At 62.3% G+C, this 40777-nt stretch carries 56 protein-coding genes; 36 read left to right on the top strand and 20 right to left on the bottom strand.

Going from position 1 to position 40777, the window contains the following annotated elements; all coding sequences use genetic code 11:
• Positions 1-153 precede the first annotated feature (153 nt).
• The 14 genes from DOM32_RS15985 to DOM32_RS15920 form a co-directional block, all read right to left on the bottom strand.
• A complete protein-coding gene (locus DOM32_RS15985) occupies positions 154-798 on the bottom strand; it encodes a ParA family protein (RefSeq protein ID WP_110636328.1) in 645 nt (214 codons plus the stop codon).
• Between the two features lie 186 nt (positions 799-984).
• Entirely contained in the window at positions 985-1245 is a 261-nt protein-coding gene (locus DOM32_RS15980; protein WP_110636325.1) for a hypothetical protein, read from the bottom strand.
• Between the two features lie 365 nt (positions 1246-1610).
• Positions 1611-2318 (bottom strand): Lar family restriction alleviation protein, encoded by a 708-nt coding sequence (locus tag DOM32_RS15975; RefSeq protein ID WP_110636322.1) that lies wholly within the window; start codon positions 2316-2318, stop codon positions 1611-1613.
• Positions 2315-2569, bottom strand: coding sequence for a helix-turn-helix domain-containing protein (locus DOM32_RS15970; RefSeq protein WP_110636319.1), 255 nt, complete (start codon positions 2567-2569; stop codon positions 2315-2317). Before DOM32_RS15970 ends, DOM32_RS15975 begins: the two co-directional genes overlap by 4 nt.
• On the bottom strand, positions 2566-2820 hold the full coding sequence (locus DOM32_RS15965; RefSeq protein ID WP_110636316.1) for a GAT domain-containing protein: 255 nt from the start codon (positions 2818-2820) through the stop codon (positions 2566-2568). The genes DOM32_RS15970 and DOM32_RS15965 overlap by 4 nt, the downstream gene beginning before the upstream one ends.
• A complete protein-coding gene (gene rdgC / locus DOM32_RS15960) occupies positions 2817-3971 on the bottom strand; it encodes a recombination-associated protein RdgC (protein WP_157957102.1) in 1155 nt (384 codons plus the stop codon). Before rdgC ends, DOM32_RS15965 begins: the two co-directional genes overlap by 4 nt.
• A gap of 15 nt (positions 3972-3986) precedes the next feature.
• A complete protein-coding gene (locus DOM32_RS15955) occupies positions 3987-4754 on the bottom strand; it encodes a hypothetical protein (RefSeq protein WP_157957101.1) in 768 nt (255 codons plus the stop codon).
• A 1-nt stretch (position 4755) separates the two neighbouring features.
• The gene (locus DOM32_RS15950; RefSeq protein ID WP_110636311.1) at positions 4756-4947 is read right to left on the bottom strand and encodes a hypothetical protein; all 192 of its coding nucleotides are present in this window, start codon (positions 4945-4947) and stop codon (positions 4756-4758) included.
• 39 nt (positions 4948-4986) lie between these two features.
• Positions 4987-5247, bottom strand: coding sequence for a hypothetical protein (locus tag DOM32_RS15945; protein WP_110636308.1), 261 nt, complete (start codon positions 5245-5247; stop codon positions 4987-4989).
• Complete coding sequence (locus DOM32_RS15940) at positions 5231-5860, bottom strand: HNH endonuclease signature motif containing protein (RefSeq protein ID WP_110636305.1); 630 nt, start codon at positions 5858-5860, stop codon at positions 5231-5233. The genes DOM32_RS15945 and DOM32_RS15940 overlap by 17 nt, the downstream gene beginning before the upstream one ends.
• The gene (locus tag DOM32_RS15935) at positions 5857-6135 is read right to left on the bottom strand and encodes a hypothetical protein (RefSeq protein WP_110636302.1); all 279 of its coding nucleotides are present in this window, start codon (positions 6133-6135) and stop codon (positions 5857-5859) included. The genes DOM32_RS15940 and DOM32_RS15935 overlap by 4 nt, the downstream gene beginning before the upstream one ends.
• Before the next feature lies 1 nt (position 6136).
• Positions 6137-6565, bottom strand: a complete 429-nt coding sequence (locus DOM32_RS15930; protein ID WP_110636299.1) for a helix-turn-helix transcriptional regulator — start codon at positions 6563-6565, stop codon at positions 6137-6139.
• On the bottom strand, positions 6558-6866 hold the full coding sequence (locus DOM32_RS15925; protein WP_110636296.1) for a hypothetical protein: 309 nt from the start codon (positions 6864-6866) through the stop codon (positions 6558-6560). Before DOM32_RS15925 ends, DOM32_RS15930 begins: the two co-directional genes overlap by 8 nt.
• A gap of 102 nt (positions 6867-6968) precedes the next feature.
• Entirely contained in the window at positions 6969-7616 is a 648-nt protein-coding gene (locus DOM32_RS15920) for an XRE family transcriptional regulator (RefSeq protein WP_110636293.1), read from the bottom strand.
• Positions 7617-7760: 144 nt separating this feature from the next.
• Here DOM32_RS15920 and DOM32_RS15915 point away from each other — a divergent pair, with 144 nt between their 5' ends.
• From DOM32_RS15915 to DOM32_RS15800, 26 genes are all read left to right on the top strand, one after another.
• A complete protein-coding gene (locus DOM32_RS15915) occupies positions 7761-7994 on the top strand; it encodes a hypothetical protein (RefSeq protein ID WP_157957100.1) in 234 nt (77 codons plus the stop codon).
• Positions 7991-8560: a hypothetical protein gene (locus DOM32_RS15910; RefSeq protein WP_110636286.1), complete on the top strand. Its 570-nt coding sequence runs from the start codon at positions 7991-7993 to the stop codon at positions 8558-8560. The genes DOM32_RS15915 and DOM32_RS15910 overlap by 4 nt, the downstream gene beginning before the upstream one ends.
• Positions 8557-9000, top strand: coding sequence for a hypothetical protein (locus DOM32_RS15905; protein ID WP_110636283.1), 444 nt, complete (start codon positions 8557-8559; stop codon positions 8998-9000). The genes DOM32_RS15910 and DOM32_RS15905 overlap by 4 nt, the downstream gene beginning before the upstream one ends.
• Positions 9001-9246: 246 nt before the next feature.
• Positions 9247-9585 (top strand): DUF1064 domain-containing protein, encoded by a 339-nt coding sequence (locus DOM32_RS15900; protein ID WP_110636281.1) that lies wholly within the window; start codon positions 9247-9249, stop codon positions 9583-9585.
• Positions 9586-9587: 2 nt separating this feature from the next.
• Positions 9588-10010 (top strand): hypothetical protein, encoded by a 423-nt coding sequence (locus DOM32_RS15895; RefSeq protein WP_110636278.1) that lies wholly within the window; start codon positions 9588-9590, stop codon positions 10008-10010.
• Entirely contained in the window at positions 10007-10168 is a 162-nt protein-coding gene (locus tag DOM32_RS17820; protein WP_157957099.1) for a hypothetical protein, read from the top strand. The genes DOM32_RS15895 and DOM32_RS17820 overlap by 4 nt, the downstream gene beginning before the upstream one ends.
• A gap of 61 nt (positions 10169-10229) precedes the next feature.
• The gene (locus tag DOM32_RS15890) at positions 10230-10724 is read left to right on the top strand and encodes a hypothetical protein (RefSeq protein WP_157957098.1); all 495 of its coding nucleotides are present in this window, start codon (positions 10230-10232) and stop codon (positions 10722-10724) included.
• Between the two features lie 84 nt (positions 10725-10808).
• A complete protein-coding gene (locus DOM32_RS15885) occupies positions 10809-12086 on the top strand; it encodes a tyrosine-type recombinase/integrase (protein WP_110636273.1) in 1278 nt (425 codons plus the stop codon).
• A gap of 237 nt (positions 12087-12323) precedes the next feature.
• Positions 12324-12611 (top strand): hypothetical protein, encoded by a 288-nt coding sequence (locus tag DOM32_RS15880; RefSeq protein WP_110636270.1) that lies wholly within the window; start codon positions 12324-12326, stop codon positions 12609-12611.
• Positions 12598-13068 (top strand): lysozyme, encoded by a 471-nt coding sequence (locus tag DOM32_RS15875; protein WP_110636265.1) that lies wholly within the window; start codon positions 12598-12600, stop codon positions 13066-13068. Before DOM32_RS15880 ends, DOM32_RS15875 begins: the two co-directional genes overlap by 14 nt.
• 50 nt (positions 13069-13118) lie before the next feature.
• Complete coding sequence (locus DOM32_RS15870) at positions 13119-13481, top strand: hypothetical protein (RefSeq protein WP_157957097.1); 363 nt, start codon at positions 13119-13121, stop codon at positions 13479-13481.
• 324 nt (positions 13482-13805) lie between these two features.
• Positions 13806-14300 carry a terminase small subunit gene (locus DOM32_RS15865; protein ID WP_110636335.1) on the top strand — a complete coding sequence of 165 codons (495 nt, stop codon included), beginning with the start codon at positions 13806-13808 and terminating at the stop codon, positions 14298-14300.
• Complete coding sequence (locus DOM32_RS15860; RefSeq protein ID WP_110636259.1) at positions 14275-16248, top strand: phage terminase large subunit family protein; 1974 nt, start codon at positions 14275-14277, stop codon at positions 16246-16248. The genes DOM32_RS15865 and DOM32_RS15860 overlap by 26 nt, the downstream gene beginning before the upstream one ends.
• On the top strand, positions 16245-16463 hold the full coding sequence (locus DOM32_RS15855; RefSeq protein WP_110636256.1) for a hypothetical protein: 219 nt from the start codon (positions 16245-16247) through the stop codon (positions 16461-16463). Before DOM32_RS15860 ends, DOM32_RS15855 begins: the two co-directional genes overlap by 4 nt.
• On the top strand, positions 16456-18051 hold the full coding sequence (locus tag DOM32_RS15850) for a phage portal protein (RefSeq protein WP_110636253.1): 1596 nt from the start codon (positions 16456-16458) through the stop codon (positions 18049-18051). Before DOM32_RS15855 ends, DOM32_RS15850 begins: the two co-directional genes overlap by 8 nt.
• Positions 17951-20113, top strand: a complete 2163-nt coding sequence (locus DOM32_RS15845) for a ClpP-like prohead protease/major capsid protein fusion protein (protein WP_208625399.1) — start codon at positions 17951-17953, stop codon at positions 20111-20113. Before DOM32_RS15850 ends, DOM32_RS15845 begins: the two co-directional genes overlap by 101 nt.
• A 117-nt stretch (positions 20114-20230) precedes the next feature.
• Entirely contained in the window at positions 20231-20578 is a 348-nt protein-coding gene (locus DOM32_RS15840) for a DUF2190 family protein (RefSeq protein ID WP_110636250.1), read from the top strand.
• Positions 20578-20886 carry a head-tail joining protein gene (locus DOM32_RS15835; RefSeq protein WP_110636247.1) on the top strand — a complete coding sequence of 103 codons (309 nt, stop codon included), beginning with the start codon at positions 20578-20580 and terminating at the stop codon, positions 20884-20886. The genes DOM32_RS15840 and DOM32_RS15835 overlap by 1 nt, the downstream gene beginning before the upstream one ends.
• Positions 20883-21458: a hypothetical protein gene (locus DOM32_RS15830; protein WP_110636244.1), complete on the top strand. Its 576-nt coding sequence runs from the start codon at positions 20883-20885 to the stop codon at positions 21456-21458. The genes DOM32_RS15835 and DOM32_RS15830 overlap by 4 nt, the downstream gene beginning before the upstream one ends.
• Positions 21455-21862: a phage tail terminator protein gene (locus DOM32_RS15825; RefSeq protein ID WP_110636242.1), complete on the top strand. Its 408-nt coding sequence runs from the start codon at positions 21455-21457 to the stop codon at positions 21860-21862. Before DOM32_RS15830 ends, DOM32_RS15825 begins: the two co-directional genes overlap by 4 nt.
• Positions 21863-21876: 14 nt before the next feature.
• Positions 21877-22047, top strand: a complete 171-nt coding sequence (locus DOM32_RS17815; RefSeq protein WP_157957096.1) for a hypothetical protein — start codon at positions 21877-21879, stop codon at positions 22045-22047.
• Positions 22034-22966, top strand: coding sequence for a phage tail tube protein (locus DOM32_RS15820; RefSeq protein WP_110636240.1), 933 nt, complete (start codon positions 22034-22036; stop codon positions 22964-22966). The genes DOM32_RS17815 and DOM32_RS15820 overlap by 14 nt, the downstream gene beginning before the upstream one ends.
• Before the next feature lie 10 nt (positions 22967-22976).
• Positions 22977-23318, top strand: coding sequence for a hypothetical protein (locus DOM32_RS15815; protein WP_110636238.1), 342 nt, complete (start codon positions 22977-22979; stop codon positions 23316-23318).
• Positions 23319-23401: 83 nt separating this feature from the next.
• Complete coding sequence (locus DOM32_RS15810; RefSeq protein WP_157957095.1) at positions 23402-23650, top strand: DUF1799 domain-containing protein; 249 nt, start codon at positions 23402-23404, stop codon at positions 23648-23650.
• 72 nt (positions 23651-23722) lie between these two features.
• Positions 23723-24091, top strand: a complete 369-nt coding sequence (locus tag DOM32_RS15805; RefSeq protein ID WP_110636233.1) for a hypothetical protein — start codon at positions 23723-23725, stop codon at positions 24089-24091.
• A 65-nt stretch (positions 24092-24156) separates the two neighbouring features.
• Positions 24157-26754, top strand: coding sequence for a hypothetical protein (locus tag DOM32_RS15800; protein ID WP_110636230.1), 2598 nt, complete (start codon positions 24157-24159; stop codon positions 26752-26754).
• Here the strand turns inward: DOM32_RS15800 and DOM32_RS15795 are convergent.
• Entirely contained in the window at positions 26743-26943 is a 201-nt protein-coding gene (locus DOM32_RS15795) for a hypothetical protein (RefSeq protein ID WP_110636227.1), read from the bottom strand. The genes DOM32_RS15800 and DOM32_RS15795 overlap by 12 nt on opposite strands.
• A 25-nt stretch (positions 26944-26968) precedes the next feature.
• On the opposite strand from DOM32_RS15795, the gene DOM32_RS15790 reads away from it, so the two are divergent.
• From DOM32_RS15790 to DOM32_RS15760, 7 genes are read left to right on the top strand one after another with little or no spacing between them, the layout of a single operon-like run.
• Complete coding sequence (locus tag DOM32_RS15790; protein ID WP_110636222.1) at positions 26969-27307, top strand: phage tail protein; 339 nt, start codon at positions 26969-26971, stop codon at positions 27305-27307.
• Positions 27304-28023: a phage minor tail protein L gene (locus tag DOM32_RS15785; RefSeq protein WP_110636219.1), complete on the top strand. Its 720-nt coding sequence runs from the start codon at positions 27304-27306 to the stop codon at positions 28021-28023. The genes DOM32_RS15790 and DOM32_RS15785 overlap by 4 nt, the downstream gene beginning before the upstream one ends.
• Positions 28023-28751: a C40 family peptidase gene (locus DOM32_RS15780; RefSeq protein ID WP_110636216.1), complete on the top strand. Its 729-nt coding sequence runs from the start codon at positions 28023-28025 to the stop codon at positions 28749-28751. The genes DOM32_RS15785 and DOM32_RS15780 overlap by 1 nt, the downstream gene beginning before the upstream one ends.
• Before the next feature lie 17 nt (positions 28752-28768).
• On the top strand, positions 28769-29362 hold the full coding sequence (locus DOM32_RS15775; protein WP_208625398.1) for a tail assembly protein: 594 nt from the start codon (positions 28769-28771) through the stop codon (positions 29360-29362).
• Between the two features lie 3 nt (positions 29363-29365).
• Entirely contained in the window at positions 29366-33721 is a 4356-nt protein-coding gene (gpJ, locus tag DOM32_RS15770; protein WP_110636210.1) for a TipJ family phage tail tip protein, read from the top strand.
• Between the two features lie 46 nt (positions 33722-33767).
• A complete protein-coding gene (locus DOM32_RS15765) occupies positions 33768-34712 on the top strand; it encodes a phage tail fiber protein (protein WP_110636207.1) in 945 nt (314 codons plus the stop codon).
• Complete coding sequence (locus DOM32_RS15760) at positions 34709-34960, top strand: hypothetical protein (RefSeq protein ID WP_110636203.1); 252 nt, start codon at positions 34709-34711, stop codon at positions 34958-34960. Before DOM32_RS15765 ends, DOM32_RS15760 begins: the two co-directional genes overlap by 4 nt.
• A gap of 30 nt (positions 34961-34990) precedes the next feature.
• On the opposite strand, the gene DOM32_RS15755 is transcribed toward DOM32_RS15760, so the two are convergent.
• Positions 34991-35302, bottom strand: coding sequence for a hypothetical protein (locus DOM32_RS15755; RefSeq protein ID WP_110636200.1), 312 nt, complete (start codon positions 35300-35302; stop codon positions 34991-34993).
• 717 nt (positions 35303-36019) lie between these two features.
• On the opposite strand from DOM32_RS15755, the gene DOM32_RS15745 reads away from it, so the two are divergent.
• The 3 genes from DOM32_RS15745 to DOM32_RS15735 all read left to right on the top strand — a co-directional run bounded on the left by DOM32_RS15745 (position 36020) and on the right by DOM32_RS15735 (position 38180).
• Complete coding sequence (locus DOM32_RS15745) at positions 36020-36976, top strand: plasmid replication protein repA (protein ID WP_110636194.1); 957 nt, start codon at positions 36020-36022, stop codon at positions 36974-36976.
• Positions 36977-37510: 534 nt separating this feature from the next.
• A complete protein-coding gene (locus DOM32_RS15740; protein WP_110636191.1) occupies positions 37511-37765 on the top strand; it encodes a hypothetical protein in 255 nt (84 codons plus the stop codon).
• Positions 37766-37826: 61 nt separating this feature from the next.
• Positions 37827-38180: a hypothetical protein gene (locus DOM32_RS15735; RefSeq protein WP_110636187.1), complete on the top strand. Its 354-nt coding sequence runs from the start codon at positions 37827-37829 to the stop codon at positions 38178-38180.
• Positions 38181-38227: 47 nt separating this feature from the next.
• On the opposite strand, the gene DOM32_RS15730 is transcribed toward DOM32_RS15735, so the two are convergent.
• The 4 genes from DOM32_RS15730 to DOM32_RS15720 form a co-directional block, all read right to left on the bottom strand.
• Positions 38228-38860 carry a recombinase family protein gene (locus DOM32_RS15730; RefSeq protein WP_110636182.1) on the bottom strand — a complete coding sequence of 211 codons (633 nt, stop codon included), beginning with the start codon at positions 38858-38860 and terminating at the stop codon, positions 38228-38230.
• A 1003-nt stretch (positions 38861-39863) separates the two neighbouring features.
• A complete protein-coding gene (locus DOM32_RS15725) occupies positions 39864-40160 on the bottom strand; it encodes a DUF7673 family protein (protein WP_110636179.1) in 297 nt (98 codons plus the stop codon).
• Positions 40161-40173: 13 nt separating this feature from the next.
• Positions 40174-40317: a hypothetical protein gene (locus tag DOM32_RS17810; RefSeq protein WP_157957094.1), complete on the bottom strand. Its 144-nt coding sequence runs from the start codon at positions 40315-40317 to the stop codon at positions 40174-40176.
• Positions 40318-40406: 89 nt separating this feature from the next.
• The gene (locus DOM32_RS15720) at positions 40407-40646 is read right to left on the bottom strand and encodes a hypothetical protein (RefSeq protein WP_110636176.1); all 240 of its coding nucleotides are present in this window, start codon (positions 40644-40646) and stop codon (positions 40407-40409) included.
• Between the last annotated feature and the right edge of the window lie 131 nt (positions 40647-40777).

Here is a 40777-nt window from a genome sequence, read left to right as displayed (position 1 = left end):
GCGGGCTGGCTGGTGTTGCTGGTGACCGCTGGCGTTTCGTCCAGCGTGGGCGGTGCGCCCTTTCGTCGTGCGGGTTTCTTGCTCGGTCCTGCCATTGCCCTATCTCCTTTGCGTTATCGCGTCATGGCGTTCTATGACGCTTGCGTTATAGCGTTACGCGGTGAGCTTTTCGAATCGGTCGATGATCGCTTGGATGACCTGGTCGGCTTTCGCGCGCGGCCCGGCGTGCTGGGATTCGGTGATCGACTGGCCGATGTCCTGCGCCTGGCGAAGTGACGTCTTCTCGGGGATCTGGCCGTCGAGTATCAGGTACGGGGTTTCGCCGAGATAGGCGCGGACGTCGCGCAGCTCGGCCTGGCTGTCGCCGCACTTCGACAGCGCGATGGCGATCTTCTCCAGCGGAATGCCGTTTTTCTGGACGAGCGTCGCGGCAAGGATCACGGCCGGCTCGAGATCGTCGAGCGCCAGGCTGGTGGGGATCACGACCAGATCCGCCGCCTGGGCGATCTCTACCGTTGCTTCGCTGGCGTGCGGTGCTGCGTCGAACACCAGCAGGTCGTACTGATCGGCGACCCTGAGCGCCCGGGACACGCTGCCGAACGATTCGACCGCGACCTCCGGCTTGATGCTGTTATCCAGGCGGCGCTTTAGCCAGCCGACGGTCGACGACTGCTTGGTGTCCATGTCCGCGATTTTCACGTTCCAGTCGTGAGCGGCAAACGATGTCGCGATCGCGCGGGCGATGGTGCTTTTTCCTGGTCCGCCTTTCTGGCTGACGACGCCGATGATGTTTCCCATGGTGGCTTTCCTGTCGTGAGAGTTGGAGAGCGTCACATAACGCCAGCGTTACAGCGTTACGCTTTCGATTCCAGTCTATGCGCGGTTCGTTCGGGGATCAAGCGGTATTTCGTCATATAACGCAAGCGTTACAGCGTTACGATTGGCGGGGTGATGCGGCCATCCATGGCCGGGCAGGATTGGCGGTCAGTCGTTGGCGGCAGGGGAGGCGAGTTCGGCGCAGTGGGACGATAGCTGGCGGACGTGTTCGGCCATCATCGCGGAGAGCAGAGCAATATGCTGGAGCTGTTCGTAGCTCGCTTCGCCGCTATCGAAAGCACGCTGGGCGAGGGCATCGACGCCGTTGGCCATGGCGACGGCCTGCTGGCTTTGCAGGTGGATGCGTTGGCGCACCTGCAGCGGTAGCGATCTTACGGCCTGGGCCGGATGGTTCGGAGTGCTGGGCATGGGGTCGGTCCTGGTTGCGGTGAAGTGGCCGCCGAGCGCTTCCAAACGCTGGGGGCGAGCCGTACGCAGGTTGGAAGACCGGGAGCAACCAGAACCCCGGCGCGCCGTGGCGCCCCGCGCACGACCCGCCATAACGGGCGTGCGCGGTCGGCGCCGCGCCCTGGGGCGTGCGCTGGCTGCTATTCAGGCTTCCAAACCTGGTCGCCGATTTTGCGACGACGGACGGACATTAGCCCCGGGGCCGATGAGCGTCAATGCAACCCGCGGGGAGAACATCGGCAGGGCAGTGGTCTAATTCAGGGGATTGGTAGAGTAGCGACGGGCGCCATTGCGGCGCCCGTATTCGTGACATTGTCACGGGATGACTACATCGGCGGCAGCGGTTCGCGGTTATCGATGTCGATATAGGGCTCGACGATTTGCTCGATTGCGGCGTGCTCGGGCTCGTATAGGTCAGCGTGCCGATCGTCCCGCCGGTTCCATAGTTCGACGGCGCGGCGAGCTATATCAGCTGGTGATTCCGGCCACGGTACGGGCATGTCGTGCTGGTTATAGTGCGTCACCTTCTGCCCCTCGGCGCCGCACTCATGGCAGCTCACGACGAATTCATGATCCATGTGGCCGCCCATGGCGTAATTGGGGTCGACGGGCTCGTCGAGCCTGGAATAGATTACTGGTGGGCCGCCGCAGAACGGGCAGGGCAGGGCGTGAGTTGTCGCGTCCGTAACGTCGCTTTCTGGAAAATCCGACCAGGTCGGTCGCGCCCAGGTCTGCACCGGGCCATCTTCGGTATCGGAGATGGCCAGCAGGAACCAGCCTTCGTCGTCGCTGGGCGGTTGTAACGGCCATTCGTTGAGATCGATAGACTCGTTGGCTTCGAGCTGAGCGGAAAGGCGGCTATCCGGCTCGTCCTCGATTGTGTGGCAGGCGACGGTGAGCTGGTGGGTATCGGACCACTCGTCGAGTTCATCCTGGGTGATGCCTTCGCGATCGCCGAACAGCGCGTTCCACGCGGAATGGCTCCACATGCCATCCTTGTTTCGCTCGATGGTTTCAGGGGTGATGGTGGTCATGGTTGTGCCTCCTGGTTGAAATCGGGCCGGGCCAGCTCTGGCCACATGATGTGCCAGTCATTCGGGCGGAGTTGCTTGCGGGTGACGCGCGCGCCCGATGCCGTCTCAGTTCTCACAGCGACCTCGAGCGAGGCGCGCTTATGGCCATAGGCGATCAGACGCAGATACGAGCGCGTTGTGCCGGTGGCACGAATATCCTGCCGGGTGGCCACCTTGAGCCAGTCGAGCAGGGGCTGGACGCGGGTGGTCACTCTTCCCCCTCGCCATCTTCCATGCAGTCATTGCAAACGCACTCGCCATTGATCGGTTGGGTAAAAGCGACTTCCTCCCACCAATCACAGCGCACGCAGCGGTCGTAATCGTTGGCCAGCATCAGCTCGGCGATGGCTTCGTCGTCGGCTCCGGTGTCCGATTTACAGTTCATCTCCCCGATGCCCTGGTTTGCGATCGTGTCGACCCAGTCGGCGCGCTGCTCGTCGGTCATATCGTCAAATGGCTTCATGTGGCTTCGCTCCCGCTGGCCAACACCCGCCGCTTGCCGCTGTTGTCCATCGCTGAAACGACGCCGGCGCGCTCGAGATCCTCGATCAAGCGGGCGGCGCGGTTGTAGCCGATCTTGAAGCGGCGCTGCAGGGCGCTGATCGATGCGCGTTTCTCGCTGACTACGAACTGCCGGGCATCGGCGATAAGGGGGTCGTCGGCTGCATTGACGGGCTGGCCGGCGCCTGCTTCGATCGCGGTGGGCTCTGCGGGGTCGGCTTCGCCGCCGAGGGCGTCGACCAGCTGAGCGATCACGTCGCGGAAGACGTCTGTCATGATCGCGAAGTCGGCTTCCATCTTCGCGATCGGGTCTTCGACCTCTTCGGCGCTGGCCAGCTCGATGACCTGGTCGTCGAATTCGATGGACTTGATCGCGAGATCGTCGGTCAGCACGAAGCGTGCGCGGCTTTCGTTGCCGATGCTCATCTGGGTGGCCTGGCGGCCGTTCTCGACCAGCCGCTGGACCTCTTCGCTGTCGAGATCCACCTGGCGGGCGCGGAACACGCCGTCGTCTTCGGCGGCGCGCAGCTCGACAATGCCGCCCAGGGTGAGCCATTGCGGCCGCGTGCCGGGGTCTGCGAGCCATTGGGTCATGACGCGGGCGGCTGGCGTTTTGGTGGCCAGCGGGGTGACTTTCAGCGAGCCGAGTGTCTGACGCAGCAGGTCGAGCACTTCCTCGGCGCGCTTGCGGCTCGAGGCGTTGATCGCGATGGTGCCGCGCTGCGTGTCCCACCACAGTTCCACGCGCTGGGTGCGGGTGAACGCCTGGGGCAGCAGCTCCTCGAGCACGGCTTCCTTGATCAGCTGCTTTTCGCGGCGGGAGACCGGCTGGCCTTCGGCCTGCTCGCGTGCCGCGCACCGCTCGTCGACCTCGTCATTGACCACGGCGGCGGGCAGCAGCCGCTCCTGGCGCAGCATGGCGAGCAGGTAATGGCCGTTGATCGCGTGGGCTAGAACCTCGCTGCTGCGGCCGCCGGGCGTCGTCCAGCCTACGCGGCGCGCTTCGCGGGGCGATACCGGGCGAAAGGCGAATTCGGCCAGCGCGGCTTCCAGCTCCTCGAGGGCGATCGCGGCCTGGTGAACCTTGTAGAGAATGGCGTGTTTGAAAAACATGGGATCTCCAGGCCGTCAGGCGGCGCGCGATATGGATGGCCCGACGGCGGTGTCGGCGACCTTATTGGTCAGCATGTCGATGAACCAGATCTGCCAGGCTGGGGAGATCAGGCGCAGATCTATTTCGCTGGGGTGGGTCATGACAAAATCACGTAGCGCTTTGATCGGCACGGTGGGGTTTACGTGCGGGTTCCCACGCGAGCTGGTTGTTCTGCTCGTCGCAAGGTGGCCAGTCTTGATCCAGCGTTCGACACGGCTGCGTGAGACGCCGAAAGCCTCGGCGACGTGACAGGCCGAGAAACGACTTTCGTCAACGCTGCTGACCTTGAGGTATTGCTGGCGCTTGGCAATCGCGGAAATCGGGTAGCGGTAGCCCAGGGTTTTTAGCTGGCGATGGACGCGATCGGGGCCGATTCCTTCCATCTGGCGAATGATGTCGTCGACTTCTTTACCCCACTGGAAGCGCTTCTTGGTGGTGGCAATGCCGCGAGTCTGTGCGACGTAGGATAGCCAGTGCCGATCGACGTTGAACCGCTTCGCGACTCCGGTCAGATCCGGCCGGCCATCGCGATAGGTCCGCTCTAGGGCGTCCATCAATGCGGGGGTAATTTCCCCACGCTGAAAAGGTTTTTCCTTTCGGATGCCCATGTGTCGCGCTTTCTTGCCAATTTCCCGCGTGGTGTGCGGCACCTCCAGGTGTGGGGCAACTGCCCGCGCGCCACCCTTCGGGTAATGGGTTGCGACTGCTTTGGTGTCATTTTTGGTCCATAGTTTGCCGGCCATATCACACCCCCTTCCAGAATGTGGTAACGGCGAGATAGATGACGATGCCGGCGACGGTTGCCCAATAGATTGCCCAGCAGGCGCGATCTGCGGCCAGCTCGCCCTTGTCGTGCTTATCGTCATGTTCCGGGGTCCAGCCCTCGGCGTCGATCTGGCGCTGGCGTTCGTTGAATACGTCGAGTAGTGCTTTCATGGTGTCGGTTCTCCAGTGGGTAGCGATTGCCGTCGCCCTTTACCTGCGTGGTGCTTTCGGAAGTGTTCCTCTGCTATCCGGCAGAGGGGGACGACCCTTTTCGCCGGGGATGAAGTCGGTCCCTGGGCCAGCGCCTGTTGCTTCCATAAAGTCGATCTCGACCTTGGCGGTATTGATGATCGTCTGTGCGACATCGCTGATCGCTTTGGCGCGTCCGATCTCCATCGGCTTTTCCTCGTCCTGGAGTGCTTCCAAGGTGGCGAAGAGATGGTTGCGAAGGTCTTCAATTCGATTCTTCATCGGCTCTTTCCCGTTTGTTGATCTGGCGAGTAATAGCGCCGCGCAGTTGGATGACCTGGACGATCTCCTTGGGATAGCGGTGCAGTGAGTTTCGGATCATGTTCTCGCGGCGACTGACCAGTTCAAGGTTGTCGGGGTCGAAGTCACGCCGGTTACCATTCTTGAATCGCACCAGGTGGCCGGGCGGGATTGGACCGTTGTTCTCTTCCCATACGATCGCGTGGACGGCTTTCCAGTCGCGGGGCGTATAGCCGGTGTCGCTCACCTTGCGCTGAAGAATGCCGTCAGGGGTGACCCGTTCGGTGCCGATCGGCTTCCAGGTATTGGTGCGCTGGCCAGGTTTGAATCGGGTTTCCGCCGATCGACCGCCGGCGACATGGTGTTTTCCCTTGTTCCAGGGCTGCTGGCCTTTCCTGAATTGGCCAGGACGGTTGGCTTCCATGAATGCGTCGGATTTCTTCAGGCCGCGCATTTGAGCGGTGTTCTTGATGCTCGATTCTGAGCGCCGAAAGATATTCGCCAGGGTGGCGTTGGCGGTATCCGGATAGTGCTTTTCCAGCGCCTGCAGGTCGCTTTCGCTCCACGGCTTGCCGTTGTTTGCAGGTGCGCTCATGCGTATAGCCTCCGATCTTCATTCATCGGGTAATCGGGGTTGTGGTAGCACCACAGCGAGCCTTCGCGGTGCGGGAAGTGGTAGCCGTCGCAGCGGCAGACATGCCGGCGCCATGGCTTGCTATCCGCCCATTTGTCGATGCGAAGCGTGTTGCGTCGCCCGCAGCGGGTGCAGACCGGACCGATGACGTATTCGTCCGGCGCTTTCGGCTTGGTCTGCCGGGCGCCGCATACGCGGCAGCGGCAGTGTCGACGGGTGGGCAGATAGATGGGCATGTCATGCGGCCTGAATCGCCAGTATCGCGGCGACATCCGGCAAGGGGCCATCGCTGCGCTTGCTCTTGGCTACGCGGCCACCGCTCATTGCGGTGATTGGCGCGCGTGAGCGCTTCGGTGCTCGCTGGGCGCCGTCGGCGTGGTAGGCGTTGATCGAGAAGATGCAGAGCAGCAGGCAGAGCGCGCGGGGTGCCAGCACTTCGAAAATGAACGCACGCGACAAGGTGTGAGCCTTGGTCTTGCCGCCGAGCTTGGCGCGGGCGCTGGCTTCCAGCTGGCGGACGGTGAACCGATCGAAGCCCAGCCCTTGTTCGATCTCGCTCGGGGTGCGCCCGTCGGCCTGCCATACCAGCAGCGCGAGCTCGTCGGGGGTGAGATTCTGCCCGGGCTGGCCGATGACCTCTTCACCGATGAACCGCGGATCATTCATGGCTGCGCGCCTCGGCTTGGGCAGCGGCGAGACGCCCGCTCAGTTCATCCAGCGCCTTGGCCTGCTCGCGCAGCCGATCGGCGAGCAGGGCGGAACCGCACTGGATCGAGCGCAGCATGTCTTCGTTGTGTTCGCCGTCGTCGACGTAGCGCGACATCATCGCTTCGAGGCCATCGGCCACGGCGGCGCTCTGGTGCATGCTGGTGCTGAACGAGCGCGTCGTCTTGACCAGGTTGAGTTCCTGATTTTCCGACACGTGGATCAGGCTGAGGATCGACGGCTGTGTGATGTTGGGGGACATGGTGCGCTCCGATGCGTTGTCACGTTATGTTTTACCTTGCCACATTTTGTGTCAAGTCGAGACGAAAAAAAACACGACCGAAGCCGTGCTTTTTTGCTTGGGTTAGCGGTCGGCAGCGATGCGGATGACGCGCCCCAGTATTGTCAGCGCGCTGAGCTTTTCGGCGGTGATCGGCGGCGGGCTCTGGTCCTTTTCGGAAAAGATCGAATATGTGCCGTCGAGGTTGTGGCGTATCCAGCGTACGGCGGCATGGCCGTCGAGCAATATCCCGAAGAGATCCCGATGATTTCCGGGCGTACGGTGATTCCGGTCGATGACGACTTCGTCGCCCTGCTTGCAAACGTCCCGCATCTCTTCGTCGTCGACGATGATGGCCAGCACCTGGGAGGCGTTGAGGCCGTGGCGCTCGAGATAGTCGGAGCTGAGGGCCGATAGTGACGAAGGGTTGGTGATCCTGACAGTGCCGTTGTCGGTCGGGACGCTGGCGCGATCGGCCCTGACGTAGCTGATGCCGCCGATGGCCGCGTTCGACTTGTCGTTGGTCCAGCCGACGATCCATTGCGGCGGCACATTGAGACGGTCGGCCATCGTGGCGATGTCGTCCAGCTTGGGAGAGCGCAGGCCCACTTCCCAGTTGGCGTAGCGTCCGCGCGGGATATGCAGGAAACGGGAGAATTCGTCTTGGGTCATGCCGTGTTCGCGCCGCAGCGTTGCCAATCGTTCGGCGATGACTTCGGTGGTGTCGGACATCGAATAATCCCTTTGAAATGCGGCGGCCGCCGTTCGTTTCCGTGACAGTTTACACAAAACGTGGCAATGGCGATATGAAAAGCCTTGCGCCGTGGGCCTCTTGCGTTCTAGTCTGTCACAAATCGTGACAGCGGAACCCTATTCGTGACAATGAACGAGTGGGTCGACGACGTCGGCGGAATCAAGTCGGCTGCAAAGCTTCTGGAAGAGACTCCCCGGACGGTGCGCAGCTGGTACTACGCAGAACGCGCGCCCCGTCAGCAGTCGGCCGAAAACATCATCCAAAAAAGCGGCGGCGCCGTCGACTGGTGCGGTATCTACCAGCCGATTCAGCGCGCGCGGGAAAAGGCCAGACACGCGGCGAGGGCGGGCGTATGAACGCTTTTCTCTTCCCTATCGGGTTTTCATCGCGGCCCAAGGTCGAGCAGGTAATCGAGCGCTTTGCGTTGATCGGTTACGCGCGGCTGTTGCTGTTGCTGGAGGATCTGGCGTCATCGCCATCGGGCGATAGCTGCCGGCGGAAATACGTCTATAGCGCGCTGGCTCTGCTGCTGGAGGCACCGGAGGACGTGGCGCTGGAGTTCGTGCAGGCGCTGGCGGAATTCGACCTGGTCACGCTCGAGGATGACGGGGAGTTCGTGGTGATTACGACCGCCGTCGTGACGTGGCCCGCGGCCGCCGAAGCACCGCCGCCGCTGCTGTTCACGACGTTGGCGGAGTGGTCGGCCTGGATGCAGGACGAGTTGGGCGTGCCGACGGCGCAGGCCAATGGCGAGGCGTATGCGCGCTATTACCGCCGCTGGATTGCGACGAACGTTACGCCCGATGAAATGACGCAGGCCGTCACGCGGGCGGTGGAGCAGCAGGCCGGTTTCCATCCGGATGTGCTGCATCAACAACTACGCGCCGTGCGCGCGGCGAGAATCAGGGAAGCCGAGCAATGATTTTTATCGGGCTGGCGGGGTCGACGATGGCTCGCCGCGACAACATGGGGCTGGCGATCGTCGAGGCTGGTATGCGGATGGCCGGCGGCCCGCGCCGACTGGTGCGGCATGGCATCTGCTCCCCGGAGCCGACAGACGTGCGCGATGAAATTACCCGCGCTCGGCGTACGCGCGAGCTGGCGCAAGACATGCGCGGGACCAAGTTTTCGGGCGCTGTCTTCACTCATGTCCTGACGGAAGAGGAGGCGCGGGCGATCCGCGATATGGGTGGCGAGATCTGGCACGTCGAGGGGATGCCCAGCGATCGTGTGGTGATTCGTCGCCTCGATCAAATGGTGACGGATACCGAGGGCGGCAGCCGGCATTACTTGGATGCGACCGAAGCGCTGTCGGAGATGGTTTTGCAGGCAGCGGCAAAGCGGCCGACAGGGGTGGCCTGATGGCATTCCGATATTCGCGCGGCGCAGCGAGAGTCTGCCGGCAAGCCGCTTTCCGTGACTATGTCACGCATAGACTTGGGCGGCGTGTCGATGATGATGCGTCGGCCGCTCAAGCGATGCGCGAGCTGTGCGGTGTCGAGAGCCGTTCGGAATTCGATACCGATCGCGCGGCCCGGAATCGATACCTGGCGCTGTTGAACGATATGAACCGATGGCTCGCGGGGATCTCCCGTGGTTAGGCATCGGATGAAACGGCCGCCGACGCTCGAGCAAGCACTGGGCAAGGGCGGCAGCAAGTTCGGCAACAAGCGCACGACGGTGGCGGGTATCGCGTTCGACTCGAAGAAAGAGGCGACGTACTACCTGCAGCTCCAGGCGCGGCAGCAGTCCGGCGAAGTGGCGATGTTCTTGCGCCAGGTGCCGATCGAGCTGCCCGGTGGCGTCAAGTACGTGATCGATTTCGTGGAATTCCTGGCCGACGGGTCGGTGGCATGGGTGGACGTGAAAGGCCACCGCGCCGACACGTACAAGCTGAAAAAGCGGCAGGTAGAGGCGCTGTACCCGATCGAGATCATCGAGGCCTGACGATGGCGCGACGCGCACGAACCCGGATCGATGATCTGCTTGATGCCTGGGCGCTCTGGCTCGAGCAGGGCAACCACCATGCCGCGCCGCGTTCGGTGCTGGCCAGGTGGATGGACGGCAAGGGTCAGATCGTGCCGAGTGGGATTTGCGCGGACGTGGTGTGTGCGTCGGCGTTCCCTATCGAGGAGCGGGTCGAGGCGGCGGTACTGGCGATCGCGTTGGAAGAGACGCTGGCGGCCGACGTGCTGCGTCTGGAATATAACGCGGCGCATGCGGGAGTCTGCGAGCGCCACGGGCACCGCCCGTATAACCCGCACCGGACGGATCAGGCGGCAAAGGCGGCATTGCTCAAGGTGTCCGTTCGGACCTATCGCCGTCGGTTGGCCTGGGGGCGGGACGAAGTCGAGAGGCGTGTCGAGCGATGAGCGGCAACCGGGTATTTCGCGTCGAGGTGGTGGATGCCGATACCGGCGAGATCAAGTCATTCTCGATGGTGTCGTCGACGCTGGCCACCGAAGCCGAGGCATTCGAACGGGTGGTGGCGCAGTTCGGCGCCGCTCGGGTCGTGAGTGTAACGCTGTAACGATATGACGCTATGCCAGTAGGGCGAAGCTACTGGCCATCGGGGAGAGCCTGCAGGCGTTATGTCGCTGGTCCCGACATGCCGTCCCGCTGACAAGCGGGCTTTCCCCGATGCAATGATCCAGCAAGTGCTGGCGGAATCGCGCACGGCAATGCGCCCGCCGGGAGAACCGACAAGAGGTTTCCTCATGAATACCGTCAGGCAAGTGACACGGCACCACATCGAGCCCGGTCGGGCCGACATGAATATCCAAATCACCGCGCAAGGCCCGTACGGGCCGGGTGGCGATCAGAGCCAATACGTCGTCACGTCCGGCGCTGGGGTGTTGTGTCACGTCCAGTTCCAGCAGGGCAACCCCGCCGATCATGGTGTCAACGGCGTGAGCCTCGAGGCGCTGCTGGCGATCTGCCTGGATCGTCTGGACCATCTGCAGCGCGGCCCCTATGCCAATTCCTATAACGAGCATGCCAGGCTCGATATTGAGCGTGCCATCGAGTCGCTGAATGACCGTGTTCGTGAGCGGGAGTGGCGCCGCTCAACCCCTTCCGAAACGTAACGCCATAACGCTTTAACGCTATCGCATCGGCTCGCGGCCGCACTGTCGCGGCTGCGCGGGCCGCTGCTGCCCGGAGTTCAGCCGATGCCCGATCATTCCCCGGCGACACTGGTCGTCAATCTCTCCGATGCCGTCATTCGCCGGCACATGGCCAACCCTGCTATTCGCCAGCTGCGCGACCCGCGCTACCCCCTGCGCGTGCGGTTCAACCAGGCTCGCACGCGGGCGTCATGGTTCGTAGTGCGCTTTGCGGGCGGTGCCGATCACTGGCGGAAAATCGGCGCCTGGCCGGATCTGGCGAGTCGGGCGGTAATTGCCCAACTGCCGGATATTCAGGCGAGGCTGGCGGTCGACCCGACGTCGCCGGTGGGTGCGACGAGCTGGCAGACGGTGGGAGATCTGCTGGTGTGGTTCCGGGATCGCTCCGAGAAGAACCGGCAGCTCTCTGCCAGTCGTAAGTCGCAATTCCGCGTCGCGATCAATCGGCATCTGTTGCCTGCCCTGGGGGCTTTCGCCCTGGATGACCTGGCGCCTTCGGATCTCGACGATCATCTGGTGTGGCCGATGCAGGCCCGCTATGCCGTGTCGACGATTCGCCAGGTGCTGTCGGTGCTGAAGGTGGCGTTCAAGCAGGCGTCGAAGGTGGGGCAGATCGCGAGCAATCCGGTATCGGACGTGAGGCTGTCTGACTTCCTGGATGCTCGAGCGAAGCCGAAGCCGGGTCGCCTGCGCGCTGATCATTTGCCGGAGATCCTGCCGTCTATCGGTGCTGGGCGTGTCGAGGTGTGCGTTCTGCTGTTGCTGGTGCTGCTCTTCGGGACGCGCATCTCGGAAACGCGCCTGGCGAAGTGGCGGCATGTGGATCTATCGACCGACCGGCGTTGGACGATCCCCGCCGAGCATGTGAAATCGCGGCGGGAGCATCGCCTGCCGCTGACCGACGTCGCGCTGACGCTGTTGAAGCGATACCGGGAGTGGCAGCTATCGCGGGGGTATCGGGGTGTCTATCTGTTCCCGGGCTCGCAAGGCAAGCCGATCGGCAAGTCGGCGGCGCATGAGTGGGTGAACGATATCGCTGCAGGGGAGTGGACGTCCCACGATCTGCGGAAGTTGGCGCGGACGGCGTGGGCGGATCTGGGCGTCGACTACCTGGTTTCCGAGCTGCTGCTGAATCATGCGCTATCGGATCTCGATCGAACCTATATCCATACGTACGTGGAACGCCAAGCGGAAGAGGCTTTGAGCCGCTATCACCAATGGCTTTTCGAACGCGGAATTTCCACCATTCTGACCGAGACAATACCGAGACAGACGTCAGGAGCCGACAACCATGCCGCCCAGTGGTGGCGCGGTGCCGTCTAGGATCGCCCGGATTTAACCGTTAGGAGTGTCCGTTATTGGGGGTCGAAGCGAAAAACGACCTGTCTCCGATGTCTCTTTTTGATGATCGTTGTTGCAAAGCGTGACAGTTAGCTATATCGTTGCGGTCATGGTGTGTTGCTGTGCATGCGGCGCACACCGGGTCCACCTGCATGATTCCTTGTTTGGCTCAGCCCTCACCGGCTGGGCCTTTTTTGTGCCCGAAATTCGGAGTGGCGAATGAAAGTCGATACTGGTCGCGTGATCGCGTACGGCGGTGGCAGTGGCGTAACGGCATTGTCGTCTAGCGCCAAGGCTGCAGGCGTCGGCGTCATGCCGTCGCCAGGCGATGCCATGACGCTACTCAATATGCCGCTGTTTCAGTTTGGTGGCGTACAGGTCGTTACCGCTGATCTCGTCAGCATTGCCGGGGTGGTTTTGGTCGTGGCGCGCCTGTCGTTCGATGTCATCAAGTACCTCGACGAGCGCCGGCGATCGCGGCGAGGGGGTGACGGTGCGCCTGACTAAGAAGCTCGGCGGCGCCATCGCCGGTGGCGCAATGGGCATCATGCTGCTGATCGTGCCGTGGTTCGAAGGTACGGAGATGCAGAGCTACCAGGATGCTGCGGGCATCTGGACGATCTGCACGGGCCACACCGGCAGCATCACGGCCGGCATGACAGCAACGCCGGAACAGTGCGAAGCGTTTTTGCGTTCCGATTTAGGTCAGGCGCTGAATGCGGTCGATGAGCTGACCGAGGTGGAAATTCCTGAAACGACCCGGGCTGCGCTGGGCTCGTTCGTTTTCAACGTAGGGCGTGGTGCTTTTGCCGGTTCGACGCTTCTTAAGACGCTGAACGCTGGCGATATTGTGGGCGCGTGTAATCAGCTGCCGCGATGGGTTTATGCGGGCGGGAAGCGCCTGCGTGGACTGGTGACACGCCGGGCCGAAGAGCGTTCGCTTTGTCTCATGGGGGTTGAGTGATGGGCTCGTTTTTTGCGGGTCGCGCCCTGCCTTGGGGGCTAGTCGGCGTCATGGCATTGGTGGGGTGGCTTGCCTATGACGGTCAATCGAGCCGCGCCGATCTTGCCGAGGTTCGGCAGACGGCGGCGGAGGAAGCGGCGGAAGCGGCAATGACGACAGCAGATTGGCAACGCACACAGTTCGAGTCGGCCATCCGGGCGCTCGATGATCGGCAGGATGCGCTGGATGCTGCGGCCGACTGGATCGAGGCACGACGATCGGAACTGGAAACGATGGAGAGCAGCGATGGCGAGGAGTCGGAATGGCTGGATCGGCCTATGCCTGATGGCATTGCTGACTGGGTGCGGCGCCTCCCCAACGAAGATCCCGCCGCCGATGCTGATGTGCCCGGTGATGCCGTCGTATCTGACTGATCCGCTGCCAGCGCCCAGCCTGCAGGCGACTAAGGGGCGCGGCGTGCTCGACCTGCTCGCTGACTATGAGTCGTTGAGACGCCGAGCGAACGCCGATCGGGCGGCGGTGGCGGCCCAGCTTTCGCCGATCGCTGGCGAGGCCGATTGATGCACCGATTCGGTGCATTTTTTGGCTTGGGTCCTCCCCCACCCCCTACCCGTAGTACGGGGGCAAAGCATCTCGGAATTTGGCTACATACGAAAATTTCCTGAGCCGAGGTTGTTGTTATGTCGAAGGGGAATAAGCCGACCCAGCTTCACCCCGGCTGGCTGAACAAAACCGACATGGCCAAGAGCCTGCGGATTTCTACGCAAGCCTTCGATAAATGGGGCGTCGAGCCGGTGGCCAAGGTCGGGCGGTCGGTCTATTTCGACTGCGCCGCCGTGGTCGAAAGGCGGCTAGCGCATCAGGCCGAAAAGCACCAACCAAAGCCAACCGATGGCGACGAGGAAATCGACCCGTTCATCGAATACAAGTTGGCGGTTGAGCGTCGACGGCTGACTGCCGCTCAGGCAGAGGGGCAGGAGCAGAAAAACGCCATTGCTGCGCGTCAGTCCGTGCCGGCCGAATTCGCCATCTTTGCGCTGTCCCGAACGGGCGCCGAGATCGCGACGATACTCGACACGCTGGCATCGACGATGAAGCGGAAGCACCCCGACCTGGAGGTGCGCCACTTGGAAACGCTCGCGCGGGAACTGAGCAAGGCGCGGAACCTGGCGGCGGGGCTCGACCAACGCCTGCCGGAATTCCTGGATGAGTACATCGACGCCAACACCTGAACAGGTCGACGAGTTCGCCAAGAGCGTGCGCGCCGGCCTGGCTGCGCTCTACAAACCGCCGCCCGTGACAGGCGTCGAGTGGGCTGACGAGAATTTCTACCTGTCGTCGGAATCGAGCTACCACGAGGGCCGCTGGCAGACGCTGCCGTTTCAGCGCGCGATTCTCAACGCGATGACGAACGACCAGATCGAAGTGGTCAACGTCGCCAAGTCGGCCCGCCTCGGTTACACCAAGATGCTGCTGGCGGCGCTGGGGTACTTCGCTGAGCACAAGAAGCGCAACTGTCTGACGTTCTCGCCAACGGACGACGACCGTGACCGTTTCATGAAAACCCACGTCGAGACGATGATTCGCGACGTGGGTGCGGTGCGCGCGCTGGCGCCGTGGTACGGCAAGAAACACCGTGATAACACGATCTCGGCCAAGGTGTTCGCCAACGGCAAGCAGCTGATCTGTCACGGTGGTAAGGCGGCTCGAAATTATCGCGAGATCTCGGCGGACGTCGTTATCTACGACGAGCTGGCCGGTTTCGACCGTGACATCGAGAAAGAGGGGACGCCGACCAGTCTGGGCGACAAGCGCCTGGAAGGTGCCACCTACCGCAAGTCTATTCGTGGCTCGACGCTCAAGATCGCCGGCCAGTGCATGATGGAACAAGCCGCCGCCGAAGCGCCGGTACGGCTGCGTTTCCACGTCCCGTGCCCGCACTGTGGCGAAGAGCAGGTGTTGAAGTGGGGCGACAAAGAGTCGGGATACGGCATCAAGTGGGACCAGGGTAAGCCGGATACCGCGCACTACCAGTGCGAGCACAACGCATGCGTGATCCGTCAGCACGAACTGCACGACGAGTCGCGCGAATTCCATATCGGCCAGGGCCGCTATGTCTGCGATGAAACGGGCTCCTGGACCCGCGACGGGATCGAGTGGTTCAACGTCAACGACGAGCCAATCGCCACGCCTCGCGCGGTGTCGTTCTACATCTGGACCGCTTACAGCCCGCTGACCACTTGGACTCAGATCGTCTACGACTTTCTGAACGCCAAGGGCGACCCGATCAAGCTCAAAACGTTCGTCAACACGACGCTGGGCGAGACGTGGGACGACACTGCCGGGCAGAAACTCGACTGGGAAATCCTCCATAACCGCCGTGAGGTATTCCCCGAAGTGCCCGACCGGGCGGTGGGGCTGTTCGGTGGCATCGATACGCAGGACGACCGTTACGAAGGTCGCGTCTATGCCTACGGCGCGCAGGAAGAATCCTGGCTCATCGACCGCTGGATCATTTACGGCGACCCGGCTGGCGCCGAGCTTCTGCGCAAGGTCGGCGAGCGGATGCACAAGATCTACGCCCGGGCGGATGGCTCGCGCATGACGGTCGTGCGGTGGTGCTGGGACTCCGGTGGTCACTACACCGACGAGGTCTACAAGGCATCGAAGCGCCACGGTATTCAGTGGGCGATCCCCACCAGGGGCGCAAACGTCTACGGCAAGCCGATCCAGAACTTCCCGCGCAAGCGCAACAGCAAGGGCGTTTTCCTGACCGAGATCGGAACGGATAACGCCAAGGAACTGATCTTCAATCGCCTACAGATCCAACCCAATGCCGGTGAGCCGGTCCCTGGCTGCATTCACCTGCCGGCGAACGACGCCATCTGTGACAGCGACGAGGTCAAGCAAATCACCGCCGAGATCAAGGTTCGAAAGATCGTCCAGGGCCGTGCCGTCTATCGCTGGGATTCAGGCGGGCGGCGTAACGAAGGTCTCGACTGTGCGGTGCTGGCGCTGGCCGCGTTGCGGATCTCGCAGGAGCGTTTCGGATTCGATCTCGATGGCCCGGTTGCCGTTGCACCGGATGACGACGACACACCACCGACACCACCCGCTGCACCACCGCCTGGTGGGGATGGTGGTGGCTGGCTACAGACTCCAGGAGGGGCGTGGGTATGACCCCAGTCCAGCAAGCTCAAGACATGGTCGGCTTCTACATCGAAGCCGAAATGGCGGTGCTGCAAGGCCAGTCGTTCTCGAAGAACGGCCGCACGCTGACCATGGCCAATCTCGCCGAGATCCGAAAGGGGCGGGAGTATTGGGAGCGCCGCGTTCAGCAACTCAGAGGGCGCGGTGGCGGCGTCTTTAGCTTCGCGAGGTTCGTCGATGAGTAACCGATTCGAACGTGCGATTGCTGCTGTGGCGCCTCAGTGGGGCGCGCGTCGCGCGGCAGCGAGGCAGATGTTCAACGCCTACGAAGCCGCCGACAGAACCCGCACGAACAAGGCCAAGGGTTCGGTGCTGAGTGGCGACATGACGGCGCAGATCGGCGGACGCTCGCTGCGCGAGCAGGCCCGCTGGTTGGATGAAAACCACGACCTGGTCACGGGCATCTTTGACCGTCTCGAGGAACGCATCGTCGGGGCTGACGGCATGGGCGTCGAGCCGATTCCGCTCACGCTGGACGGCAAGCGGCATCGAGAACTGGCCAAGCAGCTCAAGGCCGAGTGGGCGGCGTGGTCGCTCAGGCCCGAAACCACCGGCGAGATGACGCGCCCGGAGATGGAACGACTGGTCGTGCGTAGCTGGCTGCGCGACGGTGAAGTGCTGGCGCAGGAGTTGCGCGGCCGCGTGCCGTTCTACGACCACCTGACAGACGTGCCCTACGCGCTGGAATGCCTCGAAGCGGATTTCATGCCGATCCACTTCGACGATCCCGGCCAGGGAATCTTCGCTGGCATCGAGCGTAATGCCTGGCGCCGCGTCCGGGCGTATCACGTCTACAAGCAGCACCCCGGCGACATGAAGGCGTTTTCGCTGTCGACCAAACGAGTGCCGGCGGAGAACATGATTCACCTGGCGCATCGCAAGCGCCTGCAGCAGTCCCGTGGAATCTCGGTTCTTCATGCGGTGATCCAGCGTCTGGCGGATCTCAAGGACTACGAAGAGAGCGAGCGCGTCGCGGCACGCATCGCGGCGGCGATGACGATGTATATCAAGAAGGGCGACCCGCACGAATACGGCCTTAATCAAAAAGATCAAAGCCAGCAGCAGGGTGGTGTTCCCTCAACGGGGGCGCGCACGATCCCGATTGCGCCCGGCATGGTGTTCGACGGCCTCATGCCTGGCGAGGATGTCGGCACGATCCAGTCGAACCGACCCAGCGCGCTGTTGGATGGGTTCCGGGGCGCGATGGTGCGGGCAGTCGCCGCTGGTACGAGGATGGGGTACTCCACGGCGAACCGAGACTACAACGGAACCTACAGCGCTCAGCGTCAGGAACTTGTCGAGGCTCAGCTGGGTTACGACCTGCTGCAAGGTCAGTTCCGTGATCAGTGGTCGCGGCGGGTCTATCGCAGCTTTGTCGATATGGCGGTGGCCAGCGGCCGAGTCACGCTGCCGTCAGATCTCGACCGCAGCACGCTCTACAACGCTTTCTATCTCGGTCCGGTCATGCCGTGGATCGATCCCGGCCGCGAAGCGGATGCGTGGGAGCAACTGGTTTCGGCGGGCTTTGCCGACGAGAGCGAAGTGGCGCGAGCCCGCGGGCGTAACCCGCAGGAGCTGAAACAGAGCCGCGAAGACGAGATCGCGGAGAATCGCGAAAAGGGGCTGGTGTTCAGCTCCGACGCCTATCACGAGAACTACGGAGGCAAGAACGGTGCAGACCAGTACGGCAACACCAAGCCTGACACTGCCCGCGATCGTAACCGGCAGCTTCGCCAGACCGATGGCGATGGCGGCAACGACAACGGCGATTGATCAGGTAGGGAATCAGACCTGGTACATGATCCGCGCCGTCGCCCAGGGCGTCGCCGAGATCGCTATCTATGACGAGATTGGTGCCTGGGGCGTGACCGCCAAGCAGTTCTCGCAGGATCTCAAGGCCATGGGCGAGGTGCAGACCATCAACCTGCACATCCATAGTCCTGGCGGTGACGTCTTTGAAGGCATGGCGATCTATAACCTGCTCGCCAATCACCCCGCGACGATCAACGTCTATATCGACGGGTTGGCGGCGTCGATGGCCTCGGTCATCGCGATGGTGGGGAACACCGTCTACATCCCCGAAAACGCCATGATCATGATCCACAAACCGTGGGGCATCCAGGGCGGCAATTCCGACGACATGCGCCGTTACGCGGAACTGCTCGACAAGGTCGAGACCACGCTGTTGACGGCGTACACGAAGAAGACCGGAAAGACCGAAGACGAGATCCGCAGCTGGCTTGCGGCCGAAACCTGGTTATCCGGTCCCGAAGCGGTGGAGCACGGCTTCGCCGATCAACTGGTGGAGCCGCTGGCCATGGCGGCATCGCTCAAATCGAAACGACTGCAGGAGTTCGAGCACATGCCCGACGCATTGAAAAATCTACTGGCGCCGCGCGCTCAAGGTGGCCAGCCGCAAGGTGGTCAACCCGCTGGCGGTCAGCCTCAAGGCGCTCAGCCGCAGGGTGGTTCGCCCTCTGGTGGCCAAGGTGACGGGGGCCAGCCGCAAGGTGGCGCGCCAGCCAGTGGCCAGCCGCAGGGTGGCAGTCAGCCGGCACCGACCATGCAGCAGTTCCAGGAGCAGGAACGCGCTCGCCGCGACGCGGTTAGGGCCGTGTTCCAGGCTTTCCCGCAGCACAACGCCCTGCGCGACACGTTGCTGGATGACATGAGCATCAACGCCGAGGCCGCGCGCGAGCAACTGCTGGCTAAGCTCGGTGCCAGTACCGAGCCGACTGCGCCGCCACGTACCGATCACGGCGTGCATGCCGGCAACGGCAACATCGTCGGCGACGGCATCCGCAACGCCATCGCGGCACGTGTTCAGCTGGACGCGTTGGAGAAAGACAACGCCTATGCCGGCATGACGCTGATGGAAATGGCGCGCGCCTCTCTGACCGAGCGTGGCGTGGGTATTGCCAGCCTCGGCGGCGACCGCATGTCGATTGCCGGCGCAGCGTTCACGCACACCTCGAGCGACTTCGGCCACCTGTTGGCGGATGTGGCACGTCGTCAGATGCTCAAGGGCTACGACGAGGCCGAGGAGACGTTCCAGAAATGGACCGCCCAGGGCAGCCTGCCGGACTTCCGTCCGATGCAGCGTGTCGACCTGACCACCTTCCCGTCGCTGCGCAAGGTGCGCGAGGGCGCCGAATACAAATACGCCAGCGTCGGTGATCGCGGCGAGCAGATCATGCTGGCCACCTACGGTGAACTGCTGAGCATCACCCGTCAGGCAATCATCAACGACGACCTGTCGGCGCTGCAGCGTATCCCGCGCATGATGGGCCGCGCCGCAATCCGTACCGTCGGCGATCTGGTCTATGCGTTGCTGGGCTCCAACCCGACGATGGGCGACAACAAGAAGCTGTTCAGCGCCGATCGCGGTAACCAGCTGACAGCGGGTGCGCTCTCCATCGCTCGCATCGACCAGGCCAAGACGATGATGGCGACGCAGAAGGAAGGCAACGCGACGCTGAACATCCGACCCAAGTATCACCTGACGCCGGTGTCGATGGAGTCCACGACCCGTGCGCTCTATGCCGCCGAGTTCGACCCGGCGATGGCCGAGGCGCGCGTACCCAACCCGGTTCGCGGTCTGACCGAAGTTATCGCGGATGCGCGTCTCGACGATCAGAGCAAGACGACCAGCTACATGACCGCCGATCCGAACCAGTTCGACACCATCGAAGTGGCGTATCTGGACGGGAACAGCTCGCCGTATCTGGAGCAGCAGCAGGGCTTCACGGTCGACGGCGCGGTGTTCAAGGTTCGCATGGATGCCGGCGTCGCCCCGCTGAGTTACCGCACGCTGGTGAAGCTGCCGGGCAACTGATTGGCAGCGTAACCCCTCGCGCTCACCGATGACCGCCGCCGGCGGTTTTTTTGTGGGCGCGATTCTCTAGGTGTGACTTTGTCACGTCTAAGACTGTTTCCAACAGGAGAGCCAACCATGGCTAAGAATTTCAACGGTAGTGGCAAGACGCTGACCATGACCGCGCCCGCTGGTGGCGTGACGTCCGGTATTCCCGTGGTGATCGGCGCGCTGACGCTGGTGCCGCTCGACAGCGCTGACGAGGGCGAAGAGTTCGTCGGCCACACCTACGGCGAGTGGAAAGAGGTTCCTTGCGCATCCGGGCTGCTCGCCGGTGCCCGCGTGTCGATGCTCGATGGCGAGATGGTCGCCGCCGGTGCTGCCGACAGTACCGGCCCGATTGGGGCGCTGACTACCGACGCCTCCGACGGCTTCGCGACGGTGTTCATCGTCCAAGGTCTGGCCAGCGTCGCCAGCGGCGCGTAATGAGCCGCTTCGCCAAAGCGATGGCGCGGGCTAACCGCGTCCTCGCTGAAAACCTCGCCGACGGCCTGGCCACCTACCGGCGCGCCAACGGCGAGACGATCGCGGGCGTGCCGTATGGGCTGGATCTGTCGTTCGAGGTTTACAAGGAAGGTGATCAGCTCCCTAAGTCGGTCAAGGCGGTCGAGATCCCGGTGGCGCAGGTGCCGACGTACCAGCGCGGCGACGAGATCGTGATCGACGGGAAGACGTGGGAGGTGCTGAGCCAGCTCACCGACGATGGCGACTTTCGCCAGCTGGAGGTTGGATGATCAAGTACGAGCACGACATCAACCGTCTCAACAGCCTGAAAAAGCGCTTCAACGATGGTGTGGTCGAGAAAGCGCTACGGCAGTCGGTGGCGACGGCCACGAGCCGCGTGCGGACGTACATCTCGCGCGAGGTTCGCGGCGTCTATCCGCTGCGCGCCAAGGATCTCAACGGCAAGGTTCAGATCCGCAAATATCGCCAGATGGCCACCCGGGCGCTCGTCTACATTGGCGGGCGTCTGCCGCTTTCCACGTTCAAGCCGAGCACGCGAAAGGTTAGCGTGACGGCGACCAGCGTGCGCGGTCGTCAGTTCAAGACAAGCCGCCGCCGGGTCTCGGTTCGCGTTCGCAAGGATAAGGGCCGGCAGGTGGTGCGCGGCGGCTGGTACGCCAAGGGCGAGATCATGCGCCGGGCCAAGGATGGGTCGCCACGCATCCAGTATGGCCCCTCGATCCCCGGCATGGTCGCGCATGAATCTGTGATTACCGGCGCGACCGATGTGGCGCGAGACGTGTTGCCGCGTGAGTTCTCGCGTCGCATGGAAGTGCTGCTCGAGGAGGAAGGCAAAGGATGAGCGAGATTGCCAGTGGCGATGATCTGACGCTGGAAGTGATAGAGCGCCTGCGCGCCGAGTGCCCCTTGCTGCAGAGCGTCAACGAGGCCTGGTTCGCCGAGCCGATAGACGACCTTAGCGAAGAGCTGCCCGCCGCGTTCGTCTACATCGAGAACGATGCGGCCGAAGGCTCGGCGGAGACGCTGCGACCGGTGCAGGCGCTCAAGCAGGTTTACGGCGTCTGGATCGTCACACCACGCGATCGGTTCCGCGAGCTGCGAAAGCAGGTGCGCCGCGCGCTTTTCGGACACGACTTCAGCCCCTATCACGACCCCATGGAATACCAGAGCGGCCAGCAGGCGGACGTGAAAGGCCGCTACGTCTGGTGGCTCGAGATGTGGTCGACCGATACCCACATTCGCTAACGCGAGGAAACCCCATGCCCGCACGATCCGGCGGCAGCTACGTGCTGCGCGGCGGCAAGCCCGAGCTTGCCCATTTCAGCGGCGGCAAGAAGCAAGCCGAACCGCAGTCAGACACCGAGGACGCGCCGGTAGCGGCCGTCGAACCCGAACCCACCCAGGAGCCAGACGCCGATGAAGACGCGTAAAAAGCTGCTGCTCGCCGCACCGGAGGCCACTTACGGTGCCGGCGCGGAAATCGCCGATGCGGTGCTGATCGTCGTTTCCGAGCTGGATTCCAGCCCCTACGAAGGCGACACCGTCACCCGCGACCGTCTGCGCCAGAACTTCGGCGCTGTGGCGCAGGCCAACGCGGCGCCCTATACCACCGTAACCGCTACGGTTCCGGCTGCCGGTTCTGGCGTGCCGGGTACGCCACCCGCGTATGGGCTGCTGCTGCGCGCCTGCTCGATGTCCGAAACCATCGAAGCCGGTGTCTCGGTCACCTATCAGCCGGTGACGGATGACGCCGAGTCAGTCTGTGTCTGGTTCGTCGAAGACGGCCAGCTGCAGAAAGTGCCTGGCGTGCGCGGCACGGTGGAGTGGTCATTTACCGCCAAGCAGTTCCCGACGATGTCCTTTACGTTCACTGGCTTCTATTCGCGACCCGAGGCGTTGACGGAGGCGATCAACAAGCAACCGGCCAACGTCGTCGACGAAGTTGTGGTCAACAAGCAGAACACGCCGGGCCGCAGCGTTCACGGCTATGAGGGATGCTTGCAATCGCTGAGCCTCAACATCGGCAACACCATTAACTACCGCGCGCTGATCGGCTGCGAGAGCGTGCAGGTGACCGATCGCGAGAGTACCGGTAGCGTCGAGATCGAAGCGCCGAACATCGCGACGAAGAACTATTTCGAAGCGATCGAGAGCCACAAAACGATCACTCTCGAACCGGTCTCGCTGACCCACGGCACCGTCGCCGGCAACATCATCAAGGTCGACGCGCCCAAGGTTCAGTTGGCCACGATCAGCCGAAGCGACAGCGACGGCATCGTTCACTACTCGATGGACATGCGTCTGAACCCCGACCAGGGCGATGACGAATTCACCATCACCTATACGTAAGGGACCGCGCATGATCGTCAAAAGCGACATCACTACCATCAAGGTCGACGTGACTATCGTCGACCCGGAAACGGGCGAGCCGAGCACTTGCCAGGCGCGCTGGAAGCTGTACCCGGTCGATGACAGCCAGGCCAAGATCAAGGAGATCAACGCCGGCAACGTCTCCGACGAGCAGTTGGTCGAGGACGACCTGGTCGAGCTGCTGGGTATCACCGATGGCAAAGGCAAAGCGGTCGAGGATGACGCCGAGCTGCGCGAGTGGTTCCTGAAATGGCCGCATACGCGCGGGCCGCTGATCCATAGCTGGTTCAGCGCCCAGGCGGGGCATGCGGCGGCCGCGCAAAAAAACTGAGAGACCTGGGCCGGCATTGGGCCGGCGCCGGCTCAGGTGGCAAGAACGAGCTGGCCAGCGACGCGCAGATTCTGGGAGTTTCATTGCCTGACAGCTACTACCAGCCGGAAACGTGCGACTGCTGGCCGGAACACTGGGACGCGCTGCAGGTGTTTCTGTCGTGCGGCAGCCAGTGGCGCACGATCGTCACCGGTAAGTCGATCATCTATCAGGGGCTGGATTATGGCGCGGTCGAGGCTGTGATCCGGCTGCGCGGTATCGCCGAGCCCTGGCAGGTGTTCGAGCAGGTAGGGCAGATCGAGCGCGGGGCGATGGAAGTGATCAACGACTAACCGTTGCCAGCCTGCGCGGATCGTGGCGTAGTGTTGCGCATACGACACAAAGCGATACGCGCAGGGGGATTGATGAAGGTTATCGGTGGATCGTTCGGGACCAGTGGTGCGGCCCATATCAGCCGCGATAACACGCTGGTGGTGAAGTCGGGGCAAAAGTATCTATTCAAGCCTGGCCAAGTCGAGAACATCGATACTCGTACCGAGAGTGTTGGTGGATTTCACGCCGGGAAAGGGCTGCTCGCTATCCTCATTCTCGGTTATCTCGGGCTTATGCTTCTTGGGCTCGTCGGCGCTTTCTTCGGCTTGCTGCTGGGCTTGGGCATTGGATTCATCAAAGAGAAGCGCAACGTCGCCGATCTTGACATCGAAGGCGGTAAGCGACTTACGCTGGAGTGTTCACCCAAGGCCATACAGTGGTTGTTGGAGTTCAAGGGCTAGAGCCAACCTAATACCGAAAACCTCGCCTCGGCGGGGTTTTTTATTGCCTGTCATTTGAGGTTCCCATGGCCAAGAAATTCGAGACCGGCATCGTCATCACGGGCGATGGCAAGGGTGGCGTGCGCGCAATCAAGGCCAACCGGGAAGAACTCGATCGCCTGCAGCGTAGCGAAAAGGATACCCAGTCGGCGACCGAGAGACTGTCAGCCAGCTGGAATGCAGCCAAGGGCGTCGTTACCGGATTTGCTGGCGCACTGGGCCTCTCGACGGCAGGTGTCGCGGCGATGATCGTGCGCCAAGCCGATGCGGCACGCGAAACTGCGGCAATGGCGCGGTCAATTGGGGTTTCGACGACTCGCCTGCAGGAAATGCAGTACGCCGCGAGCAGTGTCGGACTGCAGAGCGACGCCATGGGCGACATTCTCAAGGATGTCTCCGACAAGATCGGTGACGCCTATGCCAATGGCGGTGGGGAAGCGCTCGACGTCATCAACAATCTGGGTCTATCAATCGAAGACCTGATTGATCTTCGCCCCGACGAGCAGCTGCTGGCGATCGCGCAACGACTAAACGAGCTGCCCCGGGCGGCCCGCGTCAACGCGCTGGAGTCATTGGGTAACGACCTGTCGCGCATGTTGCCGCTACTCGAGAACAACGCCGCCGGTCTCAAGGCGGCAGCGGACGAAGCGCGGGACTTCGGCTACGCGCTTGACGAACAGCAGAATGCCGCGCTCGCCGAAGCGGGGCAGAACCTGACACGGGTTACCGGCTTTGCCGAGGGCTTCGCCAATCGCCTGACGATTGCCGTTGCGCCGGCAATCAACGAGACGGTCGATAACCTTGGCGACCTGAACGACATCATCTCAGATCCAGCGTTCAAGTCGTCCCTTAATGATCTTGCGAGCCTCGGCGCGGAGATGGCTGGGAACTTCGCCAAAGGCAGCCTGCAGATGTTGCAGGAGCTCGGCACGCTCGACGACCGCCTGAAGATCTTCGCCGCCGATCAATTGGGAATCGGTGGTGGGCTGGGTGTCGACGTCTCGCGCACCACCGCGCTCAAGACCGAGATCAGCTACCTCGAAACGCTGGCGAACGGTAACTGGTTCGACCGCATCACGGCCGGATACAGCAGCGTCGACGCGGTCAACGAGAAGCTGGCCAGCAAACAACAGGAACTCGCAGCCGTTAACGGCACCGTGTTCGATACGTTCACGTCGCTGACATCTGGCTTGCAACTGTCGACGGCGGCCTCTCAGGGCCGTGCAGCGGCTGCTGATGACGAGTCGGCGGCAAACAACCGGCTCTACAACACGCTCTCGCCGCTACTGACTGCCTACGACCAGGATCATGCAGCGCGTCAGAAGCTGCTGGCGGATCGCAAGAAACTGACCGCTGCGCTCGATGAAGAACCCGAGAAAGCCGACGCCATTCGCCGGTCGATCGCCTACATCGACGACCAGCTGAAAAAGCTCAATGGCACGCAGAGCACCACGAAGAGCGAAGCCCAGAAAGCCGCCGAGCAGTTAAAAAGCCGCTACGACTCGACAGCAGAGAGCCTGGCGCAGCAGATCGCGCTGATGGGCAAAACGTCGAACCTGGCGCGCGTCACCTACGAGACGGAATCTGGCGCGTTGCAAGCGCTGGACCAGCAGCAGAAGGAGCTGCTCAAGAATCGCGCCAAGGAGCTGGATCTACTCCAGCAACGCCAGGATCTGCTCGACAACTACGTGGGCTCGGCGAGCCTGTCGGATCTGTTCGACGCGCGGGACCAGGCGCAGCAGATCGGCGGCGCTACCGGGCGCATCGCGACACGCAACGTGGGCAAGGCGATCACCGATCAGGCCCGCGAAGGCGCCCCGCAGGTGCAGGGGCTCGACGCGCAGTATTCCGGTGCGTTCGGTGAAGCCAACCGCATCGAGCAGGAGCGGGCGCAGCTGCAGGCGTGGTACGCCGAACGCATCGCGATGTATGAGGATTTCAAGCAGGCGGAGGCGGACAAGGCCGACGAGTACGGCGCAGTCATCGCGGATCTCGAGCGGCAGCGGGCCGCGCAGCTGCAGCAGATCGATGCGCAGACGCAGCAGGCGCGATTGGCGGGTTACTCGGACTTATTCGGGAGCCTGTCCGACCTATCGAAGTCGTTCGCGGGTGAGCAGAGCGGCGTTTATCAGGCGATGTTCGCGGTATCGAAAGCGTTCGCTATTGCCGACTCCATCGTGAAGATCCAGCAGGGCATCGCCAGCGCGGCGGCGCTGCCGTTCCCGACCAACCTGCCGGCGATGGCTACGGTCGCGGCGCAGACGGCGAGCATCGTCAGTACGATCTCGTCGACGAGTCTTGCTGGGCAGGCCCACGACGGCATCGATAGCATCCCCGCCGATGGTACCTGGAACCTGCAGAAGAACGAGCGTGTCGTTGATCGCCGCACCAACGCAGATCTGAAGCAATATCTGGATCGAGCGAACGCAGCCAACCAGAGCCACTACTACGGCGGCAAGGGTGGCGATATCCATATGTCGGTATCGGTCAACGTGCAGGCCCAGCCGGGCGTCAGTGACGCCGATGCCCGGCGACAGGGTAAGGCGATGGGTGACCAGGTGCGGGCCGAAGTGCTCAAGGAGCTACGAAAGCAGCAGGGCATTGGCGGGATGTTAAACCGCTAACGCCGCCTTCAGCTTCTCGCGCGCCATGGCTTCTAACTGGCTCACGGACGTGTTTGAGAGATTGGTGGGCGTATCGATGCATACCCCAATCGTCGCTTCTTCGGTGCGGTGGCTAAAGCTGCAGTTGATGAACCCCGGATCATGGCTCAGCAGCTTCAAGTCAATCGAATCGATAACCCAGTTTTCCATTTGTGTTTCCAGATAGAGAGTTTGAATGGACACCCTACCCGATGTGCCGATGGACTGGGAGCCGCAGATCACGCCCCAGGCCAATGTCGATACGGTGCAGTACGGCGACGGCTACGAGCAGCGGCGACCTGCTGGCATCAATTACGTGAAGCACCAGGCGAGCGTTCAGTGGTCCTCGCTGACCCGTGACGAGTTCGACCAGGTCTATCCGTTCCTGAGGGACCGCCTCGGCCTGACGCCGTTTCTCTGGACCGAACCGAGCGAAACGACACCACGGAAGTGGATTTGTGACGCGGTGGCCAAGGCGCCGATCAACGCGCGGTTCTGGCGTGTCTCGGCGACATTCCGTGAGGTGGTGGCATGAACGAGATCATCGCTCGCGAGTCGCAGTCGATGAGCCAGCAGCCGGTGGTGACATTGTTCGAAATCGACGCACGGCAGTGGGAGGCGGGCATCCTGCGCTTCACCAACCAGACCGCGCTCGATGGCGGGCCGATCCGGTTCAACGGCTACACCTACACGCCGACGCCGATTACCGCCGACGGCTTCGAGTGGAACGGCAAGGGCACGCTGCCGCAGCCGTCGCTGAGCCTGTCGACGCTCGAGGTGTCGATCGTCTCGATGCTGCTCGCCACCAATGACCTGATCGGCGCACCGGTGAAGCGGATTCGCACGTTTGCCAATCACCTGGACGGTGGCGACGACCCGGACCCCGAGGCGACGTTCCCGGTCGACGAGTACCACATCGAGCAGAAGCCGCAGGAAATCCCCGCGAGGGGCTCGCTCGAATTCACGCTCTCGATCTCGCTGGACCAGCAGGGCCGCAAGATCCCGGCGCGGCAGTGTCTGCGCGACACCTGTACCCACACCTACCGCTATTGGAACGGCTCGCGCTTCGTGTACGAGGGCGTGACCTGCCCTTATACCGGCGCGGCGATGTTCGATCAGCAGGGCGTCGCGACTGACGACGAAACTAAAGACGTGTGCGGCAAGTGCCTTTCCGACTGCCGCGCCCGCTTCGGTGCCAACAACCCGTTGCCGACCCGGGCGATGCCCGGGCTTGCGAGGTACAAGAGCTGATGTTCACCGAACACATCGACCAGCTGCGTCGCGAGGCCATCGCGGCATACCCCCACGAGGCGGTCTGGATCATCTACTTGGATGGCGAGTGCCGGCAGTACGCCAACGTCGCCAGCGACCCGGCGACGACCTTCCGCATCGACAAGCGCACGCTGGCGCGGGCGACGGCGCGGGGCATTGCTGCGATCGTGCATAGCCACCCGGACGGCCCCGACTGCCCCAGCGAGGCAGACATGCGCGGCCAGCGCGATACCGGCGTGCCCTGGGGCATCGTTAGCACCAACGGGCAGGACGCCTCCCAGCCGTTCTACTGGGGCGGCCAGACGCCGGTGGCCGGGCTTGAGGATCGCCCGTTCCGGCATGGCGTGACCGACTGCTACAGCCTGATCCGTGACTGGTACGCGCTCGAGCTGGGCGTCGAGCTGCCGGAGTTCCCGCGCGACTGGGAGTGGTGGCAGCAGGGCGGCGATCTCTATCGGCTGGGGCTGGATCGCGCCGGGTTCGTCCGCGTCGAGCAGAGCGAGGCCAAGCGCGGCGACATGTTCTTTTGCCAGCTGCGCTCCAGGGTACCGAACCATGCCGGCGTCTATCTCGGCGACGGCCTGGCGTTTCACCACCTGACCGCCGCCAAGCCGTTCGATCCGACCCGGCGGCCCAAGCGTGAGCCGATCCACCGTTGGCGTGACTATGTCACGGCCTTCTACCGACACCGCAGCCAGATGGAATAACGATGCGCGAGATTCACTTGCATGGATCCCTGGGGGACCGCTTCGGCGGTCCCTTTTCGTTGGAGGTGCGCGATCCGGCCGAGGCAGTGCGGGCGCTCTCCTGCCAGATCGATGGCTTCAAGGACGCGATCCTCGAGGGTCAATGGCAGGTGGTGCGGGGCAGTCTCGACGCCGGGCGGGAGGACAGCGACGAGACGCTGACGATGGGCCTCGGCAGCAAACGCGAGCTGCACATCCTGCCGGCCATCGGTGGCGCCAAGGGCGGCGGGGGAAAGGCGATTCTGGGCGTGGCGATGGTGGGCGCGGCATTCGCCACCGGTGGGCTGTCACTGGCCGGCACGGCGGCTTTCGGGATCTCGTCCAGCACGCTCGCCATCGCCGGCGGGGCGCTTGCGCTTTCGGGCGTCTCGACCATGTTGGCCACCACCGCGCACACCGGCAGCTACGAAGACGGTGCGAACGTCGACGAGCGGCCGTCTTTCCTGTTCGACGGCCCGGTCAATAACAGTGCCCAGGGGCTAGCCGTGCCCGTCATCTACGGCGAGATCAACACCGGCTCTATCGTCGCGAGTGCCGGCATGAGCGTGGAACAACTACCAGCGGATGAGTAACCCATGGGCGCATTCGAGCAAGTAACCGGCCGCAAGGGCGGCGGCAAGAGCGGTGGCGGCAGCGGCCGCGTCGCGCAGGAAGACCCGAACACGCTGCGCTCCAACTCTGTCGCACGGATTATCGACCTGCTGGGTGAAGGCCCGATCGAGGGGCTGGTCGACGGCGCGAAATCGATCTTCTTCGACGAGACGCCGCTGCAGGCCGACGACGGCTCGTGGAACTTCAACGGGGTCAACTACGACACCCGCGCCGGCCTGCCGGATCAAGACCATGTTGCTGGTTTTCCGTCGGTCGAGAACGAAACCGAGGTCTCCGCCCAGGTCACGCAGGACACGCCGCTCGTTCGCACGATCAACGACGCCGACACCGATGCCGTGCGCGTCACCGTCCAGATTCCGGCGCTGACCGAGCAGGACAAGAAGACCGGCGACCTGCACGGCTCCAGCGTCCAGATCGCCATCGACGTGCGCCCCAGCGGTGGCAGCTGGTCCACACGCAAAACCGACACCATCAAGGGCAAGACGACCAGCCCGTACCAGCGTGCCTATCGCGTCGAGCTGGAGGGCACCGCGCCGTGGGATATCCGCGTGCGCCGGCTCTCAGCCGACAACGACGACGACTCAGCCATCCGTAATGAGACCTACTGGTCGAGCTACACCGCCATTGTCGATGGCAAATTTATCTACCCGGATTCCGCGCTGATCGCGCTCGAGGTCGACGCCCAGCAGTTCGGCAACTCGATTCCGTCTCGCGCTTACCACGTGCGCGGCCGGCTGGTCAGCGTGCCGGACAACTACGACCCGACGACGCGCCGCTATTCCGGCATCTGGTCCGGCGCTTTTCAGCAGGCCTGGACCGATAACCCGGCGTGGATCTACTACGACCTGGCCACCAACGTGCGCTTCGGCGCGCAGCTCAAGAACGTCGACAAATGGGCGCTCTACGAGATCGGGCGCTATTGCGATGAGCTGGTGCCCAATGGCTACGGTGACGACGAACCGCGCTTCACGATCAACACCGTGATCAGCTCGCGCGAGGACGCCTACAAGGTGCTGACGACCTTGGCGGCGGCGTTTCGCGGGATGATGTACTGGGGCACCGGCACGGTCACGGTGGTGCAGGATTCGCCGGCGGCAGAAGGCGGGCGCATTTTCAGCCAGGCCGATACCGAGGATGGCGAATTCCGCTATTCCGGTTCGTCGCTGAAATCGCGCCACACCGTCGCGCTGGTGACTTGGAACGACCCGGCGGACAACTACCGGCAGTCGATCGAGGTCGTCGAAGATCCGGCTGGCATCCAGCAGTATGGCTGGCGTCAGACCGACGTGACCGCGTTCGGCTGCACGTCGCGTGGGCAGGCGCGCCGTGTCGGTTTGTGGTTGCTCTACACCGAGCGCGAAGAGACCCAGACGGTCGAGTTCACGCTGGGGCTGGAGCACGCCGACATCCGCCCGGGCGAGGTCGTGAAGATCTCCGACCGCTACAAAGCGGGCGCGCGTCTGGCCGGCCGCCTCACCAACGTCGGCACCCAGATGGTCACGCTCGACAAACGCCCGGACGTCGCCAGCGGTAGCGGCTGGCAGCTCTCGGTACAGATGCCCAATGGCAGCATCGAGACGCGAGACGTCGCAGGCTTCGACGGTGACAAGGCGACGCTCGTTGCTGCGCTATCGACCACGCCGATGCCGTACGCGATGTGGATGCTGGCCAGCGCCAACATCCAACCGCGCCAGTTCCGCGTCGTCGGCGTGAAGGAAGACAGCGACGATCTGACCTATACCGTCACCGCGCTCGAGCACAACCCGAACAAATTCGCGCTGATCGAGCAGGGCCTGGTGCTGCCGGAAGCGCCGACGTCGTTGATCCCCACCGGACGGCTTTCGCCGCCACTGGATATCAGCGTCGAGAGCTTCACCTACCTCGGCGGTGGCGCCCAGCATCAGGGGCTGCTGATCAGCTGGGTCAAGAGCAGCGACCCGCGCACGCAGTATTACATCGTCAACGTGCTACCGCCGGGCGAGAACGTCTGGCAGGACGTTGGCTCCACTGACCAGACTTCGCTCGAGTACCGCAACGCGCCCAGCGGCGAGTATCAGATCCGCGTGCGCGCCGTCGACGGTGCTGGCCGGCTCTCGGCCTGGTCTGTGCGCGTCACCACGATCAGCTCGATGCTGTTACCGCTACCGCCGACGTCGGTCGATGTCGAGACGGCCAACTATTCGGTGACGCTGATTCCGCGTAGCGATCGCCAGGGCCAGCTCTACGAGTATCGCCGCTCTCTGACGCCGCTCGATGGCGACGGCGAGATCGAAACGAACGCCGTCGATCTCGGCCAGGCCACCCAGCTCGCCGACACCAACCTGCAGCCCGGCACTCAGTATTACTACTGGGTGCGCGGCGTGAATGCCTATGGCGTGTCTAGCTGGTATCCCGTGCAGGCAGCAACCCGTGAGGAGTTCGATGCCGAGTTTGCGTATGTCGACGAGCAGCTGCGCCGCCCGGGCGGCCTGGTCGACCAGCTCGAAAACGGCATCAACGAAAACGCTCAGGCGATCGGCGATGCCCGGCAGGAGTTCGAGACTGGTCTGACCGAGGCGAACACCGCAATCACGGCGGCCCAGGACCGTATCGACGAGATCGAGCCAATCGTCGAGCAGGCGGCAACCGTGGTTGAGGACGTCAACACGCTCGAAGCCCGTGTCGGCGACAACGAGGCGGACATTACCGAGACGCAGCGGATCGCCGAACTAAACGGCAAACTCGAGGCGTTGACCAGTGCGGTGTCGGCGACGCAGAACGCCGTCGGTGCAGCGACTCAGACCGTCGAGACCCTGACGCGGATCAGCGGTGACGAGGCGCTGGCGCAGCGAATCACGACGCTGGATGTCTCGTTCGGCGACAGCGTGGCAACGCTGACCCAGCAGCTCACAACGCTGGCCGACGATACCCAGGCGATCAGCGATTCGCTGACAACGCTGCAATCGGAATACGGCGATACCACCGCTGATTTCGAGCAGCGCATCACCGCTCTGGCTACTGAAACCAGCGCGATCACGCAGAGCGTCACGTCCCTGCAATCGCAACTAGACGACGCCGTTGCATCGATCGACGAGGTGCAGCAGACGCAGATCCTCGACGGGATCTATTCGGCACTCCAGAACGCGGTCGTTCAAACCCAGAGCGCCGTGGGCAGTGCTGCTATCAGTGCCGAGCGGTTGACGAGCGTGAGTGAGCGCCAGGCGTTGGCTCAGCAGATCACGGAGGTAAACACTGCATTTGAAGCGGCCGAATCGTCGATCCGGCAGGAGCTATCGTCGCTGTCCTCAGCTGACCAGTCGCTCGCGCAGTCTATCGAAACGCTCGACACGCAGTTCGACAACCGGGCATCGTCCATCGAGTCGAACGTCACGGCATTGAGCAACGAGCAGCAGTCGATTGCCCAGCGCCAGGATACGTTCGAGACCACGGTCGATGACCAGTTCGCGTCGGTCCAGCAGGACATCAGCGCCGTCTACGACCCGTCGACGGGTGCCGTAGCGCAAGCGGTGACGACGGTTACCGTCAACGGCAAGAAAGCGATGATCGGCATGCAAGTCGACGGGCAGACTGCCGAGATAGTCGCCGTAGCGAATACGTTTGCTGTGCTGAATCCGATCAGCGGCGAGCTGGTGACCGCCTTCGTCGTGACGGATGGGCGTGTCGTGATCCCAGATGCAATGATCCGAGATGGTTCTATCACCGCAGCCAAGATCGCCGATGCAGCGATCACTCGCGCCAAGATCGATGGCGCTGCCATCGGGACAGCGCAGATCGACGACGCCGCTATCACTCGCGCCAAGATCGCCAACGCCGCGATTGGTTCGGCGCAGATCGATGACGCCGCTATTACCTCTGCCAAAATTGGTAATGCCGCTGTAGACACCCTTCAAATAGCCGGCAACGCAATAACCATCAACGTCTCCGAAGAGAATAGTTCAACCATTCTCATTAATGACTCTGACGGATGGCAAGACATCGTTAGTGTTGACATTAATCCCGAGGGGAATCGAGTCGATGTGATTGGTTCTAGTTCACTTTATCTAATTGCAGGTAATTCTTCCGGTGGTTATTCAAGGGGTAGAATTCAGGTGAGAATCGTTGTGTCTGGAGGTCAAACACGAGTAGTGGGGGATATCATGGACCAACGGTCCTCTGTGGGTCACGCCGAAGCCAGCGGATATCAGACCTTTGTTTCACGACTAGATGCATGGACTGGAAGTAGAAACGTACAAGTCCAAATGCGGTATATCCTGAACGGTACCGGGAGGGCGGAAATTAGCGACAGCTTTATAAAACTTTCTGTCTCTAAAAACGGTTGAACATTATACGCCGCCCACGGGCGGTTTTTAAATGCCCGGAGGAAACATGGCAGACACTATCGATATTCAGAACACAAACGAATGGCTGGCCGAGGTGCAAGCGGCGGCGCGGGAATTGGTCAACGTCCTGAAGGGCGGGATTGATGTCGGCCAAACCGGCACGCTGGGCGATCTAGCGCTGATTGATACACTGGCTGATGCGCCGGTGGGGGACGCAGAGGCATTGAGGGCCGCTATCGGATTAGCGAACAGCGCTATTATCACCGCCGGCAATGGAAATAATCAGCTAATGATTGGTTCTGAATATCCGGATAACGTTGACCCATCAGCGGTGAAGCATAACGGAATATTTTCCTTTTCTAAGGGGAACACGTCAGGACTTCCAGTTGATACAAATGGCGAAATGCTGGTGGCAATGAATAATAACGGAACATTTGGCAATGCTATTATTCTTTATCATGGTTCAGTGCCAGGTATTTACATTCGCTCTATTAGGGGTGAAGAGTGGCAAAGCTCTTTCGAGATTTTGCATCGTGGTCTTGTTACAGTTGATGGTAATGGATTTATCAAGGAATCATCTCCGATATTCCGCCTCGCTAACGTAGCCGAATATGCAGCTGGTGACGGTTTTACTCTAGACGGCTGTGGCGCATACAACGGCGAAGCCGAGGGCGTCACGGCATCGCATGACGAAGTAGGTGTCTATACCGTCTCGGGCTCGCTGGGATTCTCTGCTGACGGCTGGACGATCGAGATCCCGCAGGATGTTAACGGCAACCGGTTGTGCTTCGTCGAGACCGAAACGGCAGACGATGGCACGATCACAGTGCGGACATTCGGGCGACGCTTCGACTACGAGACCGCGATGATCGTTGCCGGCGATCCGATCGACATCCCCGACGGGCGGTGGATCGATCTGCGGTTGAAGATGCCGGAGCCGGAGGTGGTGGACGAGCCCGATGATTCAACCGAGCAGGAGCCCGCCCAATGAGCCAATTTCCCGCGATCGACAAGCTGAATGATGCAGCCCGCGCGGCGCGCGATAAATGCGAGACCGCGCTGCGTGAGACCCTGCCAACCGGCACTCGCGTCGAGATTAAAAGCGGCCCCGAGTGGATCGGCCCCTACGAAGTGACCGAGTACCAACGCTTCAGCTACGGCCAGGTGCCGGTGCGCAACGTCGACACCGGTGTCGAGCGGCGCGTGGGGTATCAGCAGGTGCGGCTGGTGCCGCAGTAGAGAGAGGGACGACCGGCGTGGGTGTATCGCTCACGCCGGCATTCGCGTCTCGCCGGTGATCAGATCCATGCGCCGCGGCCCCCACTCGGTCTCAACCGCCGCCGGGCGCCAGAACAGGTAGCGGATCTGCGCCCGGCCCGGGTCCAGTAGCAGATGGGCATGGGTGTCCAGCGTCAGCATGTCGTCTCTAGATAGTTGATCGATCCGGCAGCGCCCGCTGTACACGAGCTGAGCGTGGGTGGCGTGGTACTCGATCCAGATGTCGGTTGGCGGCTTGTCTTCGCGCCATCCTCGATCCCTGCGGTTCTGCGCCCATCGCTCAAGCGCGGCTCGGTAGTTCATCGGCCTGCCTCCTTTCCTTCTTCCCCCGAATGACAAACCGCAACGCGGCGTCTTGCAGCTCCGACGAACTGCGATACCGTTGGTTCGCAGGCGTCGCTGCTTGTCGCCTGCGCTGGGTTTCGACGTGCGGGCGGCTGTTACGCTGGCTAGATTACTGTTTAAATGTACAGTAAAACAGGCCGATAACAATCGGCATCCGCACCCCGTGAGGGGGTCCGTCATTGAGAGACAGGAGGTAGCGCATGGGTGTTACAGGAAAACGGTACGGCAGCAATCCTTTAGTGCGAGATCATTCGCGTGATACTCTCGCGGAGATTCGGCACCAGATCGCATTTCTTAACGTATGCGAAGATCGGGACCACCCTGGGTACGCTCACGGGCTCGCCCTGGTCGACGACGCTATCCCCTGTCTAGTGCAGCAAGTGGCGGACGAGCAGGGTGTCGATCAAGATTTCTTGTCACAAAACGTGTCAAAGTGACGTTTGTAGTGTTAGACTGAGGCCAGTCGCGAACGCGGAAAGAGATCAAAAAGGTAGGAATTTCAACAATATAGGCTGCACAAAAAGAAAACGCCGCCCGGCAAGGCAGCGTTTTCGGATGTTCTTCGCAGCGGACACACTGGAGAGAAACGACGCCCCCAGTGTATCCGCTGCCAGAACGATGGGCAAGCCTTGGCCAAAATTTGGAGCCAGGCGGATCATGGGGTCAGCAGGACACATGCCGCATTTTGTCCTCAGATGGGGCAAAGCGGCGTACCGCCACCCGGGTAAATGGTGGGGTACGGGCAATCGATGCGGGCACGACCCGCAGAAAGGCGAGTTCGACAGGCTCAACCGGCCGACGACGCAGCGCGAGCTGCCGAAGGCGCAGCAGAAGCTGCTCGAGCTGGTCCGCCGCTATTACGAGTCGCCGGCGCTGCTGCCGACGCTCTCGAATCTCAACGGCCGTCGCAATCTCGACGGCAACCCGCGCAGCAACCGTAGCGAAGCCCGCGCCGCCGAAAGCCTGGTGTTGTCCGCGGTCATCCAGTTTCTCGACTTCGCTTCGCTGCGCGTCGGCACGCCGAAAGCCGACGGCACGTTCAAGCCGCGCACCTGCGGCGAGCTGGCCAAAGTTGCCGGCCTGCTCGCCCCGAATTGTGACCCCAGCTACCCGCAGCCCTCCGAGCGGTTCTGGCGCGCCTGGCGGCGGCTCAAGATCGCCGGCGCATTCACGGTTCACCAGATCGCAGAACAGCGCCCCGACGGCACATTCCGCGCTCGCCCCGCGATCAAGCGCGTCAATCAAGACTTTCTCGTCGCCCTGGGCATGGGTTACGCCAAGCTCACGGAACTACGCAACTGGGCCAGCCGTGCGCTCAAGCGGGCGAAGAAGCGCTATGACGAGCAGTTCCCCGCCGAGGGCGACGCAAAACAAGCCAGGGCGAGCTTGATCGCCGGCAAGCTCGCCGGTGGTGGCGGCCAATCGTACAAGCCGAAGGAACGCCGCGGGCCGCGCGACACGCCGGACGTGAACCCGGACAAGCAGCGACAGCGCGAGTACAGCCTGATGGTCAACCGCTGGACCGCCGAGGTCGCACAGGCGAACCCCAACGCCTCGCCGCGTGAGATCCGGGAGCTGGTCAACAAGAAGTACCCCCCATATCGCGTCTGGCTCGCTCAGCAGAGCGAGTAGTCCAACCCCTACCCCGTCCCCACATACCCGGCCTCGCCGGGCATAGCCCGTTCTGCAGCGCCCAGGAATTGGCGCTATTGCCCCCCCCGATCCCTCTGTTTCCCCGCTATCCCCCGTCATTTTCCAGCCGCGCGCCGGCGCCGAGCGAGATATCCGACCGCCACAAGAAATTAAGTGATTTGGTAATGAGATTAGGTCGAGTCGCTTGGAAATTAGCTGCGCAGCGTTAATACGTAGATTGGTATGAAAAAAAATAGAAAGGTCTACCACCCAGTCCCTGGGTGTTATCCCCAACCCCTCTAAAAATGCCTCGACAAGTCGAGATCCTGACGCCGGTGCTTGCGCACCGTTGTCCCAAAGGGGCTACGCCCCTCTGGACACCCCTAGTGCTGCAATGAAGAAGTCCGAGATTTGCCGGATGTCCAGCGCCTGCGGCGCGTTACGGCGCGATAGGATGGGTAACCCTACCCTATCAGCGGTGGGCGCCTTTCATGGCGCTACGCGCCATCACTGCAAACCCGTAGAATAGTGGCCATGATCGAACATCGACGACGCCTGGCCGCCGAGGCCTGCCCGCTGTGTCATGGGCACGGCAGCATCTCCGGGGTATTTCACCGACTGCATTGCGAACACTGCGCCGGCGTTGGCTATCTCCAAACGTCGAACGGCCAGCCAGTGGACCTGCGTGCGGCGGATCTGTTGCGCCGGCCGCTCCGATCGGCGGGCGCTGGCCATGTCGAAACCACGCCAGACACCTGGTCCCTGATCGGCAACTATCGCGGCGATTGATGGCGTGACATTGTCACGAATTCGCGCTATCTTTCCGTGACAATGTCACGGAGACTGTCAGATGCCCCGCGAACGCTATTCGAGTATCGCCCCCGACGAGGTCGAGATGTGGCTGGGTGCGCTCATAAGCGCCGCAATCGACGTGAGAGACAAGACGCTGAATCTGGGCCGAAGCGCCGAGTTGCTGAACGAGAAGATGCGCGAAAGCGGGATTGCATTCACGAAGAAGCGCGGCCGCGACGGACTTTCCCAGCTACTGGCGCTGGCCAGCGACTTCGTGAACTACCCGGACGACCACACGGCGACCCGGCGTGCCGAGTTGCTGGCGGAATGGTGCCGGCTATGGCTGCAGCCGGACGACTGGGAGCGAGTCAGCGCGAAGATTCGGAAGCGGCGGCAGCGGTCCAAGCTGTAACGCTATAACGATATGACGCTATAACGCATAAATATAGCGTTATATCGCTATGGGCCGTCGCGCTTTACGGCCTTGACGGTGTTGGTGCTGCAGCCGATGATGCTGGCCACCTCTCGTATCGAATAGCCGCGGCCATTGGCGTGCCTGGATTTCAGCAACGCGTCGATCCTCTGGCGCCTTGCCGTGTCTTTCTGGCGCCCCTGGTACTTCCCCTCTCCCTTGGCTTTTTCGATTCCCTGGCGCTGGCGGCGTCGGCGATCTTCGTAGTCCTTTCGCGCCACGGCGGCGAGCGTGTCCAGCATCATGCCGTTGACCGCGTCCAGCACACGCGCGGTGAAGTCGTCGGCCCCCGCTGGCGATAACGCCAGGTGGCTGGTCGGCAGATCCAGCGCGACGACGCGCAGCCCCTTGGCATCCAGCTGGGCGCGTAGCTCTCGCCAGTCGTCCCGATCGAGCCGAGATAGTCGGTCGATCGCTTCGACCAGGATCACGTCGCCGGCGTGGGCGTCCTCGAGTAATCGGCGCAGCTCTCCACGGTTTGCCGATGCGCCCGAAGCGTTCTCGACGTACCAGGCGGCGATCGCGACATTGTGCTGGCCGGCGAAGTCGGCGAGATGCTGGCGGGCGCGCTGGGCATCTTGCTCGATCGTGCTGGCGCGTAGGTATGCGCGGATGAACATCGCGGCACCTGGGGCGTTATGGGTGGGTTGTTATGGTGCGGGGCGATTAGGGTGGGCGCAAGGGTGAAATGCTGTTCAGGACATGCCGCCCAAAGATGGGGCGTTTTGGGAGTACCCTTATTTCCAGGCAAAAAAGAACCCGCCACGGCCTAGGACCGTGACGGGCGTTCTACTACATGGCGTTAAGCATGATGGCGATCATCGCAAGCGTGGCCAACAATGTTGCCGCTTGAACGCCAAGGGTTACGAGCGCAATGATTTCCATAGCGTCTCTCCTCGATCGAGGTCGCTCGGGTGGCTTGCTGGCCTACCACCAACCCGAACAGCTACCACGCTGGTCCGAAGACGCGACCGTCCTAATGCCTCCCCTCGTTAGGCCAGCCGGGTACCAAACCGGGCGGGGAGGGTGAAATCTGAAAAGGGCGGACGGGCGCCATCGGCGTGGTCGCAGCGTAAGGCTACAATGCAGTAACGCAAACGCAAACCCTTTCTTGCAGGAAATTAAAGGAAACATTCAACGAAAGGTTGAATGACTCGGTTTTAGCGAGTTAAATTGAACACAGCTACCACGCTGCATCCGAAGATCCAGAAGGCGCTACCAACGCTTTCGCTTCAATGCCGCCCCACCAGGGCGGCATTGTCGTATCTGAACCACGCATTCGCCTTCCTCTCCTATAGTGTCGGGTTTGTCGCCGCCCCTGATCTTTACGTTACCCCCTCCGTTTGTCCCGTGCCGAGTTTTTTGCCTTGGCTCGGTACCTAAGATACATGGACGCGGTGAGCAGGCAATACATGAGCGAATTTGGGGTTATCTATTCCTCCGCGCCGAGCGCTCGCGGCGGCATCGCCATGCAGTGCGTATCATCCTATTAGTGGACCACTGGGCTTATACCGTTACCCAAGCCCCTCGCTTACCACCCAGGTCATCTAACCTGACTGATTCCGCTGCCGGAAACGAAAACGGGCCGCGTGTGCGGCCCGTGGGTGCTGGTGCCCGCCTTGTTCATCCGGCAGCGCTTTCCAGCTCCCAGAATCGTGAGAAAAGCGCCCCACCGTTCTCCAGGTATTCGTGGATATCGCGAGCTGGTGAGACTGCGTCCAGTTCGAGCACGATGAGGCAGGCCATTTTTAGCTCGAGGTCGAGTGCGCGCAGTCGGTTCAATTCGAAAGGCCACGCTTCGGAGTTGTAGAGCCCCAACAAAAAGCGACGAACGTGATGGCATTGGCCGCTGTTGCCCTGGGCTACATCGGCAAGCCGAACCAGCGCTTCCATCGGTTTACCCTGGTAACGGTTGATCATTGTTTGGCTCTCCTTATCGCGCTCTGAAAATGGGATCGAGCGCAGCGCGCGTGAGCGGGCAGCAGCGCTCGAGCAGCGCCTGCAGTTGATCGATCGGCAGCTGACTGAGCTGGCTTAGTGGGGTACGGCGGATGGTGCTATAGTGTGCATCTGACATGATTCACATCGTCCCATGGTGGTTTTCGTGTCGCGGCCGTCGGGTGGTGAGAGACCCGGCGGCCACTTCGTTTCTGCCCTACTGCTTTCCTATTCCTGCGCGACGTAGACGGTCAGGCCCAGCACTGGGTCGACTTCGATCCCCAGCCGCTCTTCCCTCGCCAGATCCAGCCACTCGAGCGCGATCTGTTCGGCGGTCTGTGTCTGATACTCGTCGCCGGCCTGGCGCCGTCGGTTCTCGACCGCATCTATCCACTGCTGGCGGCTGGCAACGCCGCTGAATTGCTTGACCAGGGCGTCGATCGCGGTGCTGTAGACGATCGACTCCATCAGCCGCCCTTCTCTCGCAGAGCCTTGTCGACGGCTTCCATCATGAAGTCGACCATATCGATGTTGTGCTCGACGCAGAACACTTTGAGGCGGCGCTTCCATTCCGGCGGCACGCGGGTATTGAACGTGGT

Source organism: Salinicola salarius (genome assembly GCF_003206135.1).
GTDB classification, from domain to species: domain Bacteria; phylum Pseudomonadota; class Gammaproteobacteria; order Pseudomonadales; family Halomonadaceae; genus Salinicola; species Salinicola salarius.
The sequence above is the reverse complement of the archived record's forward strand: the minus strand, read 5'-3'. Positions and strand labels throughout refer to the sequence as shown.

Bases quoted from the DNA above. Each gene is read 5' to 3' on its own strand.
- DOM32_RS15985 (WP_110636328.1), bottom strand. From the start codon at position 798: ATGGGAAACATCATCGGCGTCGTCAGCCAGAAAGGCGGACCAGGAAAA.
- DOM32_RS15980 (WP_110636325.1), bottom strand. From the start codon at position 1,245: ATGCCCAGCACTCCGAACCATCCGGCCCAGGCCGTAAGATCGCTACCG.
- DOM32_RS15975 (WP_110636322.1), bottom strand. From the start codon at position 2,318: ATGACCACCATCACCCCTGAAACCATCGAGCGAAACAAGGATGGCATG.
- DOM32_RS15965 (WP_110636316.1), bottom strand. From the start codon at position 2,820: ATGAAGCCATTTGACGATATGACCGACGAGCAGCGCGCCGACTGGGTC.
- rdgC (WP_157957102.1), bottom strand. From the start codon at position 3,971: ATGTTTTTCAAACACGCCATTCTCTACAAGGTTCACCAGGCCGCGATC.
- DOM32_RS15955 (WP_157957101.1), bottom strand. From the start codon at position 4,754: ATGGCCGGCAAACTATGGACCAAAAATGACACCAAAGCAGTCGCAACC.
- DOM32_RS15950 (WP_110636311.1), bottom strand. From the start codon at position 4,947: ATGAAAGCACTACTCGACGTATTCAACGAACGCCAGCGCCAGATCGAC.
- DOM32_RS15945 (WP_110636308.1), bottom strand. From the start codon at position 5,247: ATGAAGAATCGAATTGAAGACCTTCGCAACCATCTCTTCGCCACCTTG.
- DOM32_RS15940 (WP_110636305.1), bottom strand. From the start codon at position 5,860: ATGAGCGCACCTGCAAACAACGGCAAGCCGTGGAGCGAAAGCGACCTG.
- DOM32_RS15935 (WP_110636302.1), bottom strand. From the start codon at position 6,135: ATGCCCATCTATCTGCCCACCCGTCGACACTGCCGCTGCCGCGTATGC.
- DOM32_RS15930 (WP_110636299.1), bottom strand. From the start codon at position 6,565: ATGAATGATCCGCGGTTCATCGGTGAAGAGGTCATCGGCCAGCCCGGG.
- DOM32_RS15925 (WP_110636296.1), bottom strand. From the start codon at position 6,866: ATGTCCCCCAACATCACACAGCCGTCGATCCTCAGCCTGATCCACGTG.
- DOM32_RS15920 (WP_110636293.1), bottom strand. From the start codon at position 7,616: ATGTCCGACACCACCGAAGTCATCGCCGAACGATTGGCAACGCTGCGG.
- DOM32_RS15910 (WP_110636286.1), top strand. From the start codon at position 7,991: ATGAACGCTTTTCTCTTCCCTATCGGGTTTTCATCGCGGCCCAAGGTC.
- DOM32_RS15905 (WP_110636283.1), top strand. From the start codon at position 8,557: ATGATTTTTATCGGGCTGGCGGGGTCGACGATGGCTCGCCGCGACAAC.
- DOM32_RS15900 (WP_110636281.1), top strand. From the start codon at position 9,247: ATGAAACGGCCGCCGACGCTCGAGCAAGCACTGGGCAAGGGCGGCAGC.
- DOM32_RS15895 (WP_110636278.1), top strand. From the start codon at position 9,588: ATGGCGCGACGCGCACGAACCCGGATCGATGATCTGCTTGATGCCTGG.
- DOM32_RS17820 (WP_157957099.1), top strand. From the start codon at position 10,007: ATGAGCGGCAACCGGGTATTTCGCGTCGAGGTGGTGGATGCCGATACC.
- DOM32_RS15890 (WP_157957098.1), top strand. From the start codon at position 10,230: ATGTCGCTGGTCCCGACATGCCGTCCCGCTGACAAGCGGGCTTTCCCC.
- DOM32_RS15885 (WP_110636273.1), top strand. From the start codon at position 10,809: ATGCCCGATCATTCCCCGGCGACACTGGTCGTCAATCTCTCCGATGCC.
- DOM32_RS15880 (WP_110636270.1), top strand. From the start codon at position 12,324: ATGAAAGTCGATACTGGTCGCGTGATCGCGTACGGCGGTGGCAGTGGC.
- DOM32_RS15870 (WP_157957097.1), top strand. From the start codon at position 13,119: ATGGCATTGGTGGGGTGGCTTGCCTATGACGGTCAATCGAGCCGCGCC.
- DOM32_RS15865 (WP_110636335.1), top strand. From the start codon at position 13,806: ATGGCCAAGAGCCTGCGGATTTCTACGCAAGCCTTCGATAAATGGGGC.
- DOM32_RS15860 (WP_110636259.1), top strand. From the start codon at position 14,275: ATGAGTACATCGACGCCAACACCTGAACAGGTCGACGAGTTCGCCAAG.
- DOM32_RS15855 (WP_110636256.1), top strand. From the start codon at position 16,245: ATGACCCCAGTCCAGCAAGCTCAAGACATGGTCGGCTTCTACATCGAA.
- DOM32_RS15850 (WP_110636253.1), top strand. From the start codon at position 16,456: ATGAGTAACCGATTCGAACGTGCGATTGCTGCTGTGGCGCCTCAGTGG.
- DOM32_RS15840 (WP_110636250.1), top strand. From the start codon at position 20,231: ATGGCTAAGAATTTCAACGGTAGTGGCAAGACGCTGACCATGACCGCG.
- DOM32_RS15835 (WP_110636247.1), top strand. From the start codon at position 20,578: ATGAGCCGCTTCGCCAAAGCGATGGCGCGGGCTAACCGCGTCCTCGCT.
- DOM32_RS15830 (WP_110636244.1), top strand. From the start codon at position 20,883: ATGATCAAGTACGAGCACGACATCAACCGTCTCAACAGCCTGAAAAAG.
- DOM32_RS15825 (WP_110636242.1), top strand. From the start codon at position 21,455: ATGAGCGAGATTGCCAGTGGCGATGATCTGACGCTGGAAGTGATAGAG.
- DOM32_RS17815 (WP_157957096.1), top strand. From the start codon at position 21,877: ATGCCCGCACGATCCGGCGGCAGCTACGTGCTGCGCGGCGGCAAGCCC.
- DOM32_RS15820 (WP_110636240.1), top strand. From the start codon at position 22,034: ATGAAGACGCGTAAAAAGCTGCTGCTCGCCGCACCGGAGGCCACTTAC.
- DOM32_RS15815 (WP_110636238.1), top strand. From the start codon at position 22,977: ATGATCGTCAAAAGCGACATCACTACCATCAAGGTCGACGTGACTATC.
- DOM32_RS15805 (WP_110636233.1), top strand. From the start codon at position 23,723: ATGAAGGTTATCGGTGGATCGTTCGGGACCAGTGGTGCGGCCCATATC.
- DOM32_RS15800 (WP_110636230.1), top strand. From the start codon at position 24,157: ATGGCCAAGAAATTCGAGACCGGCATCGTCATCACGGGCGATGGCAAG.
- DOM32_RS15795 (WP_110636227.1), bottom strand. From the start codon at position 26,943: ATGGAAAACTGGGTTATCGATTCGATTGACTTGAAGCTGCTGAGCCAT.
- DOM32_RS15790 (WP_110636222.1), top strand. From the start codon at position 26,969: ATGGACACCCTACCCGATGTGCCGATGGACTGGGAGCCGCAGATCACG.
- DOM32_RS15785 (WP_110636219.1), top strand. From the start codon at position 27,304: ATGAACGAGATCATCGCTCGCGAGTCGCAGTCGATGAGCCAGCAGCCG.
- DOM32_RS15780 (WP_110636216.1), top strand. From the start codon at position 28,023: ATGTTCACCGAACACATCGACCAGCTGCGTCGCGAGGCCATCGCGGCA.
- gpJ (WP_110636210.1), top strand. From the start codon at position 29,366: ATGGGCGCATTCGAGCAAGTAACCGGCCGCAAGGGCGGCGGCAAGAGC.
- DOM32_RS15765 (WP_110636207.1), top strand. From the start codon at position 33,768: ATGGCAGACACTATCGATATTCAGAACACAAACGAATGGCTGGCCGAG.
- DOM32_RS15760 (WP_110636203.1), top strand. From the start codon at position 34,709: ATGAGCCAATTTCCCGCGATCGACAAGCTGAATGATGCAGCCCGCGCG.
- DOM32_RS15755 (WP_110636200.1), bottom strand. From the start codon at position 35,302: ATGAACTACCGAGCCGCGCTTGAGCGATGGGCGCAGAACCGCAGGGAT.
- DOM32_RS15745 (WP_110636194.1), top strand. From the start codon at position 36,020: ATGCCGCATTTTGTCCTCAGATGGGGCAAAGCGGCGTACCGCCACCCG.
- DOM32_RS15740 (WP_110636191.1), top strand. From the start codon at position 37,511: ATGATCGAACATCGACGACGCCTGGCCGCCGAGGCCTGCCCGCTGTGT.
- DOM32_RS15735 (WP_110636187.1), top strand. From the start codon at position 37,827: ATGCCCCGCGAACGCTATTCGAGTATCGCCCCCGACGAGGTCGAGATG.
- DOM32_RS15730 (WP_110636182.1), bottom strand. From the start codon at position 38,860: ATGTTCATCCGCGCATACCTACGCGCCAGCACGATCGAGCAAGATGCC.
- DOM32_RS15725 (WP_110636179.1), bottom strand. From the start codon at position 40,160: ATGATCAACCGTTACCAGGGTAAACCGATGGAAGCGCTGGTTCGGCTT.
- DOM32_RS17810 (WP_157957094.1), bottom strand. From the start codon at position 40,317: ATGTCAGATGCACACTATAGCACCATCCGCCGTACCCCACTAAGCCAG.
- DOM32_RS15720 (WP_110636176.1), bottom strand. From the start codon at position 40,646: ATGGAGTCGATCGTCTACAGCACCGCGATCGACGCCCTGGTCAAGCAA.